Here is a 57671-nt window from a genome sequence, read left to right on the forward strand (position 1 = left end):
CACACTGCCTCCTGTGGGAGCGAGCCGCTCGCGATAGCGGTGGGTCAGCTTGCATCCATGTTGAATGTACCGACGTCATCGCGAGCAAGCTCGCTCCCACAGGGAACTCCATCAATTCCGAGAGCTAGCGAGACTTCGGCTTTTTCGTGTCCAACCGCCGCAGATGGCAGGTCACTTCCTCACGGTCGTGGTACAGCTGCTTGCAACCGATTTCGACCTTGATGCCCCGGGCCTTGAAACCGTCGGCGATGCGTTCGAGCAGGCGCTTGACCTCGGCATAACGCTGTTTCATCGGCAGCTTGAGGTTGACCACGGCCTCGCGGCAATGGCCCTCGCCAATCCACTCTTCCAGCATCGCCGCGTTGCGCGCGGGCTTTTCGACGATGTCGCAGACCATCCAGTCCACCGGCTGCTTGGGCTTGAACGTGAAACCATCTGCCATCAGGTGCTGCACCAGGCCGGTGTCCATCAGGCTTTCGGCCATCGGGCCGTTGTCGATGGCCGTCACCAGCATGCCACGATTGACCAGTTGCCAGGTCCAGCCGCCTGGCGCGGCGCCGAGGTCCACGCCGGTCATGTCACTGTGCAGGCGCTCGTCCCACTGGTCCCGGGGAATGAAATGGTGCCAGGCCTCTTCGAGCTTGAGTGTGGAGCGGCTCGGCGCTTCCCGAGGGAACTTCAGGCGCGGGATGCCCATCGGCCACATCGCCGAATTATCCGCGTCCGCCAGGCCCAGGAACACTTCACGGCCACTCTTGAACGTCAACAGCAGGCGCGGCTTGTGCGGGTCATCCACCAGCTTGCCGGCTCCGCTCAGCGCTTTGCGCAACGGGCCTTCGAATTTTTTGCAGAAGTTCGACAGTTCCTTGCCGTCATTGGTGTCGACCACTTCTAGCCACAGGCTGCCGCAGGTCGGGAGCGCCGACATGTGAGCCAGGATGACGCTGATACGGTCGGTTTCCGGCAATTCAATGAACGTGCCCCGCGCCCACTGCCGCGGAAAAATCAGCTCGGCGAAACGCTGCCCGCGCATCAGCCGCTCGGCGCCGTCCTCTTCAGTACAGACAAACTCGGCGCAGGCACTGGCCGGCTTGGCCTTGGCGTAGCCAGCCACGTTGAGCCGGGCCGCGTGCTCGGCGATCTCGGAGCAGACCTCGCCCTCGAAGCCTGGTCGGCAGTGCATAAAAAGCGTGTTCATTGAAACTCCGTAGCAAAGCCTGTCACGAAAACCGCCGCATGATAGCGGAGTTCGGAACCCCGAACCTGCCTATAGAGTCCAGTGATTAGTCATACGCTCAAAACAGGGCTAGGTTAAAGGCTCTGTCCGTCCCTCAGTCCGTAGCCGTGCGGACTCAAAGGAGTGATTTCAATGCCGTCCCTCGATAGCCTGAAAACCCTTAAGACACTGCAAGTCGACGCCAGGACCTACCATTACTTCAGCCTGCCGGATGCCGCCCGAAGCCTGGGTGACCTGGACAAACTGCCCATGTCCTTGAAGGTACTGCTGGAAAACCTGTTGCGCTGGGAAGATGAAAAGACCGTCACCGGCGCCGACCTCAAGGCCCTGGCCGGGTGGCTCAAGGAGCGCCGCTCCGACCGCGAGATTCAATACCGCCCGGCACGGGTGCTGATGCAGGATTTCACCGGTGTCCCCGCCGTGGTCGACCTGGCCGCCATGCGCGCCGCTGTGGAAAAGGCCGGCGGCGATCCCCAGCGGATCAACCCGTTGTCACCGGTGGACCTGGTGATCGACCACTCGGTGATGGTGGACAAGTTCGCCAGCAGCCAGGCGTTCGAGCAGAACGTCGACATCGAAATGCAGCGCAACGGCGAACGCTACGCCTTCCTGCGCTGGGGCCAGAGCGCCTTCGACAACTTCAGCGTGGTACCGCCAGGCACCGGTATCTGCCACCAGGTCAACCTGGAATACCTGGGCCGCACCGTGTGGACCAAAGAAGAAGACGGTCGCACCTACGCCTTCCCCGATACCCTGGTGGGCACCGACTCCCACACCACCATGATCAACGGCCTCGGCGTATTGGGCTGGGGCGTTGGCGGGATCGAGGCGGAAGCGGCCATGCTCGGCCAGCCAGTGTCGATGCTGATTCCCGAGGTCATCGGTTTCAAACTCATCGGCAAACTGCGCGAAGGCATCACCGCCACCGACCTGGTGCTGACCGTCACGCAGATGCTGCGCAAGAAAGGTGTGGTGGGCAAATTCGTCGAGTTCTATGGCGACGGTCTGGCCGACCTGCCCCTGGCCGACCGCGCCACCATCGCCAACATGGCCCCGGAATACGGCGCCACCTGCGGTTTCTTCCCGGTGGACGAGGTGACCCTGGACTACTTGCGTCTGTCCGGGCGTCCAGCCGAAACCGTGAAGCTGGTGGAAGCCTACTGCAAGGCCCAGGGCCTGTGGCGCCTGCCCGGTCAGGAGCCGGTGTTCACCGACACCCTGGAGTTGGACATGGGCAGCGTCGAGGCCAGTCTCGCCGGGCCCAAACGCCCTCAGGACCGGGTTTCGCTGCCCAATGTCGGCCAGGCTTTCAGCGACTTCCTGGGGTTGCAGGTCAAACCCACCAGTAAAGAAGAAGGCCGTCTGGAAAGTGAAGGCGGCGGTGGCGTCGCGGTGGGCAATGCCGACCAGGTGGGCGAAGCCGAGTACGAATTCGAAGGCCACACCCATCGCCTGAAAAACGGCGCGGTGGTGATTGCCGCCATTACCTCGTGCACCAACACCTCCAACCCCAGCGTGATGATGGCCGCCGGGCTGCTGGCGAAAAAAGCCGTGGAAAAAGGCCTGGTCCGTAAGCCTTGGGTCAAGAGTTCCCTGGCGCCGGGCTCCAAGGTGGTCACCGATTACTACAACGCGGCCGGCCTGACCGAGTATCTGGATAAACTCGGTTTCGACTTGGTGGGCTATGGTTGCACGACTTGTATCGGCAACTCCGGGCCGTTGCCGGACCCCATCGAAAAAGCCATCCAGAAAGCCGACCTGACCGTGGCCTCGGTATTGTCGGGTAACCGCAACTTCGAAGGCCGGGTGCATCCACTGGTGAAAACCAACTGGTTGGCCTCGCCGCCCCTGGTGGTCGCCTACGCCCTGGCCGGCACGGTGCGCATCGACATCAGCAGCGAGCCGCTGGGCAACGACCGGGATGGCAAGGCGGTGTACCTGCGGGACATCTGGCCCAGCAGCCAGGAAGTGGCCGCCGCCGTAGCACAGGTCAATACCAGCATGTTCCACAAGGAATACGCCGCCGTGTTTGCCGGTGACGAGCAATGGCAGGCCATCGAAGTGCCGCAAGCGGCAACTTATGTCTGGCAGGATGACTCGACCTACATCCAGCACCCACCGTTCTTCGACGACATCGGCGGGCCGCCACCGGCCGTCAGGAATGTCGAGGGCGCCCGGGTCCTGGCGCTGCTGGGAGACTCGGTGACCACCGACCACATCTCCCCGGCCGGCAATATCAAGGCCGACAGCCCGGCCGGTCGCTACCTGCGCGAACAGGGCGTGGAGCCACGGGACTTCAACTCCTACGGCTCCAGGCGCGGCAACCATCAAGTCATGATGCGTGGCACCTTCGCCAATATCCGCATCCGCAATGAAATGCTCGACGGCGAAGAAGGCGGCAACACGATCTACATCCCCAGCGGCGAACGAATGCCGATCTACGATGCCGCCATGCTGTACCAGGCCACGGGCACTCCCCTGGTGGTGATCGCCGGCCAGGAGTATGGCACCGGCTCGAGCCGGGACTGGGCGGCCAAGGGCACCAACCTGCTGGGGGTCAAGGCGGTGATCGCCGAAAGCTTCGAGCGTATTCACCGTTCCAACCTGGTGGGCATGGGCGTGCTGCCGCTGCAATTCAAACTCGACCAGAATCGCAAGAGCCTGAACCTCACGGGCAAGGAAACCCTGGACATTCTGGGGCTCAATGACGTCGAACTGACGCCACGCATGAACCTGCCCCTGGTCATCACCCGGGAGGATGGCAGCCAAGAACGAATCGAAGTGTTGTGTCGGATCGATACCTTGAATGAAGTGGAGTATTTCAAGGCCGGCGGGATTCTTCACTACGTCTTGCGACAATTGATTGCAGGCTAAAACAGTCCCTCTGTGGGAGCCGAGTTTGCTTGCGATAGCGGTGGGTCAGCCTGCATCTGTGCTGAATGTTCCGCCGTCATCGCGAGCAAGCTCGCTCCCACAGTAGATTCTGGCTGTTCACAGACGCAACGTTCGGCCCCGCCCCCTATGGAAGCCGAGCTTGCTCGCGATAGCGATGGATCAGCCAGCATCAGTATTGGCTGACCTGCCCCTACCGTAAGCAAGCTCGCTCCCACGGTTATTTAACAGGCGCTGTTTTTGTACGAGCCCGCCTATAATCCCTCCGGCACTCACGCAACCGCGTCAGCCAACTGCCTGCCCCTCCTGCGCATGAATCTGCATGGACACAAATGTGCTCTTTGCGCGACACAGTGGCGTCGAAGACCCGACAGCCGCCCTCGCCCAGAGCTTTCCCGCTAAAAGGATGTTGTATGCCCGCTTTACCCTGGCTTCACCTGGCCCTGCTTTCCACAGGCTATGGTCTGGCGCTGGTCTATGGCCATCTGGCCTGGACCGCGCTCATCTCGATCGGGCTGCTGCTGTTCGCCGGGTATGCGGTTCGCCAGCAACAAACGCCGGTTGGGCGGTTTCTCGGGCATGCCCTGTTCCTGGTCATGGCCGTTGCACTGGCCCTGCACTGGATGCCCGGCTTCTTCAACGGACGGGTGATTCCGGCGCATCGTTTGACCGATGACGCCGTGCCGTTTGCCATGTACCTGAACCAGGACAAGCCGCTGATCGGCTTCTGGCTGTTGCTGGCCTGCCCCTGGATCGTCGGCCGGCGCTCGTTGCGGTTGTCGTCCTGCGCCACGGCCATGGGATTGGCGCTGAGCGCGGTCCTGGCCCTTGGCGGCGCGATGGTGCTGGGGATGATCCACTGGGCGCCGAAATGGCCGGACCATGCCTGGATGTGGGTACTTAATAATCTTTTGTTGGTCACGTTGGTGGAGGAAGCGCTGTTTCGTGGCTACATTCAGGGTGGCTTGAGCCGACGCTTCAAACACCTGCGCCAGGGCGACAACCTGGCGTTGCTCCTGGCTTCGTTGCTGTTCGGCCTTGTACACGCGGGTGCGGGCTGGCAATGGGTGCTGCTGTCCGGCCTGGCGGGGGTTGGCTACGGTCTCGCTTATCGATTTGGCGGCCTGGGCGCGGCGATTGCCACGCACTTTCTACTCAACCTGCTTCATTTCGCCCTCTTTACCTACCCGATGCTGGCGTGATAGCGACAGGCAAAAATAACTTCAACTAAAACCTGACGGCGCCGACAACCTTTCAAAGCCTTGCGGATCTACACCACCATGCGTAACAACCAACCCGTCACACAACGCGAAAGGACCTTTCCGGCCCAGCAACGATTGATTTCCACTACCGACGCCAAGGGCGTCATCACCTACTGCAACGACGCGTTCGTGGAAATCAGTGGGTTTTCTAAGGAAGAGCTGATCCGTTCGCCGCACAATCTCGTGCGCCATCCCGATGTGCCATCCGCCGTGTTCGCGCACATGTGGGGCACGCTGAAACAAGGCTTGCCATGGATGGGCATCGTCAAGAATCGCTGCAAGAGCGGTGACCATTACTGGGTCAACGCCTATGTCACGCCCGTGTTCGAGGGCAATCAGGTGGTCGGCTACGAGTCGGTGCGGGTCAAACCCTCCGCCGAACAGATCGCCCGCGCCGAAGCCCTGTATCAACGCATCAACCAGGGTAAATCCGCGGTTCCGGCCAGCGACAAATGGTTGCCGATGCTGCAGGACTGGCTTCCGTTTATCCTGGTCAGCCAACTCAGTTTCGTCGTCGGCGCGTTCCTGAACTCCCACTGGGGATTTGCCCTGGCCGCCCTGCTGTCGGTGCCCTTGGGGCTGATGGGCCTGCAATGGCAACAACGCGGGATCAAGCGCCTGCTGCGCCTGGCCGAGCAAACCACCTCCGACCCGCTGATCGCCCGGATGTACACGGACAGCCGCGGCGTCCAGGCTCGCCTGGAAATGTCGATCCTCAGCCAGCAAGCGCGCCTGAAAACCTGCCTGACGCGCCTGCAGGACACCGCCGAGCACCTTAACGACCAGGCCCGCCAGTCCAACACGTTGGCCCATGACAGCTCCAGCGGCCTTGAGCGCCAGCGGGTGGAAACCGAACAGGTCGCCACGGCCGTCAACCAGATGGCGGCAACGACCCAGGAAGTCGCCAGTCACGTGCAGCGCACCGCCGATGCCACCCAGGAAGCCAATCGCCTGACCAGCCGCGGCCGCGACATCGCCGGGGAAACCCGCGAAGCCATCGAGCGGCTGTCGGTGGTGGTCGGCGAGACCGGCAACACCGTGACTCAGCTGGCCAAGGACAGCGACGAGATCGGTGGCGTGGTCGACGTGATCAAAGGCATCGCCGACCAGACCAATCTGCTGGCCCTCAACGCCGCCATTGAAGCGGCCCGTGCCGGTGAGATGGGCCGCGGCTTCGCCGTGGTGGCCGACGAAGTCCGGCAACTGGCGCAACGCACCAGCGAATCCACCGGGCAGATCCATGCCCTGATCGCCAAGCTCCAGCAAACCGCCAACAATGCCGTGCAAACCATGGAGGCTGGCCACCGCCAGGCCGAAGAAGGCGTGGCGCGGGTGATGGAAGCGGACCAGGCATTGGTGGGCATCAGCGAAGCGGTGGCCAACATCACCGACATGACCACCCAGATCGCCGCCGCCACCGAGGAACAAAGCTCGGTGGCCGAGGAGATCAGCCGCAACATCAGCAACATCTCGGACCTGGCCGACCAGACCTCCGGCCAGGCCCACAGCTCGGCGTTGCTGAGCGAAGAACTGACTCGTACGGCCAATACGCAGTATTCGTTGGTGGAGCGGTTCAACCGCTGATGTCAGTTGGCTTGCCAAAAACCCGGACAGCGAAAGCTTCCGGGTTTTTTATTGCATGACTGAGGGCTATCGCGAGCCAGTTCGCTCCCCTAAAAGCTCAAAGAGCCCTTCCAACTCGATAAATCGACTGCGAGCCTCTTAAAGTAAAACAACAAAAATCTTGCATAACGGACTATTTTTATTAAACAACAAACTTCAATTAACTTCTCCATACAAAAACCATCCCTACCACCTGTCAACTCTGACAGTAGATATTTCTCACCGAAGGTCCACCATACGACAGCCGTTGAAAATAAACCCTATACACAACATCAAGTGCATAAGGATTGCTACATGGACACTCAAACCGTATTCATCCCAAAAGAAAAGACACCAACACTTAAGGGAAACGTATTTACCTGGAGCCTCGGCGAAAATACCATTGTCGCCGACACGACGCTTTTCTATTTGCATTTTTACCTACCAACCGGAGAGAAAAGTTGGGCCTTTAGCGGAAGCACAGGTCGGTTAGATGAAGAAAATTTATTCCTCTTTGGCTTTTCAGTTCCTTACATTGACGACGAAGTATTCGACAACAGTTACACGATGGAGGGCGGACTTCATTTCTATCACGGCCATTCGATTCCTGCGCCAGAAGGTTTCTATGGTTATCGAACGGTCACCGCGGACTCAGCAGAATTGAGCGTCCGCCTCGATCCTGTTAAAGGAACAGCCCATGGTGATTTCACGGCTGTCTTCGAAACGCTTGGAGATTGGTTATATCCGAGAGGCACGTTCAATTTAAGTAGGACTGATAAAAATTAATGGATACGGCATCTCTTATCATCTGGAACGATTAGGCTCACTCCTACAGAAGTTCTGAACAGCTCATTCAATGCATTCAAATTGAAGGAGCGAGCCTGCTCGCGATGAGGCACTGGCAATCAACAAATGGCTGATTGAAGAAACGCTGCCACCTTGTCCGCCGCAGCCTCCAGATGCTGCCCATGACTGAGCCCCGAAGCCTTCAACGGCTTCAAATCATGATCCCCCGCCGCCAACCACATCACCTCGATGGCGGGTGACAAGACGTACCCCTGCACCGTTTCACGATTGCCCAACGCATCGCGCTCGCCCTGCACGATCAGGGTCGGCGTATTCAACCCAGTCAGATGCTCGACCCGCGGTTTCTCCGGCTTGCCTGCTGCGTAGAACGGATACCCCAGGCACACCAGCGCATCCGCGCCCAGTTCATCAGCCAGCAGACTCGCCATCCGCCCGCCCATGGATTTACCGCCGATAGCCAGCCGCCCAGCGACATAAGGCCGCACCGTGGCGTACACCTCACGCCAGCATTCCAGCAACCTGGGAGCTGGATTGGGTGGGCGTTTTCCACCGTCCAGGCGCCGTTGCGCCATGTAGGGAAACTCGAAGCGCAACACGTTGACGCCCCGTACGGCAAGGTGCGCGGCCATTTCCTCCATGAAGCCGCTGTCCATCGGCGCGCCGGCACCATGGGCCAGGATGAGGGTCGGGGGCTCGGCAACGATACCCGGTTGCGCGGCCGTCCATAGCCAACCGTGTTCGGCCACGCACCGCGGCCATTGATCCCCGTCAATACTGGCCTTGTGCTGTTTGTCCATGCTTGCCTCGCTTTTAGTCTGCCTATAACTCCAGGCGAAGCACGCCGCACTGCCTTGCGCAGGCGCTCACTTCGGCTGAACCGTGGATGGGGAACCATGAACACTTCTATCAGTACCGCCTACAACTACAAGGTGGTCCGCCAATTCGCCATTATGACGGTGGTGTGGGGCATCGTCGGCATGGGGCTCGGGGTTTTTCTCGCCGCCCAATTGGTCTGGCCGCAGCTCAACTTCGATTTGCCCTGGACCAGCTTCGGCCGCCTGCGCCCGTTGCACACCAACGCGGTGATCTTCGCCTTTGGCGGCTGCGCCCTGTTTGCCAGTTCGTTCTATTCGGTGCAGCGCACCTGCCAGACCCAGCTTTTTGCGCCGAAAATCGCCGCATTCTGCTTCTGGGGCTGGCAATTGGTGATCCTGCTGGCGGCCATCAGCCTGCCACTGGGCTACACCAGTTCCAAGGAATACGCCGAGCTGGAATGGCCGATCGACATCCTGATCACCATCGTCTGGGTCGCCTATGCCATCGTGTTCTTCGGCACCGTGGCCAAGCGCAACACCAAGCACATCTACGTCGGCAACTGGTTCTTCGGCGGGTTCATCCTGACCGTGGCGATCCTGCACATCGTCAACAACCTGGAACTGCCCGTGAGCTTCACCAAATCCTACTCGGTGTATGCCGGAGCCACGGATGCGATGGTGCAATGGTGGTACGGCCACAACGCCGTAGGCTTTTTCCTCACCGCGGGCTTCCTGGGGATGATGTACTACTTCGTACCCAAGCAAGCCGAGCGCCCGGTGTACTCCTATCGCCTGTCCATCGTCCACTTCTGGGCGTTGATCACTCTGTACATCTGGGCCGGTCCGCACCACCTGCACTACACCGCGCTGCCGGACTGGGCACAGTCCCTGGGCATGGTGATGTCGCTGATCCTGCTGGCCCCCAGTTGGGGCGGCATGATCAACGGCATGATGACCCTCTCGGGTGCCTGGCATAAGTTGCGCAGCGACCCGATCCTGCGCTTTTTGGTGGTGTCCCTGGCGTTCTACGGCATGTCGACCTTCGAAGGTCCGATGATGGCGATCAAGACCGTCAACGCCCTCTCCCACTACACCGACTGGACCATCGGCCACGTACATGCCGGTGCGCTCGGCTGGGTGGCGATGATTTCCATCGGTGCGCTGTATCACATGATCCCGAAAGTCTTCGGTCGGCAACAGATGCACAGCATCGGCCTGATCAACGCGCACTTCTGGCTCGCGACCATCGGCACGGTGCTGTACATCGCCTCGATGTGGGTCAACGGCATCGCCCAGGGCCTGATGTGGCGCGCGGTGAACGAGGACGGCACCCTCACCTACTCCTTCGTCGAAACCCTGGTGGCCAGCCACCCAGGCTTCGTCGTGCGGCTGGCGGGCGGGTCGATCTTCCTTCTCGGCATGCTGCTGATGGCCTACAACACCTGGCGCACCGTGCGGGCCTACCAGCCTGCCGAAGCCGCCGCTGCCGCGCAGATGGCCTGAGGAGTCCACCATGAAACACGAAACAATCGAAAAAAACGTCGGCCTGTTGATGCTGCTGATGGTCCTGGCCGTGAGCATTGGTGGCCTGACCCAGATCGTGCCGCTGTTCTTCCAGGACGTGACCAACAAGCCGGTGGACGGCATGAAGCCCTACACCGCCCTGCAACTGGAAGGCCGCGACATCTACATCCGTGAAGGCTGCGTCGGCTGCCACTCGCAGATGATCCGTCCGTTCCGCGCCGAGACCGAGCGCTACGGCCACTACTCCGTCGCCGGCGAAAGCGTCTGGGACCACCCATTCCTGTGGGGCTCCAAGCGTACCGGGCCGGACCTGGCACGGGTCGGCGCGCGCTACTCCGATGACTGGCACCGCGCCCACTTGTACAACCCGCGCAACGTCGTGCCTGAGTCGAAAATGCCGGCCTACCCATGGCTGGTAGCCCAGGCGGTGGACAGCAGCCACACCGAAGGCAAGCTGCGCGCCATGCGCACCCTCGGCGTGCCGTACACCGACGACGACATCGCCGGCAGCGTGGCCTCGCTCAAGGGCAAGACCGAAATGGACGCGCTGGTGGCCTACCTGCAAGTGCTCGGCACTGCCATCAAGAGCAAGAGGTGAGCCTGATGTTCTTTGAAATGAGCACTGGAATGATCCGTGGCCTGGGCACCGTCGTGGTGTTCATCGCCTTCATCGGCCTGACCCTGTGGGTATTCAGCAGCAAGCGTGGCCCGGAATTCGCCCAGGCGCGCCTGCTGCCGTTCGCCGACGAACCGCCCGCCGACATCACCCCACAAGACCCTGCGACAAGGAGTACCCGGCCATGACCACCTTCTGGAGTACGTGGATCTGCGTACTGACCATCGGCAGCCTGATCGGCCTGACCTGGCTGCTGATCGGCACCCGCAAGGGCGAAACCAAGGGCAGCGTCGACCAGACCATGGGCCACAGCTTCGACGGCATCGAGGAATACGACAACCCATTGCCGCAGTGGTGGTTCCTGCTGTTTGCCGGCACCCTGGTGTTTTCCGTCGGTTATCTGGTCCTGTATCCAGGCCTGGGCAACTGGAAAGGCATCCTGCCCGGGTACGAGAATGGCTGGACCGGCGCCCATGAATGGGAAAAGGAGATGGCCAAGGCCGACGCCAGGTTCGGGCCGATCTTCGCCAAATTCGCCGCCATGCCCGTGGAAGAAGTGGCAAAGGACCCACAAGCCCTGAAGATGGGTGGGCGCCTGTTCGCCTCCAACTGCTCGGTCTGTCACGGCTCGGACGCCAAGGGTGCCTTCGGCTTCCCGAACCTGACTGACAGCAACTGGCGCTGGGGTGGCGCCGCCGACACCATCAAGGCGACCATCATGGGCGGTCGCATGGCGGCGATGCCGGCCTGGGGCGAGGTGCTGGGGGACGCCGGGGTCAAGAACGTGGCCGCCTATGTACGCCACGACCTGGCCGGCCTGCCTTTGCCGGCAGACAGCGGTGCTGATCTGCAGGCCGGCCAGCAGGCTTTCAACACCACCTGCGTGGCCTGCCACGGCGCCAACGGCCAAGGGACCGAAGCCATGGGCGCGCCAAACCTGACGCAACCGGCCGGTTTCATCTACGGCACCAGCCTGGCCCAGTTGCAGCAGACCATTCGCCATGGTCGCCAGGGCCACATGCCGGCGCAGAATGAACTGCTGGGCAATGACAAGGTGCAACTGCTCGCGGCTTACGTCTACAGCTTGTCCCAGGGCGCCCGCACCGAGCGCCTGCAAGCGGAACACAAAAGCGAATAAATCCTGACCGCACAAACAGCCGCATTCACCTGGATGCGGCTGTTTCGTGCCCCTGCGCGACGCATTGTCGCACCCTCCCATCGTCTTCCTTTCGGTTCCCCGGAATCAGGTCTAAGCTTGCCTCTGCGTGCGCTGGCGACTGCCGGTTTCAGGTCGACCCGACCCGATGCGTTCGACAATCGTTCGACAAAAAGGCCGCAAAGGCAGGTGATTACCGGCTGTTGCGACAGTTGCCTGGCATCACCCGAACGCCGTGTTCGAACACACCCCGTTACAACCGACCTGACCCCCTCGCCTCTTTCCTTCGTTGCGACATTTTGCCGAGGGTCAATTTTGTCCCTACTCGGCACATGGAAAGGCCGCAGAATCAGCTTTGGAAAGCATTGACCCAGGTCATGGCGCGTTGCAATGCCCCCCCGCTTTCTCCATACTTGCGACCGATTTTTATCCTAATAAAACACCCAAACCGTGGAACCTTAGAATGAGCACAGCAATCAGTCCGACTGCTTATAACTATAAGGTAGTCCGCCAGTTCGCCATCATGACGGTGGTCTGGGGGATCCTTGGCATGGGGCTCGGTGTCTTCATCGCCTCGCAACTGGTCTGGCCGGAGTTGAACTTCGATCTGCCATGGACGACATTTGGACGCCTGCGCCCGCTGCACACCAACCTGGTGATCTTCGCCTTCGGTGGTTGTGCGTTGTTTGCCACTTCTTACTACGTCGTGCAGCGAACCTGCCAAACGCGACTGATCTCCGACAGCCTCGCCGCCTTCACCTTCTGGGGCTGGCAAGCGGTCATCGTCGGTGCGATCGTGACCTTGCCAATGGGTTTCACCACCACCAAGGAATACGCGGAGCTGGAATGGCCCCTGGCTATCTTGCTGGCCATCGTCTGGGTGACCTACGGTTTGGTGTTCTTTGGCACCATCGTCAAGCGCAAGACCAAGCACATCTACGTCGGTAACTGGTTCTACGGTGCCTTCATCGTCGTGACCGCCATGCTGCACATCGTCAACCACGCCTCCCTGCCGGTCAGCTTCTTCAAGTCGTACTCGGCCTACTCGGGCGCGACCGACGCGATGATCCAGTGGTGGTACGGCCACAACGCCGTGGGTTTCTTCCTGACCACCGGCTTTTTGGGGATGATGTACTACTTCGTGCCGAAGCAGGCCGAGCGTCCGATCTATTCCTATCGCCTGTCCATCGTCCACTTCTGGGCGTTGATCACCCTGTACATCTGGGCCGGTCCGCACCACCTGCACTACACCGCACTGCCGGATTGGGCGCAGTCCCTGGGCATGGCGATGTCGATCATCCTGCTGGCGCCAAGCTGGGGCGGCATGATCAACGGCATGATGACCCTCTCGGGTGCCTGGCATAAGCTGCGCACCGACCCGATCCTGCGCTTTCTGGTCGTGTCGTTGGCGTTCTACGGCATGTCGACTTTCGAAGGCCCGATGATGGCCATCAAGACCGTCAACTCCCTGAGCCACTACACCGACTGGACCATCGGCCACGTACACGCCGGTGCGCTCGGCTGGGTGGCGATGATTTCCATCGGCGCCATCTATCACATGATCCCAAAACTGTTCGGTCGTGCGCAGATGCACAGCACCGGCCTGATCAACGCGCACTTCTGGCTCGCGACCATCGGCACCGTGCTCTACATCGCCTCGATGTGGGTCAACGGCATCACCCAAGGCCTGATGTGGCGTGCGATCAACGACGACGGCACCCTGACCTACTCGTTCGTCGAAGCGCTGCAAGCCAGCCATCCTGGCTTCATCGTACGTGCCCTGGGCGGCGCGTTCTTCGCCAGCGGCATGCTGTTCATGGCCTACAACGTGTATCGCACCGTTCGTGCCTCTGACCCGGCTGAAGCTGAAGCCGCCGCCAAGATCGCCGTAGTTGGAGCTCACTGATGAAGCACGAAGCAGTAGAGAAGAATATCGGCCTGCTGGCCTTCTTCATGGTCATCGCCGTGAGCATCGGCGGCCTGACCCAGATCGTTCCGCTGTTCTTCCAGGATGTGACCAACAAGCCGGTCGAAGGCATGAAGCCGCGTACCGCCCTTGAACTGGAAGGCCGCGACATCTACATCGCCAACGGCTGTGTCGGCTGCCACTCGCAGATGATCCGTCCGTTCCGTGCCGAGACCGAACGCTACGGCCACTATTCGGTTGCCGGTGAAAGCGTCTGGGACCACCCGTTCCTGTGGGGCTCCAAGCGGACCGGCCCGGACCTGGCCCGCGTTGGCGGCCGTTACTCCGACGACTGGCAGCGTGCGCACTTGTACAACCCGCGCAACGTTGTGCCTGAGTCGAAAATGCCGGCCTACCCGTTCCTCGTAGAAAACAAGCTCGACGGCAAAGACACCGCCAAGAAAATGGAAGTCCTGCGGGCCTTGGGCGTGCCTTACACCGACGAAGACATCGCCGGTGCCAGGGATGCCGTCAAGGGCAAGACTGAAATGGACGCGCTGGTGGCCTATCTGCAAGGCCTGGGCACCATCATCAAAAGCAAACGGTGATCTGAATGGATATCGGGATGATTCGTGGCCTGGGCACCGTCGTCGTGATGGTGGCCTTTATCGGCCTGGCCTTGTGGGTGTTCAGCCCCAAGCGCAAGTCGGAGTTTGACGACGCGACCTTGCTGCCGTTCGCGGATGATCCCGAGGCCATCAAGCACGTCGAGCAAGCTTCTAGGAGTAACAAAGAATGACTACGTTCTGGAGTCTGTACGTCACAGTCCTCAGTCTGGGTACGATCTTCGCCCTGACCTGGCTGCTGCTGTCGACCCGCAAGGGCCAGCGCAGCGAAGCCACTGAAGAGACGGTTGGCCACTCCTTCGACGGGATCGAAGAGTACGACAACCCGCTGCCGAAATGGTGGTTCATGTTGTTCGTGGGCACCATCGTGTTCGCCCTCGGTTACCTGGTGCTCTACCCTGGCCTGGGCAACTGGAAAGGCCTGCTGCCAGGCTATAACTACCTGGACAACGAAAAGCAGACCGCCTTCGCCAACGGCCAGACCGGCTGGACAGGCGTTCACGAGTGGGAAAAGGAAATGGCTCGCTCGGACGCCAAGTTCGGCCCGATCTTCGCCAAGTTCGCCTCCATGCCGATCGAAGAGGTCGCCAAGGACCCGCAAGCCCTGAAGATGGGTGGCCGCCTGTTCGCCTCCAACTGCTCGGTCTGCCACGGTTCCGACGCCAAGGGTGCCTATGGCTTCCCCAACCTGACCGACGCCGACTGGCGCTGGGGTGGTGAGCCGGAAACCATCAAGACCACCATCATGGGCGGCCGTCACGCCGTGATGCCGGGCTGGGCTGCTGTGGTGGGCGAACAAGGCGTGGCCGACGTGGCTTCCTACCTGGTGACCAGCCTGCACGGTCGCAAGCTGCCAGAAGGCGCCAAGGCCGACCCGGCCAACGGCCAGAAACTGTTCGCGGCCAACTGCGTGGCCTGCCACGGTCCTGCCGGCAAGGGCACGCCCGCCATGGGCGCACCTGACCTCACGCATCCGGCCGGTTTCATCTACGGTTCGAGCTTCGCCCAACTGCAGCAGACCATCCGCTACGGTCGCCAGGGCCAGATGCCGGCCCAGGCCGACCTGCAAGGCAACGACAAGGTCCACCTGCTGGCCGCCTATGTCTACAGCCTGTCCCACGGCGAAAAGGCACCTGCGGCTGACGCCCAGTAAAGCCAACGCCTGATGCACCAAAGGCCCCGTCAACCAGCGTTGACGGGGCCTTTTCGTTTGCCGGTACGCCAGGACGAAATTGTTTTATCTTGCCCGCAAACAGCAGTGGTAGTAACGTGCCTACATTCAGTTCTATCGAGAACGCCGCCATGTCCATCACCACTATTTCCAGCCGCGAATTCAACCACGACACAAGTGGTGCCAAAAAAGCCACCCGCCAGGGGCCGGTCATCATTACCGACCGTGGCAAGCCGGCCCATGTACTGCTAAGCATTGAGGAGTACCAGAAACTGACCGGCATCGGCACCAGCATTGTCGAGTTGCTGGTCATGCCCGATGCGCCGGATATCGACTTCAATACCGAGCGCGCCGTCATCAAGCCCCGCTCGGTGGACCTGTCCTGAATGTTTTTACTCGATACCAACGTCATTTCCGAACTGCGCAAATCCCAGGCAGACCCAAACGTCCAGGCCTGGGCGCGCAGCGTTCCCGCTCCCAGCCTGTACGTCTCGGCGATTACCGTACTGGAACTGGAAACCGGCGTGCTGCGCTTCGAACGCAAGGACCCGACGCAAGGCAGCCGCTTGCGAGCCTGGTTGGATAATCACGTGCTGCCTGCCTTTGCCGGCCGGATCCTGGCGGTCGACCGCGCCGTCGCGCTGCGCTGTGCTCGCCTGCACGTTCCGGATCGCAGCAATGAATGCGACGCACTGATTGCTGCCACTGCGTTGGTCCACGGACTGACCGTAGTCACCCGCCACGTGAGCGATTTCCAGAGCAGCGGCGTGGCGGTGCTCAACCCATGGTCATCCCGTCCTCCCGCTTGAGACGGCATGCATTTCTATGGCGAGGGAGCCTGATCCCGCTGGGTTGTGTAGGGGCTGGCGAAGCCTGCGATCTTTGATCTTCGCTTGGGATTCAAGCGTCAGGGGAAAGATCGCAGCCTCGTTTCACTCGAGAGCTCCTACAGCTCCTACAATGTCAATTGATCTGGGTCATGACTTGTTACATCCGCTACACCATTCTGTGCAGACGCCCAACGCGACCAAAGGTCGCACCCTTGAGCCAGAGCTACAGGCGTATCATTGCGCCACTGCAATACCCTTTCTGACCGAGGTCGGCACGCACTGGCCCCGGCACTTTTCCACTGCCGTGGGATGCAATTGATGAGCAACCAGATTCCGGTACATGACGTTACCCCGCCTGCCAAGGGCGCGAACAAGAGCGTCGACCTGTATGCCTCTCGGGAAAAAATCTACACCCGCGCCTTCACCGGCCTGTTCCGTAACCTGCGGATGCTGGGCGGAGCGCTCTTGTTCCTGCTGTATTTCGGTACAGTCTGGTTAAACTGGGGCGGCCACCAGGCTGTCTGGTGGAACCTGCCGGAACGCAAGTTCTTCATTTTCGGTGCGACGTTCTGGCCCCAGGATTTCATCCTGCTGTCGGGGATGCTGATCATTGCGGCATTTGGCCTGTTCTTCATCACGGTCTATGCCGGACGGGTGTGGTGTGGCTACACCTGTCCACAAAGCGTATGGACCTGGATCTTCATGTGGTGCGAAAAAGTCACCGAAGGCGATCGCAACCAGCGCATCAAGCTCGACAAGGCTCCCATGGGCGCCAACAAATTTTTGCGCAAGTTTGCCAAGCACAGCCTGTGGCTGCTGATCGGCTTCGTCACCGGCGTGACCTTTGTCGGTTACTTCACACCGATCCGCGAACTGGTGTTCGAGTTCTTTACCGGTCAGGCCGATGGCTGGTCGTATTTCTGGATCGGCTTCTTCACCCTCGCCACCTATGGCAACGCCGGCTGGCTGCGTGAGCAGGTGTGCATCTACATGTGCCCTTACGCGCGCTTCCAAAGCGTGATGTTCGACAAGGACACCTTGATCGTGTCCTACGACCCGCGTCGTGGCGAAAGCCGTGGCCCGCGCAAGAAAGGTGTGGACTACAAAGCCTTGGGCCTTGGGGACTGCATCGACTGCACCATGTGCGTCCAGGTCTGCCCGACCGGCATCGACATTCGCGACGGCCTGCAGATCGAATGCATCGGCTGCGCAGCCTGCATCGACGCCTGCGACAGCATCATGGACAAGATGGACTACCCGCGCGGCCTGATCAGCTACACCACCGAACACAACCTCTCGGGGCAGAAAACCCATAAACTGCGCCCGCGCCTGATCGGTTACGCCTTGGTGCTGCTGGCCATGATCAGCTTGCTGGCGGCGGCGTTCTTCATGCGCTCGCTGGTGGGTTTCGACGTCAGCAAGGACCGCGTGCTGTACCGTGAAAACGCCGAAGGCCGGATCGAGAACGTCTACAGCCTGAAGATCATGAACAAAGACCAACGCGACCATACGTACGTCCTGGAAGCCTCAGGCCTGCCCGACCTCAAGCTGCAAGGCCGTCGGGAAATCAAGGTCGCGGCCGGCGAGATCTACAGCCAGCCGGTTGAACTGTCCAGCGCACCGGAGCAACTGCCATCGAGCACCAACGAGGTGACCTTCACCCTCAAGGACGCCGATGACGAAAGCGTACATGTCGAAGCCAAGAGCCGGTTCATCGGCCCACAAACTCGTTGAGAGAAATGAACATGCCTGCAGCAACCGCCACCAGCCCTTGGTACAAGCACCTCTGGCCGTGGATCATCATCGCGATCCTGAGCTGTTCGGTGACACTGAGCCTGACGATGGTGACCATTGCGGTGAAGAACCCGGACAACCTGGTCAACGACAACTATTACGAAGCCGGCAAGGGTATCAACCGCTCGCTGGAGCGCGAACTGCTGGCCCAGACCCTGCAACTGCATGCCAACGTGCAACTGGATGACGTGACCGGCGAAGTGAACCTGCGCCTGAACGGCAACAGCCGCCCCCAGACCGTGGAACTGAGCCTGATCTCGCCGACCCAGCCGGAGAAGGACCGCAAGATCGTCCTGACCCGCAACGATAGCGAACCGGGGCGCTATGTCGGCCAGTTGACGGACAAGGTCGAAGGCCGGCGCTTTGTCGAATTGCTGGGGGTGGAGAACGACAAGACCTGGCGCCTGTTCGAAGAAGAACAGATCAACCACGACCAGGCCATCCTGCTCGGTGATGAACCGCTGCAAGGCGCTGAAGACCTGAAAAAATAAGCTGCTCACCGCCCTGTAGGAGCTGCCGAAGGCTGCGATCTTTTGATTTTTGATCTTCCGTTTGAGACTCAAGTGTCACGGGAAAGATCGCAGCCTTCGGCAGTTCCTACAGTTCGTTTACCCCTTGCAAGCCTTCATGCGACAACCATGACCACTCCACAGCCCTGCTACCACTGCGCCCTGCCCGTCCCCCCTGGCAGTCGCTTCACCGCCGTTGTCCTCGGTGAAACCCGCGAGCTGTGCTGCCCGGGCTGCCAGGCGGTGGCCGAGGCCATTGTCGCCGGTGGCCTGGAAAGCTACTACCTGCATCGCAGTGAAGCGTCGGCCAATCCCGAGACCCTGCCCGTCCAGTTGATCGATGAACTGGCGCTGTACGATCGCCCTGACGTGCAGCAGTCGTTCGTGCGTCATGAGGGCGAATTGGCCGAAACCACCCTGTTGATGGAAGGCATCAGTTGCGCCGCCTGCGGCTGGTTGATCGAAAAACAGCTGCGCAGCCTGCCGGCCGTGGCCGAGGCGCGGTTGAACCTGTCCAATCATCGCCTGCACGTACGCTGGGCCGACGCCCAGTTGCCGCTGAGCACGCTGCTCGCCGAGTTGCGCCAGATCGGCTACGTTGCCCACCCGTACCAGGCCGACCAGGCGTGCGAGCAACTCGCCGCACAAAACCGCCTGGCACTGCGCCAGTTGGGCGTGGCCGGTCTGCTGTGGTTCCAGGCGATGATGGCGACAATGGCCACCTGGCCGGAATTCAACATCGACCTGAGCCCGGAGATGCACACCATCCTGCGCTGGGTCGCCTTGTTTCTCACCACGCCCATCGTGTTCTACAGCTGCGCGCCGTTCTTCAAAGGTGCCATGCGCGACCTGCGCACACGCCACCTGACCATGGACGTTTCGGTGTCCCTGGCCATTGGCAGCGCCTACATTGCCGGGATCTGGACGTCGATCACAGGCGTTGGCGAGTTGTACTTCGATGCCGTGGGCATGTTTGCCCTTTTCCTGCTGGCCGGCCGTTACCTGGAGCGCCGGGCCCGGGAGCGCACGGCCGCCGCCACCGCCCAATTGGTCAATCTGTTACCGGCCTCGTGCCTGCGCCTGGCGGATGATGGCCAGAGCGAACGCATCCTGCTCAGCGAATTGCGCACCGGTGACCGGGTGCTGGTGCATCCCGGGGCAGTCCTGCCGGCTGATGGCAAAGTCCTCGAGGGGCAGTCCAGCATCGACGAATCCCTGCTGACCGGTGAGTACCTGCCCCAACCTCGGCAGGTGGGCGACGCGGTCACCGCGGGCACGCTGAACGTCGAAGGCGCCTTGACCGTCGAGGTGCTGGCCCTCGGGCAAGATACCCGCTTGTCGGCCATCGTTCGCCTGCTGGAACGGGCTCAGGCCGAGAAACCGCGATTGGCGGAAATCGCCGATCGCGCCGCCCAATGGTTCCTGCTGTTCTCCCTGGTCGCGGCGGCGGCCATTGGCCTGTTGTGGTGGCAACTGGATGCCTCACGGGCCTTCTGGATCGTCCTGGCGATGCTGGTCGCCACTTGCCCCTGCGCATTGTCCCTCGCCACGCCGACCGCCCTTACCGCAGCCACCGGTACCTTGCACAAACTTGGCCTGCTGCTGACGCGTGGCCATGTACTGGAGGGCCTGAACCAGATCGACACGGTCATTTTCGACAAGACCGGCACCCTCACCGAAGGCCGCCTGGCATTGCGCGCCATTCGGCCATTGGCGACCCTCGACGGCGATCACTGCCTGGGCCTGGCCGCGGCCCTGGAAAACCGTTCGGAACACCCCATCGCCCGTGCTTTTGGCCGCGCCCCATTGGCCGCCGAGCAGGTGCAGAGCACCCCGGGGCTGGGCCTGGAAGGCCTCGTGGCCGAACAACGCCTGCGCATCGGCCAGCCCGGTTTTGTCTGCGAACTGAGTGGCGCCGCCATACCGCAGATGCCGGACGAAGCCGGGCAATGGCTGTTGCTGGGCGATGAGGTCGGGCCGCTGGCCTGGTTCGTCCTCGATGACCGCTTGCGCGCCGACGCCCCGGCCCTGCTGGCGGCCTGCAAGGCGCGGGGCTGGCGAACACTGCTGCTGTCGGGCGACAGTTCGCCGATGGTTGCCAGCGTCGCCGCCGAACTGGGCATCGATGAGGCCCGGGGCGGCCTGCGCCCGGACGACAAACTGGCGGTGTTGCAGCAATTGCACCAACAGGGCCGAAAGGTGCTGATGCTCGGCGATGGCGTGAACGACGTGCCCGTGCTGGCGGCGGCGGACATCAGTGTCGCCATGGGCTCGGCCACCGATCTGGCCAAGACCAGCGCCGACGCCGTGCTACTGTCCAACCGCCTCGACGCCCTGATCCACGCCTTCAATCTGGCCCGGCGCACCCGCCGAGTGATCGTCGAGAACCTGGTGTGGGCAGGGCTGTACAATGGCCTCATGTTGCCGTTCGCCGCCCTTGGCTGGATTACACCGGTGTGGGCCGCGGTCGGCATGTCCATCAGTTCGTTGACCGTGGTGTTGAATGCCCTGAGGCTGACGCGTCAGCCCAAGGCGCAGGTTTTCACCGCCGCGCCCGATACCCGCCCGCTGCCGGCTTGAGCCGCGCGGGCATGGAGTTCCAACATGCCAGCTCTTTACGTGATGATCCCGGCCGCGCTGCTGATCGTGGCCATCGCCGTGTACATTTTCTTCTGGGCCGTGGACAGCGGACAGTACGACGACCTCGACGGTCCGGCCCATAGCATCCTGTTCGACGATCAGGACCCGAACCACAAGGCGGCGGTGGACGAAGCCAGTAGCGAGGTCCGCAAGCCGGACGACAAGGCCCCACCCCATGCTTGACCTGGCGCCACTGCTGGTTTCAGCCGTTATCCTTGGCCTGCTGGGCGGCGGCCATTGCCTGGGCATGTGCGGCGGCCTGATGGGCGCCCTGACCCTGGCGATTCCCAAGGAACAGCGCAGTCGCCGCTTTCGGTTGCTGCTGGCATACAACCTGGGGCGCATCCTGAGCTATGCCACTGCCGGGCTGCTGATCGGCCTGGCCGGTTGGGCCGTGTCCAACAGTCCAGCGGCGATGATCATGCGGGTGCTGGCCGGCCTGCTGTTGATTGCCATGGGCCTGTACCTGGCGGGCTGGTGGAGCGGCCTGACCCGCATCGAAAGTGTGGGGCGTGGCTTGTGGCGGCACATCCAACCCGTCGCCAACCGCTTGCTGCCGGTGTCGAGCCTGCCCCGGGCCTTACTGCTCGGTGCCCTATGGGGCTGGCTGCCTTGCGGATTGGTCTACAGCACCCTGCTATGGTCCGCCAGCCAGGGCAATGCCCTGGACAGCGCCCTGCTGATGCTCGCCTTCGGCCTGGGCACTTGGCCGGTGCTGCTCGCCACTGGCCTGGCCGCCGAGCGTATCACCGCCCTGCTGCGCAAACGCAGCGTGCGCATGGCCGGAGGGCTGTTGGTGATTGTTTTCGGGATCTGGACACTGCCGGGGCCGCATCAGCATTGGCTCATGGGCCATTGACCGAGTCGCCCCCCATCGCGAGCAAGCTCGCTCCCACAGGCGCCGCAGAGCAAATGTGGGAGCGAGCTTGCTCGCGATGAGGCCATCATCGACAACACCCATGCCCTGTTGACACAAATCAAGACCACCCCGCGCCTCCCCCTCTAGACTCGCCCCATGCCAGCCTACCCGGGGAACACCCGCATGCTCGACGCCATCCGTTGGGACTCAGACCTGATCCGCCACTACGACCTGGCGGGACCACGCTACACCTCGTACCCGACTGCGGCGCAGTTCGGCGGCCAGGTGGGCACCTTCGACCTGCTCCATGCCCTGCGTGACAGCCGCAAGGCCCGACGGCCACTGTCGGTGTATGTACACGTGCCGTTCTGCGCGAACATCTGCTACTACTGCGCCTGCAACAAGGTCATCACCAAGGACCGTGGCCGCGCCCACGCCTATCTGCAGCGCCTGGAACAGGAAATCCAGCTGATCGGCTGCCACCTGGACCCGGCCCAGCCCGTGGAACAGTTGCACTTTGGCGGCGGCACCCCGACGTTCCTCAGCCACGACGAGCTGCGCCAACTGATGGCCACGCTGCGCAAGCACCTCAACCTGCTGGACGACGACTCCGGCGACTACGGCATCGAGATCGATCCCCGGGAAGCCGACTGGTCAACCATGGGGCTGTTGCGTGAACTGGGGTTCAATCGGGTCAGCATCGGCCTGCAAGACCTTGACCCGGCGGTGCAGCGTGCCGTCAATCGCCCGCAAAGCCTGGAAGAAACCCGCGCTGTGGTCGAGGCTGCCCGCACCTTGCAGTTCCGTTCGATCAACATTGACCTGATCTACGGCCTGCCCAAGCAGACCCCGGACAACTTCGCCCGCACGGTCGATGAAGTCATCCACCTGCAACCGGACCGGCTCTCGGTGTTCAATTACGCCCACCTGCCGGAACGCTTCATGCCCCAGCGGCGCATCAACAGCCAGGAATTGCCGAACCCGGAGCAGAAACTGGCGATGCTGCAGGGCACCATCGAACAACTGACCGCCGCCGGCTACCGCTACGTCGGCATGGATCACTTCGCCCTGCCCGACGACGATTTAGCCATCGCCCAGGAAGAGGCTACGTTGCAGCGCAACTTCCAGGGCTACACCACCCATGGCCATTGCGACCTGATCGGCCTCGGCGTGTCGGCTATCAGCCAGGTCGGCGACCTGTACTGCCAGAACAGCAGCGACCTGAACCATTACCAGAACACCCTCGCCGACGGGCATCTGGCAACCAGTCGCGGCTGGGTATGCAACGCCGACGACCGACTGCGGCGTGCGGTGATCCAGCAATTGATTTGTCATTTCAACCTGGTCTTCGCCGAGATCGAGCAAACCTTCAATATCGATTTTGGCGGATATTTTGCGCCGTTATGGCCGCAATTGCAGGCCATGGCCAAGGACGGTCTGATCGAGCTCGACAACATGCACATCAAAGTCCTGCCCGCCGGGCGCCTGCTGGTGCGATCCGTGTGCATGGTCTTCGATGCCTATCTGGAGCAACACAACCGGCAGCGCTTCTCCCGAGTTATCTGAGCGCGACAATTTGACGACGAAACCGCACTGGCCGGAGTGCCTACGCTGGGGTACCCTTACGGCTTATGTGTGTTTTCCCACAAGGATTGAAGAAATGTCCGAGCCAGTCAAACTGCGCGCCCACAACCAGGCCCACTGCAAGGATTGCAGCCTGGCTCCCCTGTGCCTGCCACTTTCATTGAATCTGGAGGACATGGAGGCGCTCGACGAAATCGTTAAACGGGGCCGTCCGTTGAAAAAAGGTGAATTCCTGTTTCGCCAGGGCGACACCTTCGATTCCGTCTACGCGGTGCGCTCGGGCGCCTTGAAAACCTTTAACTTGAGCGATGGCGGCGAAGAGCAGCTCACCGGTTTCCACCTGCCCAGCGAACTGGTGGGCCTGTCGGGCATGGACACTGAGAGCCATCCAGTCTCGGCCCAGGCGCTGGAAACCACCTCGGTGTGCGAAATCCCCTTCGACCGCCTGGACGAGTTGGCCATACAATTGCCGCAACTGCGTCGTCAGTTAATGCGGGTCATGAGCCGGGAAATCCGTGACGATCAGCAGATGATGCTGCTGCTTTCAAAAAAAACCGCCGACGAGCGCATCGCCACGTTCCTGGTCAACCTCTCGGCACGCTTCCGCGCCCGCGGGTTCTCGGCCAACCAGTTCCGCCTGAGCATGTCGCGCAACGAAATCGGCAATTACCTGGGCCTGGCGGTGGAAACCGTGTCCCGGGTGTTCACCCGTTTCCAGCAGAACGAATTGATTGCCGCCGAAGGCAAGGAAATTCACATCCTCGACCCGATCCAGCTCTGCGCCCTGGCCGGCGGCTCGATCGACGGCTGATGAACCAGCGCGGCTGAGGGATTTTCCCCGCCGCGCTATACTGCCGCGTTTGCAGCCCTGCCAGGACACCTCCACGATGGTCTTTGACTCCTTCGACATCAAATCCCTGATCCGCCCCGTGATCGATTTCCCCAAGCCCGGCGTGATCTTTCGCGACATTACCCCACTGTTCCAATCCCCGACCGCCCTGCGCCTGGTCATGGACAGTTTCGCCCACCGCTATGTCGAGGCCGAGTTCACTCACATTGGCGCGATGGATGCCCGCGGTTTCCTGATCGGTTCGATCCTGGCCTATCAGTTGAACAAACCGCTGGTCTTGTTCCGCAAGCAAGGCAAGCTGCCGGCCGACGTACTGGCCGAGGGATACCAGACCGAATACGGCGAAGCCTTCCTTGAAGTGCATGCCGACAGCCTGTGCGAGGGAGACTCGGTGGTGATGTTCGATGACCTGATCGCCACCGGTGGCACGCTGATCGCCGCCGCCAACCTGATCCGCCGCATGGGCGCCAAGGTCCACGAGGCCGCAGCGATCATTGACTTGCCGGAACTGCTCGGCTCCCAACGCCTGGAAGACATGGGGATCCCGACGTTCTGCCTGACGCAGTTCTCCCTCAGCGAAAAATAACGCTCACTACGAAACCTAATGTGGGAGCGGGCTTGCTCGCGAAGGCGGAGTATCAGTTAGCCCTTATGTTGGCTGACACCCCGCTTTCGCGAGCAAGCCCGCTCCCACAAGGAATTGGGTAGCTGTTACAACGCGATCGGCTTACGGCCCGCAAACGAATGCGCCAGCGTCCCGCCATCAACCAATTCCAGCTCGCCGCCCAAAGGCACGCCGTGGGCGATGCGGGAGGCGACCAGGCCTTTGTTGTTCAGCAGTTGGGCGATGTAATGGGCGGTGGCTTCGCCTTCGACCGTCGGGTTGGTGGCGAGGATGACTTCCGTGAACGTGCCCGCTTCCTCGATCCGCGCGACCAACTGCGGAATGCCGATGGCTTCCGGCCCCAAGCCGTCGAGCGGGGACAAATGGCCCTTGAGCACGAAATAACGACCACGAAAACCGGTCTGCTCTACCGCATACACATCCATCGGCCCCTCCACTACGCAGAGCAAGGTGTCGTCCCGACGCGGGTCGGCGCATTGCGGGCAGAGGTCATCCTCGGTGAGGGTGCGGCATAAACGGCAATGCCCTACGCCTTCCATGGCCTGGCTCAAGGCCTGGGCCAGGCGCGAACCGCCGCTGCGATCACGCTCGAGCAATTGCAACGCCATGCGCTGGGCAGTTTTCTGACCCACACCCGGCAACGTTCGCAGGGCATCGATCAGTTGGCGAATCAAGGGGCTGAAGCTCATGGAGGAAATGTCCGACATAACAACGAGACGCGGTTTATACCCGCGCCTCCGATTAGCGTCAAATACTCAATCCTGCGCGACCCGCACCACCAACTTGCCGAAGTTGCGCCCTTCAAGCAGGCCGATGAACGCCTGCGGCGCATTTTCCAAACCATCGACCACGTCTTCACGGAACTTGATCTTGCCATCGCGCACCCAAGGGGCCATGGCACTGATGAACTCCGGCTGACGGTCACCGTAGTCGTCGAACACAATAAACCCCTGGATCCGCACGCGCTTGGTCAGCAAAGTACGCTGCAGCTGCGGCAAGCGATCCGGACCGCTCGGTGCTTGATGATCGTTGTAGGAGGCGATCAGGCCACAGAGCGGGATCCTCGCCTTGGCGTTGAGCAACGGCACGACGGCATCGAAGACCTTGCCGCCGACGTTTTCGTAATAGATATCGATGCCCTTGTCACAAGCCTGCGCCAGTTCCTCGGCAAAATTGGCGCTCTTGTGATCGACACAGGCATCAAAGCCCAGCTCATCGACCACGTATTTGCATTTCTCGCTGCCGCCCGCGACCCCGACGACACGCAGGCCCTTGATCTTCGCCACCTGGCCGACCACCGAGCCCACGGCACCCGAGGCGGCCGCGACCACCAGGGTTTCCCCGGTCTTGGGCTGGCCGATGTCCATCAGCCCCATGTAAGCGGTCATGCCCGGCATGCCCAATACACCCAAGGCCATCGACGGGCTGGGCAGCCCGGACGGGATGGGCATCACGTTGCGCCCATCGCTGATGCTGTGGCTCTGCCAACCCGTGGCGCCCACCACCAGATCACCTTCCTGGAATTTCGGGTGCATGGAACGCTCTACACGGCTGACAGCGCCGCCGGTCATCACCTCGTCGATTTCCACCGGCGCGGCGTAGGAAGGTGCGTCGCTCATTCGCCCACGCATGTAGGGGTCCAGGGACAGGAACAATGTCTTGAGCAGGATCTGACCCTCCTGCAAGTCAGGCAGCGTTACCTGTTCAAGGCGGAAATTGTCCGGGGTCGGGGCGCCATGGGGGCGAGAGGCCAGGACGATACGCTGGCTGGTGGTCGATGCTTGTGACATGGAAGCGTCTCCTTGATCGTTGAGTGGCACGTATAGGGAGCAGACCATGGCCGAGGGGGCGGCGTTCGATGTTTGTTCGGTTGGACCGCAATGGTCGCATCGCGAGCAAGCTCGCTCCCACATAGGACCTGCGACGCACCTCACAATTGAGGGAGACTTCAATCCAGTGTGGGAGCGAGCTTGCTCGCGATAGCGGCTGGACATCCAACGCTGTATCTGGGCCAGAAATAAAAATGCCAGGCGCGATGCCTGGCATTGGGTGTAGCCCATCCCGACCGGGATGGCGAATCAGAACGGCAGTTTCATGCCCGGTGGCAGTTGCATGCCAGCGGTCATGCCAGACATCTTGTCCTGGCTGTTGGCTTCGATCTTGCGCACCGCGTCATTGACGGCAGCGGCGAACAGGGCTTCGAGCATTTCCTTGTCGTCTTCGCTCAGGCCTTCGACCACGCTTGGATCGATGCTGACACGCTTGATGTCGTGACGACCGGTCATGACCACGGTCACCATGTCGCCACCGGATTTGCCGGTGACTTCGGCGTTGGCCAGTTCTTCCTGCATCTTGGCCATTTTTTCCTGCATCTGCTGCGCCTGCTTCATCAGGCCGGCCATGCCACCTTTCATCATGGGAATCACCTCGAAAGTACTTGGATAAACAACACGCCCGGCCCGTTCGGCCCGGCGCCTTCAGTTATGAGCCCTGGGTGACCGGGGCCTCGACAGGTTCGATAGTATCGTGACGGACCACGGCGCCGAACTGTTGCATCATCTGCTGGATGAATGGATCACCGTGGATCGACTCCTCGGCTTCGCGCTGACGGTCGGCACGGCGGCGGGATGCGGCCTGGGCCGGAGTCTCCTGCTCGGGCTTGATCAGCTCGATGGTCAGCGTCAGGGTGCGCTGATGGTACTGGTTCAGCGCATCGTTGAGGCGACGTTGCTGGGTCGCGTTGAACAGTGCGCTGTGGGCCGGGTCCAGGTGCAGCAGCCAGTGGTCGCCTTCCACGGCCATCAGCGTGCAGTTGGCGGCGATGCTGCCGGTCATGCCGCTGATCGGCAGTTTAGGGAACAGTTCCAGCCATTGCAGGGCCAGCCCGGTGGCCGGCATCGCCGCCGGTTCCGGCTCGGGCTCCGGGGCCGGCTCAGCGGCGTGCTCGCTGGCCAGGTCGTCCAGGTAGCTGTACGCCGAATCCATGTCCGGCTCGATGTAATCCTCATCCAGCGGCGGCTCGTCGTCCAGGTCGATGCCCGGCGTAGCGAGATCGACGTCGGCCACCGTCGGCTCGGGCACGGGCGCTGCGACCCATTCCGGCGCATCGGGCACCACGCTGTCGGGCGTCGGCAGGGGCATCGGCGGCAACTCGGGCTGCTCGGCGACGGTTTCCAATACAGGCTCGACGACCGGCTGCTGGACCACTTGCGGCTCGACCGGGTCGTTCCAAGGCAGGTCGACGACTTCTTCGGCAACGGGCTCGGGCAGCGCCTCGACGACCGGCTCGGGTTCCGGCTCGGGCGTCACGACGACAGGCGCCGGCACCGGCTGGGCTACAGGTGCCACCGCTGCCGGAGCCGAGGCCACTGCCGGCGCAACGACGGGCGCGGCAGCCACTGGCTTGGCGGAATCAGCTGTGGCCTGGCTGATCCCCACTGGCTTTAGCGTTTGCCTCGGGGCGTCCGCCGTGTCGGCTGGCCGGAACGCCAGCATTCGCAACAGGACCATTTCGAAGCCGCCTCGCGGATCCGGTGCCAAGGGCAGGTCACGACGGCCGATCAGGCCCATCTGGTAATAGAACTGCACGTCTTCGGCCGGCAGCGCCTGGGCCAGGGCCAGTACGCGATCACGGTCGCCATGGCCGTTGTCGACGCCTTCAGGCAGAGCCTGGGCAATGGCGACACGGTGCAGCACGTTGAGGATTTCCGAAAGTACGCCATTCCAGTCCGGCCCCTGCTCGGCCAGGTGACGCACCGCCTCGAGCAGCGCCTTGGCATCGCCTTCGATCAGTGCATGCAAGACGTCATAGACCTGGCCGTGGTCAAGGGTGCCGAGCATGGCTCGGACATCGGCGGCCATGACCTTGCCTTCACCGAAAGCGATAGCCTGGTCGGTCAGGCTCATGGCGTCGCGCATCGAACCATCGGCGGCGCGGCCCAGCAGCCACAACGCATCGTCTTCGAATGGCACGTTCTCGACGCCCAATACGTGGGTCAGGTGCTCGACCACCCGTTCCGGCGTCATGTTTTTCAGGGAGAACTGCAGGCACCGCGACAGAATCGTTGCAGGAAGTTTCTGTGGGTCGGTGGTCGCCAGGATGAACTTGACGTAGGGCGGCGGTTCTTCGAGGGTCTTGAGCAGCGCATTGAAGGAATGGCTGGAGAGCATGTGCACTTCGTCGATCAGGTAGACCTTGAAGCGCCCACGGCTCGGGGCGTACTGCACGTTGTCGAGCAGTTCGCGGGTGTCTTCGACCTTGGTGCGGCTGGCGGCGTCGATCTCGATCAGGTCGACGAAGCGGCCCTCGTCGATTTCCCGACAGACCGAACACTCGCCACAAGGTGTCGAAGTAATACCGGTTTCACAGTTCAGGCATTTGGCAATGATCCGCGCGATGGTGGTCTTGCCCACGCCCCGGGTACCGGTGAACAGGTAGGCGTGATGCAGCCGCTGGCTGTCCAAGGCATTGATCAGAGCCTTGAGCACATGGGTCTGGCCGACCATTTCGCGGAACGAGCGCGGACGCCATTTACGTGCAAGAACCTGATAACTCATCGAAAACCGTCGCAACGAAGGAACATAAGCGGCTAATGCTAGCGGAGCAGGGGCGAAATTGCATCCGGTGTGCTCGTCTAATGTGACTAAGCTAGGCCAAGGGCCTCGTTGTCTACACGGTTTTAAACAGTCAGGAGAGTTTATGCGCTTAGCCATGGGGGCTTTGCTGTTGTTGAGTACCAGTTGTCTTGCCGAGGAAGGCCCCTTGCGTTTCGCCATTACCGATGGCTGGGCGATGCCCCTGGTGCAGATCGAACGAGGCCGCCCGATCCAGGGCATCATTCCCGACATCATGACCAGCCTGGCCACCCAGATAGGAAAGCCGGCGCAATTTCACGTTCTCTCCCGCGCCCGGCTCGACGGCGCCATGAAACACGGCGAGATCGACTTGCGTTGCTATGTCAGCCCTGACTGGGTGAAGGACAATAGTGATTATCTGTGGAGCATCCCGTTGTTCTTCCAACGTGACCTGCTCGTCGCCACGACCAGCACACCCGCGACGGTAACGCCAACAACGCTATCGCCCCAACCCATCGGCACAGTGCTCGGCTATAGCTACCCGACCTTGCAACCCTTGTTCGACGCCGGTCAACTGCACCGCGACGATGCCCGCAGCCAGGAACAAGTGCTGGCGAAACTGCTGGCCGGGCGTTATCGCTATGGGATCAGTAGCCAATGGGCGCTGGACTGGTTCAATCAACGCCATACCGTTGATCGCCAACTCCATGAGGTGGCTGTCCTGCAGGAACAGCTGTTGAGCTGTTATGTACGCAACGATCCGAACATTCCCGCACAGCGCATTCTGAGGACATTGCTGAACATGAAGACGTCCGGGGAAATCGACGCGATCATCCAGCTCTACACCGGCCGCAGTGAAGCATCGCGCGCCGAGAGCGAGGCATCCTCGCCCTGATCGCCTGGCCGCTGCTGCCATTGCGAAGGCGGGACGAACCCCTGTACCCAACCGGGCACCTGTTCGGGTGGCATGGGCCGGGCGATGAAATAACCTTGTGCCACCTCGCAGCCCAGGTTCAGCAGCAACTGACCATGCTCCAGGCTGTCCAGCCCTTCGGCGACCACCTCGCGGCCAAATGCCCGAGCCAGGCCGATCACCGCCTCGGTCAGCGCCAGGTCGTCGCGGTCATCGAGAATGTCGCGCACGAAGGTCTTGTCGATCTTGATGGTTTGCGTGCGCAGGTGCTTGAGGTCGTTGAGCGAGCAGTGGCCGGTGCCGAAACCGCCCAGGGAAAACCCCACGCCCAGCGCCTGGCATGCCTGGAGGCAGGCGCTGACATGGGCCAGGTTCTCCACGGCGACGGACTCGACAATCTGCAGATCCAACAGCCGTGGCGGCACCGCCGAATGCCGCTCCAACACCTGTCGCAGCCGCTCGACAAAATCCGCCCGCTGGAAATGCCGCGCCGAGATATTGATGCTCACCGGCCAGCCCTGCCCCGCTTGCTGCCACTGTTGCAACTGGGTCAAGACCTGTTCCATGACCCACTCGCCGATCTCGACGATCAGGTCAGTCTCCTCCACCAGGGGCAAGAACTCCCGAGGCGGCACCAGGCCACGTTGCGGATGCTTCCAGCGCAGCAGCGCCTCCAGGCCAACCACGGTGCCATGACGCATATTGACCTTGGGCTGGAAATGCAGCCGCAGTTCGTTATCGGCCAGTGCCTGGCGGACTCGCTCGACCGTCTGGTAAGTGGCCCGTACCTCCTTGTCCCGGGACACATCGAACAAGTGGAAACGATTGCGACCGCTTTGCTTGACCACGTACATCGCCTGGTCGGCGTGACGCAACAAGGTCTCGGCGTCTTCGTTGTCCCACGGGAACAACGTGACGCCAATACTGGCGAAGACCTTGATGTCCTTGCCGTCAATGGCATACGGCATCGAGACGGCGATCAACACCCGGTTCAAAGCGGCATGCAGCTCTTCCATCCCACGCACATGGCGCAGCACCAGCACGAACTCGTCCCCGCCCAGCCGCGCCACCACGTCCTCGCCACGCACAATGCTGCGCAGGCGCCTGGCGACCTCCACCAACAGTCGATCACCGCTGGCGTGACCATAGCCGTCATTGACCGCCTTGAAGCCATCAAGATCGAGCATGCACACCGCCAGGGGCAGGTTTTCCGCTCGGGAAAACTCCAGGGCCTGGTCCAGCAGATCCGATAGGTAAGTACGATTGGGCAGACCGGTCAGCACATCGTGGCCGACCCGCCATTGCAACGAATGCAGCAGGCGACGCTTTTCGCTGACGTCGAAGCGAATCGCCAGATAACGCTCGATTTGGCCTGTCTGGTCGTCGACCACCGGCACCAGGGTGGTGTCGACCCAGTGCAGCGTACCGTCCTTGGCCCGGTTGCAGATTTCCCCTTTCCAGACCTGGCCCAGGGCAATGGTGCGCCACATGGCGCTGAAGAACTCGCCAGGGTGCTGGCCGGAATTGAGCAGGCGATGGTTCGCGCCCAGCAGCTCATCGCGCCGGTAACCGAAAAGACTGCAAAATTGATCGTTGACGTAGGTGATGCGCCCGCTCAGATCGGTCTCGGAAAAAATCGCGGCGGCGTCAACAGCCCTGCGGTACTTCTTATCCATCGAAGCAGTCATCCATGAGTCAGGCTCATTTGTCGCGCGCGGTTGCACCGCCTTCAGGACAGGCGAAAATCAACTAGGCTCAAACACTCTGAGAGAAGCTGGAGCGCGGGCCCTGGCGATGCCAAAGGAGAGCTTCAGCCCTTGCCTTGTATCGTGGCAAGAACACAAGGCCCGGCCCCTGCACACACCTCGGCTTCGAAAAGCAGGTCACCAAATACCCGTGCCAAAGGCCGATTCTACGAAACACATCACATTTTGCAAAGCAAGGTGATGGATCACGCGGTTGCCTAATGCGAAAATCTATCGTTAAGTTCTTGATTCTAAATGGGAATTAAGCGATGCAAATTTCAAGTTTGGGTCCGGCCATCAGACGCTACCGCAAAGTAGCGGGGCTTACTCAGGCTGAACTTGGCGAAAAAACCGGTTTTGATCCTAAAACCATCAGCCGCTTCGAAACCGGCACCTACACCCCCAGCGTCGAAGCCTTGTTCCTGCTTGCCAACGTGCTGGATGTGCAGCTGAAGGCCTTTTTTGCCGACATGGCCGATGAGGACGAACAGCGGGCGTACCTGTTCGGTGTCATACACAAAGCCACCCCGAAGGACCTGGGAAAGCTGATCGCAGCGGTCGACCAGGCCTTGTCCAAGCCTTGACGCAGTGAAAGAGAAGCCTGGCCTGTCGATGCGAGACCGGCTGGGCTTCTCTTTGCCCGCTTGCCCAATTTCGAGGGTGATGCAAGACATAATGCCACGTTGACATCGCTTGCCGCGAACCCGGACTATCAACGCGCTGATTCCTGCGTCCCTATGACGCCCACCGACTCGTCGACACAACAAAATCCCAGGGGACTCCGTGCATAAACTTTCGATCATTCTTGTCTCGATACTCGCCACAGGCTGCACCGCCAAATACGCGCAACAAGACGTGTTCCCCAACCCAGGGAAACTTGATCGGCAGTTGCCCGTCACCATCGCCATACCGGTCGACGGCCGCTACGAAACGACGCCCTACCCTGCCTCCGGTGATATGACAGCTGCCGCGGTCAAGACGGCCTTCTCTTATTACACCAACCGAGTGACGGTAGTGGGCGCGTGCCGTGAATTGAGCTGCCTGAGACAGAACAGCCCTTCGGGCTACTACGTCATCCCGGAAATCCTGCATTGGGAAGAACGCGCCACGGAATGGTCGGGCCTCCCCGACAAGATTGAAGTGAAGCTCGCTATTTATGGCCCGACTGGCGTGCAGCCGCTGGGGTCTGCGATCTTGTCCGGTAAAAGCAAATGGGCGACTTTCGGCGGGGATCATCCACAGGATCTTTTGCAAGAGCCGATAGCCGAGTATGTGAAGGCTCAGTACTGACCGCAGGGTCCGGTCCTGTCGATGCACAGGACCGGCCTGCTTGTGGACGTTGACGCTCGGTTGCCCTGTCCGGCCAAAGTCTGGGCAGCAGAAAGCACCGATCGGTATCGATCGGCAAAACAACAAGAAATTTGGAATTTGGCAAACCTTGCGAATGAAGGCTTGGGCGTTATGGAGGCAACCCCACCAGCCACACCCCGGCACACAATGTTCCCGCTGTGGCTGCTTCCTTCCGGATCTGACCAGGTTCACGGGTAATCGTTGCGGGGGGACCGATGGGGTCACCATAACGACGCCCGCCTGACGGCGAGCCGCGCCATTGTACCTATCTGGCAAGAAGTTACAACCGTTCGCGGCGGATTAAAAAACTGAAGATGTTCAAGTACTTGCTATGGGAACAAAGCGTGACCGCGATGAGGTCGGCACATCCGGCATGATCGCAAGCTGACCTGTCGCTATCGCGAGCAAGCTCGCTCCCACAAGGGGATCTGCGCTTCGTGTGGGGGCGAGCTTGCTCGCGAAGGCGTCGGTACATTCAACAGGGTTGCAAGCTGCCTCCACAGAAAACTACAACAACACCTCATCCGCCCGCCCCCCCTCTTCCTGGATCACCAGATGGATGAAGTGCAGTTTGGTGATCACCGCCGCTGGTACGACGAATGGGTAGAAATCCGGCTGGCCCATGCTGCGAGACAGTTCGTTGAGCATGCCGGCCAGTTCGATCCAGGCGTTGACGAACGAGAGGAAAGCCGCGCCGCCAGCATGTTCGGCATCGTACAAGGTCTCGGGCGGGAACGGCTGGTAGTCGAAATCCATCTCCCGGGCACTCATGCCGAAGCCCAGGGCCGTGTCCACCGCATCCATCATGTGCAGGTAATGGGCCCAGGTTTCCGCCCAGTCCTCCCAAGGGTGCATGGTGGCGTAGGCGCTGACGTAACGGCTTTGCCAATCCAGCGGCGCGCCTTGCTGGTAGTGGCGTTCCAGGGCTTCGGCGTAGCTGGCGCGCTCATCGCCGAACAACTCGCGAAACGCCTCGAGCCAGTGGCTGTTGGCAATCAGCCGATCCCAGTAGTAATGCCCCACCTCATGGCGAAAATGCCCGAGCAAGGTGCGATACGGCTCACGCATCTGCTGACGCACGTACTCACGGTGGGCATCGTCCGCCTCTTTGATGTCGAGGGTGATCAACCCGCTGGCATGGCCGGTCATCGGCGATTTGCCGTCGGGGTCGACGCCGATGAAGTCGAAGGCCAGGCCGATGTTTTCGTCGACGGTTTTCGGGATGACCGGCAAGCCAAAGGTAATCAGTTGCGCGACCAGCCGACGCTTGGCGGTCTCGACCTTGCGCCAGCGCTCAGGGTTTTCCGGAATCGACAGGTCGGGAATGGTGCGGTTCAAGCTGCAGGCGATGCACAGGGTATCGCGCCCATTGTCCGGCAGCAGCCAATTACAGGCGGCCGGGGTGTCGAGGTTGGCGCAACGGCGGAACAGCCCGGCTTGCGGGTCGGCATCCAGTGTCCAGGTGCCGGGTTGCTCACCGGGCTGCAAGGACGACAGGCGACTCTGCTCGGGTTGATACCCCAGGGCCGCCAGGCAGGCCAGGCATTGGCTGTTGCGAAAAAACAGGGACTGGCCGCAACGACACGACCACACCTTGCTGTTGCGCGACCGGTCGCCCATGAACGGTGCGGCGATGCGTGAACTCAATTGTTCGAAGAAGCGGTACATGGCGATCTCTCCCTGGAGCCTGCAAGACTAGATCATGCTCCGTGTCGGATCGTTCCCCCGCACTGCGTCACAACACCTGGTAAATCGTGGCGAGGGAGCTTGCTCCTCGCCACAGAGGGAGGCCTCACGATTGAACCGTGATGCCATGCTGACTCAAAAAAGCCACGAACGCCGCTTCGTCGAGCACCTTGAGTCCCAGCTCATTGGCCTTGGTCAGCTTCGAACCCGCCCCCGGCCCGGCCACCACGCAATGGGTTTTCGCCGACACGGAACCGGCGACCTTGGCTCCCAGGCTCTCCAGCTTGTCCTTGGCGACGTCACGACTCAACAGCTCCAGTGAACCGGTCAGCACCCAGGTGTGCCCGGCCTCGGGCAAGCCTTCGACGACTTTCTTCTCGCTTTGCCAGTGCATGCCGAAGTCGCGCAACTGCTGTTCCGCCGCTTCGGCCTGCTGACGGTTGGCGGCGATGGCGAAAAACTCGCGTACAGAGTTGGCCTGCTTTTCCGGCAGCGCCTGGCGCATGTCCAGCCAATCGGCGTTCATCACCCCTTCGAGCGAACCGAACTTGTCCGCCAGTTTCTGCGCCCCGCCCGGTCCCACCGAAGGAATGTGCAACTTGTCGAGAAAGCCACCCAGGGTGGTGCTGGCGGAGAACTCGGCGCCCAGCTCGCCTTGGTCCTGGATCTCGAGGCCATGACGCAGCAGGTCCTTGATCACCTGGCGGTTGTGCGGGTCTTCAAAGAAGCTGTGGATCTCGTGGGCGACTTCCAGACCGACGTCCGGCAAGTACGTGAGCACTTGAGGCAAGGCCGCCTGCACGCGCTCCAGCGAACCGAGGGAGCGGGCCAGGACCTTGGCCGTCTCCTCACCCACGTCCGGAATACCGAGGGCGTAGATAAACCGCGCCAGGCTTGGTTTTTTGCTGTCGACGATGGCGGCCAGCAGGTTCTTGCTCGACAGTTCGGCAAAGCCCTCCAGATCGACCACCTGTTCGAAGGTCAAGGCATACAGATCGGCAGGCGAACCCACCAGCCCCTCATCCACCAGTTGCTCGACGCTCTTCTCGCCCAGGCCCTCGATGTCCATGGCCCGACGCGAAACGAAGTGAATGATCGCCTGCTTGAGTTGGGCGCCACAGGCCAGGCGACCGACGCAGCGGTACACCGCGCCTTCGCTGACGGTTTCACGGCCCTTGCTGCGCTTGATCAATTGCGTGCGCTCGACGTGGGAGCCGCAGACGGGACATTGCTGGGGCACCTCCACCGGGCGGGCGTTTTCCGGACGGCGCTCGGTGACGACCTGCACCACCTGCGGGATCACATCCCCGGCACGGCGGATGATCACGGTGTCGCCGATCATCACGCCCAGGCGCGCCACTTCGTCCATGTTGTGCAGGGTGGCGTTGGCCACGGTCACGCCGGCGACTTTCACCGGTTTGAGGCGGGCCACCGGAGTCACCGCCCCCGTGCGGCCGACCTGGAACTCGACGTCCAGCAACTCGGTGAGCTCTTCAGTGGCGGGAAACTTGTGGGCGATGGCCCAACGTGGTTCCCGGGCGCGGAAACCGAGCTCGCGCTGGGAAGCGATGCTGTTGACCTTGAACACCACACCGTCGATCTCGTAGGGCAACGCGTTGCGCCGCTCACCGATGTCACGGTAGTAATCCAGGCATTCATCGATACCGTGGGCCAGCTTCAATTCACGGCTGATGGGCATGCCCCAGGCCTTGAGTTGCTTGAGGTTGCCGATGTGGGTGTCGGCGATGTCCGACGTCACCTGGCCGATGCCGTAGCAACAGAACTCCAGGGGACGGTTGGCTGTGATCCTGGAGTCGAGCTGACGCAGGCTTCCGGCCGCCGCGTTGCGCGGGTTGGCAAACGTCTTGCCGCCCGCCTCCAACTGCGTGGCGTTGAGACGCTCGAAGCCGGCCTTGGACATGTACACCTCGCCGCGCACTTCCAGCAGCGGTGGCCAGCCAGTGCCCTGCAACTTGAGGGGAATGTTGCGCACGGTGCGCACATTGACGCTGATGTCCTCGCCCGTGGTGCCGTCACCGCGCGTGGCGCCGCGCACCAGCATGCCGTCCTGATACAACAGGCTGACCGCCAGGCCATCGAGCTTCGGCTCGCAGCTGTACTCCACCGCCGCGCCACCGCCTAGCAAGTCGCCCATGGGCAGGTCGAGACCTTCCGTCACCCGCCGGTCGAATTCACGCATTGTGGTTTCGTCGAAGGCGTTGCCCAGGCTGAGCATCGGGATCTCGTGGCGCACCTGGCTGAACGCCGACAGCGCCACGCTGCCGACCCGTTGGGTCGGGGAGTCGCTGGTGACCAGTTCCGGATGCTGCTCTTCCAGGGCCTTGAGCTCGTGAAACAGACGGTCGTACTCGGCATCGGGGATGCTTGGCTCATCGAGGACGTGGTAGCGGTAGTTGTGCTGATCCAGCTCGGTACGCAGCTGTTGGATGCGGGTTTCAACGGCGTTCATGGGTGTTCTCTCATAAAGCAAAAGAGCAGCCTAGGCTGCTCGATTTTCTTGATACATGGGGGTGCTTCGCACCCCAGCGGGAGCAAGCTCCCTCGCCACATAAAGCTCTCTGGGCAGGAGAGCCATCATCGCTCAGCGCTTCTGGGTCAGCGCCCGGCGCTCGAATTCGACGATGCGCTGGCGGTAGTGCTCGATGGTCTGGGCGGTCAGCACACTGCGCTGGTCATCCTTCAGTTCACCATTGAGTTCCTGGGACAGCTTGCGCGCCGCGGCCACCATCACGTCGAAGGCCTGCTTGGGATGACGCGGGCCCGGCAGGCCGAGGAAGAAGCTCACCGCCGGCGTACTGAAATGATCAATGTCGTCGAGGTCGAACACACCGGGCTTGACCGCATTGGCCATGGAGAACAGCACCTCGCCGTTACCGGCCATGCTTTCGTGGCGGTGGAAAATGTCCATCTCGCCGAAACGCAGGCCGCTTTCGAGGATGTTCTGCAGCAACGCCGGGCCCTTGAAGCCGGCCGGGTCGCGGCAGATCACGCTGATCACCAGCACTTCTTCAGCCTGGGCCTGGTCCTTGTCGGTGCTCGGGGTCTTGGTCTCGTCCGGGAAGTCGCCGTCGCGACTACTGAAGCTCGGCCCACCATCCAGGTCGAGGTTCAGGTTCAAATCCCCCTGGGACGGCTCGCTGTTGCGCTTGCCGCGCTTGGAACCCGACTCCCGTGGCTCGCGGACAAGCGCGCTCATCGACGGCAAGTCGTGTTCGTCCAGTTGCGGTTCCTTGTGGGTGTCCAGCACCCGCGGCGGGCCCAGCAGTTCGGCGCTGTCATCCTCATCGGGCAGGTTCGACAGGCTGCGATCCAGGCGAAACTTCAGTTTCCCCTTGCCGCCGCGCATGCGACGCCAGCCGTCGAAAAGAATACCGGCAATGACAATGATGCCGATGACGATCAGCCACTCGCGCAGACCGATTTCCATGTAATCCCGTGCCTCTATAAAAATGCTGAAAAATAAGGGGCTTAGCTATTTGCAAACCGCTTTAAAACGTGGCGCCAACTCTATGTTCTGAATGGCGTTTTGCCCACGCATACGAAAAATTGACATTAAACTAGCACGACCAAAGATAACTTTACACCGTCTGTCGCATAGGCTTGTGCCCAATCTGTGAATTGAACATCAGCCCCCAGGGTAAAAAATACCTATAGCGCTCGAAGAAGAAGCCCTACAACCGGTTGTTCAGGCATCCACCATGGCCATGGCCTCCTCCACATCCACCGCCACCAGTCGCGAACAGCCCGGTTCATGCATGGTCACCCCCATCAACTGATCGGCCATTTCCATGGCGATCTTGTTGTGGGTGATGTAGATGAACTGCACCGTTTCAGACATCTCCTTCACCAGCCGTGCGTAACGGCCTACGTTGGCGTCGTCCAGCGGCGCGTCGACCTCGTCGAGCATGCAGAACGGCGCCGGGTTCAATTTGAAGATGGCAAAGACCAGGGCCAGCGCGGTCAGCGCCTTTTCGCCACCGGAGAGCAAATGGATGGTGCTGTTCTTCTTGCCAGGAGGACGCGCCATGATTGTCACCCCTGTATCGAGTAAATCTTCGCCCGTCAGTTCCAAGTAGGCACTGCCACCACCGAAAACTTTTGGAAAAAGGGCCTGCAAACCGCCGTTGATCTGATCAAAGGTATCCTTGAAGCGGTTGCGGGTTTCCTTGTCGATCTTGCGAATGACGTTTTCCAGGGTCTCCAACGCTTCCACCAGATCATCGTTCTGGGCGTCCAGGTAGCGCTTGCGCTCGGACTGCTGCTGGTACTCGTCGATGGCCGCCAGGTTGATTGCCCCCAGGCGCTGGATACGCTGGGCAATGCGCTCCAGCTCTTCCTCGGCCTCTTTCTCGTTCGCCCCGGCCACCAGGGTGGCGAGCACACCGTCGAGGTCGTAGCCATCTTCCAGCAATTGGTCCTGCAAGGCTTTGCGCCGCACCGTCAGGGCTTGCCACTCCATGCGCTGCTGTTCCATCTGGCCGCGAATCAGTTGCGATTGCTGTTCGGCCTGGCTGCGGCGCTTCTCGGCGTCGCGCAGTTCGCGGTCGGCGTCCTCCAAGGCGATTTGCGCCGTCTTGAGCTCTTCGTCGACGCTCATGCGCTTGTCGAGCAACTCTTCGAGCTTGAGGCGCAGCTCTTCCAAAGGTGCCTCGCCCTCCTCCAGATTGAGGCTCAACTGCTCGCGCTTCTCGGTCAGGCGTTCGGACTGCATTTCCAGACGTTCCAAGGCCTGGCGCGTGGAATCGTATTGAGCCTTGAGCGAGCCCAGGCGCACCGCCAACTGATGGGCGTGGTCCTTGTGCTGGCGTGCTTCCTGGCGCACCCGATCCAGGCGCTCACGCAAGCTGTCACGCTGGGCCAGCAGCAGCTCACGTTGCTCGGTGTCCAGTGCCATGGCATCGAGGGCCTCTTGCAGTTGCAAGCGCGCCTCGCCGATCTGTTCGTGCTCCAGCGCCCGCTGCTCGCCCAGTTCGGCGATTTCTTCTTCCAGGCGGGTGCGACGCAGCGCAAGTTGCTCGACCTTGGCCTTGCCGGCCGACAACTGCGCCTTGAGCTCGCCTTGCTGGCGCGCCTCATCCTGCAGCAGTCGCCGTAGGTGTTCGCGGCCGTTTTCCTGTTGACGCTGTTGCGCCCGCAGGTTTTGCAATTCGCTTTCCAGGGCTTCGACGCTGGCTTCGCGCTCTTCCCGTTCGGCGCCCAGGCGCTGGATTTCCTGGCCACGGGCGAGCATGCCGCTCTCGGCTTCGCTGGCCCGGCGCACCCGCAGGAAATGCCGGCCGACCCAATACCCGTCACGACTGATCAGGCTTTCGCCGGCCGCCAATTGCCCGCGCAGGGCCAAGGCCTGTTCAAGGCTGTCCACCGGCTTGACCTGCCCCAGCCAGGGCGACAGGTCAACCTGGGCCTCGACTTTATCCAGCAAGCTGCCGGGCACGCGTACACCGTCGCCGGCCGGACTGAGCAGGCGCAGATCGCCCTGGGTGAAGCCCGACAGGTCGAAGCCGCCGAAGTCATCCACCAGCACCGCTTGCAGGTCGGCACCCAGCACGGTTTCCACCGCCAGTTCCCAACCGGCATCGACCTTCAGACCCTCGGCCAGCCGCGGACGCTCGGCCAGATGCTGGTCGCGCAGCCATTCGGCGGTGCCGGTGCCCGGGTCCAGCGCCGCTTGCTGCAAGGCCTCCAGCGAAGCCAGGCGCCCATTGAGTCGCTGCAACTCACCCTGGCCCTGCTGCTGGTTCTGCAAGGCCAATTGCAAGGCCTGGCGCAGTTGCTCAAGGCGTTCGACCTGGGCATCTTCGCTGGCCTGCAAGTCTTCGAGGGTGGCTTCGCTGGTCGCCAGTTGTTCGCTCAGTTCCAGGATCGCTGCGTCTTCCGGGTCCGCCGCGAGCAAGGCGCGCTCTTCGGACAGCCGACGCTGACGTTCGGCCAGGCGCTCCATACTGGTTTCCAACTGCTGGATGCGCGACTGCTGGACTTCAGCCTGACGCCGCGGCTCGGCCGAGGCCAGGTTGAAACTGTCCCACTGCTCTTGCCAGCCATGCATGGTCAGTTCGGCTTCTTCCAGGGCCGCGGCGGCCTCTTCGGCGGCGGCACTGGTGATTTCCTGCTCCGGCGTGAGCCTGTCCAGCTCTTCGCCGAGGGTCAGCAGCAGTGTGCGGTCGTGGCCCAGGTGGGATTCGGTTTCCAGGCGCGCACGCTCGGCCTCCTTCAAATCATCCTGCAACTGCCGAAGCCGTTGCTGCCCATGCTGGATGCTCTGCTCGACCCGGGCGATGTCGCCCCCCACGGAATAGAAGCGCCCTTGCACCAGGTTGAAGCGCTCGGACAGGTCATGATGGCCGTCGCGCAGGCGCTCGATGGCGGCGTCCGCATTACGCTGCTCGGCTACCAGGGCTTCGAAGCTGACTTCCTGGTTACCGATGATCGCTTCACGCTGGCCGACCTGCTCGTTCAACGCCTGCCAGCGCAGGGCCGAAAGCTGGGCCTTGAGCTGGCGCTCCTCGCCCTTGTATTCCTGGTACTTCTTCGCGGCCTCGGCCTGGCGGTGCAGACGTTCGAGCTGACGTTCGAGCTCTTCGCGCAGGTCGGTCAGGCGCGCCAGGTTTTCGTGGGTGCGACGAATGCGGTTTTCGGTCTCGCGCCGTCGCTCCTTGTATTTGGAAATCCCCGCAGCCTCTTCGATGAAGTTGCGCAGGTCCTCGGGCTTGGCTTCGATCAGCTTGGAGATCATGCCCTGTTCGATGATCGAGTAGCTGCGCGGGCCCAGGCCAGTGCCGAGGAAAATATCGGTGATGTCGCGACGCCGGCACTTGGCGCCGTTGAGGAAATAACTGTTCTGGCTGTCGCGGGTCACTTTGCGACGAATGGAAATTTCCGCATAAGCCGCATATTCGCCAACAAGGGTGCCGTCAGAGTTGTCGAACACCAGCTCGATGCTCGCCTGGCTAACCGGTTTGCGACTGGTGGAACCGTTGAAGATGACGTCGGTCATCGACTCGCCGCGCAGGTTCTTGGCCGAGCTCTCGCCCATCACCCAGCGCACGGCGTCGATGATGTTCGACTTGCCGCAACCGTTGGGTCCGACCACCGCCGCCATGTTACTGGGGAAGTTCACCGTGGTCGGGTCGACGAAGGACTTGAACCCCGCCAACTTGATGCACTTGAGCCGCACGTCAGGCCGCCGTCAGGGCAGAAACCACCAGATCGCAACTGCGCTGGGCGTAGGCCGTGAGCACGATGCGGATCTGCGGCAGATCACGGGCCAGCACGGCGGCGAGGAGGCGCTGGAACAGGTCGAGGAATTCGCTCATTTCCGCCTTGCGCTGTTCCAGGGCCAGGAAATAGGCACGACTCATGGCCGGTTGCAGGTTCTCGACGGTTTCCTGCAGGTACGGGTTGTTGGCGAAAGGATAGGCCGCGCGCATCACACTAAAGCTTTCATCGACGAAAGTGCGGATATCCTGGCGCGCGTAAGCATCCTTGAGACGCTGCTGGATCGCCACGAACGGCGCCATGTCGGCCTGTTCTTTCCAGCCATGGGCCACGGCGTTGCCCAACAGGATGTACAGCTCGCTCATCAGCGCGCAGAGGCTGCGCACCTTGTGCTCGGTGAGTTCGGTGACGTGGGCGCCACGGCGCGGCAGGATCGCGATCAAATGGCGTCGTTCCAGGATCAGCAAGGCCTCGCGGACCGAGCCGCGGCTGACATTGAGCGCCAGCGTGACCTTCTGTTCCTGGATGCGCTCTCCCGGCTTCATTTCGCCGCGAATGATGCGTTCGGCGAGATGGTGGGCGATTTGCTCGGCGAGGCTGTCCGGGGCCTTGAACGTCATGGTTGTCCTTCAAACTCTTCGATTTGCACAAGCGGCGCAGTGTAGCGCACTCGATACGTCATGGCGCAGGGCCTGCAGCGGGTTTTTGGCACGATATAAGCAAAAAAGTTTGAGCTTTTCATCCTGAACCAAACCTGTGGGAGCGAGCTTGCTCGCGATGGCGGTGCACCAGCCGATGAACGCATCGACAGACCCGGCACTATCGCGAGCAAGCTCGCTCCCACAATAGGTCCATACTGACCAAACACGGCAGTTGATCGACTAGACGAATTTTCCTGACCTTTAAGTCAGAAAATCATTGACCGAAAAGTCAGACCTGATAAATTCAGGCCCATGTCGATACAACAATAATGAGTCTGCGAGGCCTTCCGTGATCCAGTTTTTACTCAACCAGGAACTCCGTAGCGAGCACGCCCTGGACCCGAACCTGACCGTGCTCAACTATTTACGCGAACACGTTGGCAAACCAGGCACCAAAGAAGGCTGCGCCAGCGGCGACTGTGGTGCGTGCACTGTGGTGGTGGGCGAATTGGAAACGGACGCGAATGGCCGCGAACGCATTCGCTACCGCAGCCTCAATTCGTGCCTGACCTTCGTCTCGTCCCTGCACGGCAAACAACTGATCAGCGTCGAAGACCTCAAGCACCAGGGCCAACTGCACAGCGTCCAGCAGGCGATGGTCGATTGCCACGGTTCGCAGTGCGGCTTCTGCACACCGGGCTTCGTCATGTCGCTGTTCGCCCTGCAAAAAAACAGCGAGCAGCCCGACGCCCACAAAGCCCACGAAGCCCTGGCCGGCAACCTGTGCCGTTGCACCGGCTATCGGCCGATCCTGGCAGCCGCCGAGCAGGCCTGTTGCGGCAAGCAACCGGACCATTTCGACGCCCGCGAGGCCGAGACCATCGCTCGCCTTAAAGCCATCGCACCGACCGAGACCGGCGAGCTCAACAGCGGCAACAAACGCTGCCTGGTGCCGCTGACCGTGGCCGACCTGGCTGATCTCTACGACGCCTATCCCCAGGCGCGCCTGCTGGCCGGCGGCACGGACCTGGCCCTGGAAGTCACGCAATTTCACCGCACCCTGCCGGTGATGATCTACGTGGGCAACGTCGCCGAACTCAAGCGCATCGAGCGTTTCGACGATCGCCTGGAGATCGGCGCCGCCACCGCCCTCTCCGATTGCTACGAAGCCCTGAAAGCCGAATACCCGGACTTTGGCGAACTGCTGCAACGCTTCGCCTCGCTGCAGATCCGCAACCAGGGCACCCTCGGCGGCAACATCGGCAACGCCTCGCCGATTGGCGACTCGCCGCCCTTGCTGATCGCCCTCGGTGCGCAAATCGTGCTGTGCAAGGGCCAGACCCGGCGCACCCTGGCCCTGGAAGACTATTTCATCGACTACCGGGTCACCGCGCGCCAGGAAAGCGAATTCATCGAGAAGATCATCGTGCCCCGGGCCAGTGCCGAACAGGCGTTCCGCGCCTACAAGGTGTCCAAACGCCTGGACGATGATATTTCCGCGGTGTGCGCAGCGTTCAACCTGCGCATCGACAACGGCGTGGTCAGCGACGCCCGCGTCGCCTTCGGCGGCATGGCCGCCACACCCAAGCGCGCCAAGCATTGTGAAGCGGCATTGATCGGTGCGCCGTGGACCGACAGCACCGTCGAGCGTGCCTGCGCCGCCCTGGCCGAGGACTTCACGCCACTGTCGGACTTCCGCGCCAGCAAGGAATACCGCCTGCTCAGCGCCCGCAACCTGTTGCGCAAATACTTCATCGAACTGCAAACGCCGCACATCGAGACTCGGGTGACCGCTTATGTCTAACCATCACGCCGTAGAAAAGACCCAGGCCGAATTGGCCGAGCTGTTCGCCCGTGACCTGACCTCTGGCGTGGGCCGTAGCGTCAAGCATGACAGCGCCGCCAAGCATGTGTCCGGCGAAGCGCAGTACATCGATGACCGCCTGGAATTCCCGAACCAGTTGCACGTCTATGCCCGGCTATCGGACCGCGCCCACGCCCGGATCATCCGCATCGATACCACGCCCTGCTACGCCTTCGAAGGCGTACGCATCGCCATTACCCATGCCGACATTCCAGGGCTGAAGGACATCGGCCCGCTGCTGCCCGGCGACCCGCTGCTGGCCATCGACGACGTGCAGTTCGTCGGCCAACCGGTGCTGGCCGTCGCCGCCAGAGACCTGGAAACCGCCCGCAAGGCGGCGATGGCGGCCATCGTCGAATACGAAGACCTGGAACCGGTACTGGATGTGGTCGAAGCCCTGCGCAAGCGGCATTTCGTGCTCGACAGCCACACCCACCAACGTGGCGATTCGGCCACGGCGCTGGCGAGCGCCGAACATCGCATCCAGGGCTCGCTGCACATCGGCGGCCAGGAGCATTTTTACCTGGAAACCCAGATTTCCTCGGTGATGCCCACCGAGGACGGCGGCATGATCGTCTACTGTTCGACCCAGAACCCCACCGAAGTGCAGAAGCTGGTGGCCGAAGTGCTGGGCGTGTCGATGAATAAAGTCGTGGTGGACATGCGCCGCATGGGCGGTGGCTTTGGCGGCAAGGAAACCCAGGCCGCCAGCCCCGCTTGCCTGTGCGCGGTCATCGCCCACCTCACCGGGCAACCGACCAAGATGCGCCTGCCCCGGGTCGAAGACATGCTGATGACCGGCAAGCGCCATCCTTTCTACATCGAATACGACGTAGGCTTCGACAGCCGCGGACGCTTGCACGGCATCGCCCTGGAACTGGCCGGCAACTGCGGTTGCTCGCCGGACCTGTCGGCCTCCATCGTCGACCGGGCGATGTTCCATGCCGATAACGCCTACTACCTGGGCGATGCCACCATCAACGGCCACCGCTGCAAGACCAACACCGCGTCGAACACCGCCTATCGTGGTTTCGGCGGGCCCCAAGGCATGGTCGCCATCGAAGAGGTGATGGATGCCATCGCCCGGCACCTGGGTCTGGATCCGCTGGCGGTGCGCAAGGCCAACTATTACGGCAAGACCGAACGCAACGTCACCCACTACTACCAGACTGTCGAGCACAACATGCTCGAGGAAATGACCGCAGAGCTTGAAGAAAGCAGCCAATACGCCGAGCGCCGTGAAGCGATCCGCCGCTACAACGCCAACAGCCCGATCCTGAAAAAAGGCCTGGCGCTGACCCCGGTGAAATTCGGCATTTCGTTCACCGCCAGCTTCCTCAACCAGGCCGGCGCGCTGATCCACGTCTATACCGACGGCAGCATCCACCTCAACCATGGCGGCACCGAAATGGGCCAAGGCCTGAACACCAAGGTCGCCCAAGTGGTGGCCGAGGTGTTCCAGGTGGAAATGGACCGCGTGCAGATCACCGCGACCAACACCGACAAAGTGCCGAACACCTCGCCTACCGCCGCCTCCAGCGGCGCTGACCTGAACGGCAAGGCCGCGCAGAACGCCGCCGAAACCATCAAGCGACGCCTGGTGGAATTCGCGGCGCGGCAATACAAGGTCAGCGAAGAAGACGTGGCATTCCACAACGGCCATGTGCGCGTACGTGATCACATCCTCAGCTTCGAGGCGCTGGTGCAGCAGGCGTATTTCGCCCAGGTCTCGCTTTCGAGCACCGGTTTCTACAAGACCCCGAAAATCTACTACGACCGCAGCCAGGCCCGTGGCCGCCCCTTCTACTACTACGCCTTTGGCGCGGCCTGTGCCGAGGTGATCGTCGACACCCTCACCGGCGAGTACAAGATGCTGCGCACCGACATCCTCCACGACGTCGGCGCCTCGCTGAACCCGGCCATCGACATCGGCCAGGTCGAGGGTGGTTTCATCCAGGGCATGGGCTGGCTCACCATGGAAGAGCTGGTGTGGAACGACAAGGGCAAGCTGATGACCAACGGCCCGGCCAGCTACAAGATCCCCGCCGTAGCCGACATGCCCCTGGACCTGCGGGTCAAGCTGGTGGAAAACCGCAAGAACCCTGAAGACACGGTGTTTCACTCCAAGGCCGTGGGCGAACCGCCGTTCATGCTCGGCATCGCCGCGTGGTGCGCCATCAAGGACGCCGTGGCGAGCCTGGGGGATTACCGGCATCAGCCGAACATCGACGCCCCGGCCACGCCGGAGCGGGTGTTGTGGGGGTGTGAGCAGATGCGGCAGTTGAAGGCCGTGAAGGTTGGAAAAGCTGAAATCGAGTTGGCTTCGCTCTGAGACCGAGGCACGGCCTTCGCGAGCAAGCCCGCTCCCACAGGGGACCGCGATCCAAATGTGGGAGCGGGCTTGCTCGCGAAGGCGGCCGAACAGACAAAAGAGATGTCGAGGTGAATATGTACAACTGGATCAGCGCCCTCGCCGACCTGCAAACCCGCGGCGAACCCTGTGTGCTGGTGACGATCATCGAAGAACTCGGCTCCACCCCGCGCAACGCCGGTTCGAAGATGGTCATCAGCGCCAGCCAGACGTTCGACACCATCGGTGGCGGGCACCTGGAATACAAGGCCATGGAAATCGCCCGGAACATGCTCGCCAGTGGCCAGCAGAATACCCATCTGGAGCGCTTCAGCCTCGGTGCGAGCCTGGGCCAGTGCTGCGGCGGCGTCACCGTGTTGCTGTTCGAACCCATGGGCCAGGTCCAGGCGCAGATCGCCGTATTCGGCGCCGGCCATGTCGGCCGCGCCCTGGTGCCACTGCTGGCGAGCCTGCCCTGCAAGGTGCGCTGGATCGATTCGCGGGAAGCGGAATTCCCCGAACACTTGCCCCACGGCGTGCACAAGATCGTCACCGAAGAGCCACTGGATGAAGTCGACGCATTGCCCCCCGGCAGCTACTGCATCGTCATGACCCACAACCATCAGCTCGACCTGGAACTGAGCGCCGCGATCCTCAAGCGCAACGACTTTGCCTACTTCGGCCTGATCGGCTCGAAGACCAAACGGGTCAAGTTCGAACATCGCCTGCGCGATCGTGGTTTCGACAGCACCACCTTGCAACGCATGCGTTGCCCGATGGGCATCGGCGAAGTCAAAGGCAAGTTGCCTGTGGAAATCGCCATCTCCATCGCCGGCGAAATCATCGCCACCTATAACGCCGATTTCGGCCAGCACACCGTGCGCGCCGAACCGATTGCCAAGCTGCTGCCGGCCTCGCGCCGCAGCCAGGCGAACCGTTGAACATTCGTTGAGAATTCCCATGCCCCTGACACGCAAAGCCTACCGCGCCGCCCTGCTCCACAGCCTCGCCGACCCGGCCGAAGTGGGTATCGAAGCGTCCTATGAATATTTCGAAGACGGTTTGCTGGTGGTGGAGAACGGCCAGATCAGCGCCATCGGCCACGCCCATGACCTGCTGCCGACCCTGGCGGCGGATATCGAAATCGCCCATTACCCGGACGCGCTGATTACGCCAGGTTTGATCGACACCCACATCCACCTGCCGCAAACCGGCATGGTCGGCGCCTATGGCGAGCAACTGTTGGACTGGCTCAACACCTACACCTTCCCCTGCGAAAGCCAGTTCGCCGACAAGGCCCACGCCGACGCGGTGGCGGATATTTTCGTCAAGGAATTGCTGCGCAACGGCACTACCACCGCCCTGGTGTTCGGCAGCGTGCATCCGCAGTCGGTGAATGCGTTTTTCGAAGTGGCCCAGAAGCTCGACCTGCGGATGATCGCCGGCAAGGTGATGATGGACCGCAACGCCCCGGACTACCTGACCGACACCGCCGAATCCAGCTATACCGAGAGCAAGGCGCTGATCGAGCGCTGGCACGGCAAGGGCCGGCTGCACTACGCCGTGACCCCACGCTTCGCGCCCACCAGCACCCCGGAACAACTGGCCCTGGCCGGTCAGTTGCTGGGGGAATACCCCGACTTGTACTTGCAAACCCACATCAGTGAGAACCTGCAGGAGGTGCAGTGGGTCAAGGAACTGTTCCCGGAGCGCAAGGGTTACCTGGACGTCTACGATCACTACCAGTTGCTCGGCGAGCGCTCGGTGTTCGCCCACGGCGTGCACCTGTGCGACGACGAATGCGCGCGCCTGGCCGAGACCGGTTCGGCCATCGCCTTCTGCCCGACCTCGAACTTTTTCCTGGGCAGCGGCCTGTTCAACCTGCCGATGGCCGAGAAGCATAAGGTGAACGTAGGGTTGGGCACGGACGTCGGTGGCGGCACCAGTTTTTCTCTGCTGCACACCCTGAACGAGGCCTACAAGGTGATGCAACTGCAGGGCGCGCGGCTGAGCCCGTTCAAGTCGCTGTACCTGGCCACCCTCGGCGGCGCCCGGGCCCTGCGCCTGGAAGACAGGATCGGCACGTTGCAGCCGGGGACGGACGCGGACTTCCTGGTTTTGGACTACAACGCCACACCGCTGCTGAGCTATCGCCTCAAGCAGGCCAAGGACATTGCCGAGCGGTTGTTCGTGTTGATGACGCTGGGGGATGACCGGACGGTGGCGCAGACTTATGCGGCCGGTAAATTGGTGCATCAGCGCTAGATTTTTTTCGTCTGTCATACCGCTTTCGCGAGCAAGCCCGCTCCCACATTTGTTCGGCGTATAACTTAATAACGCGGTCGAATGTGGGAGCGGGCTTGCTCGCGAAGGGCGCGACTCAGTGTCACTGATTCAATCAGAGCTTGGCGGTCGAGCGCCCCGGTTTCTTGCTCTGCAACAAATGCGAGAACACCGCGTGCAAATCATCCGACGCGCTTTCTTCGTCAAGGTTGAGTTTGCTGTCGATGTGGTCCATGTGATGCATCATCAGGTCCACCGCCAACGTCGCATCGCGCGCCTCGATGGCGTCGATCAACTGGGTGTGTTCGTCGTAGGAACAGTGGGAGCGGTTGCCGCTTTCGTACTGGGCGATGATCAGCGACGTCTGGGACACGAGGCTGCGCTGGAAACTGATCAGCGGGGCGTTCTTCGCCGCTTCGGCCAGCTTGAGGTGGAACTCGCCCGACAAACGGATGCCGGCGCCGCGGTCGCCACGGGAAAAACTGTCGCGCTCATCGCTGACCATCTGCCGCAGCTCAGCCAGTTGTTCGGACGTGGCATGCTGCACCGCCAGCTCGGTGATCGCCCGCTCCACCAGGCGCCGAGCCATGAACACCTGGCGGGCCTCTTCGACACTGGGGCTCGCCACCACGGCACCGCGATTGGGCCGCAGCAACACCACGCCTTCGTGGGCCAGGCGTGACAACGCCCGGCGGATGATCGTGCGGCTGACCCCGAAAATTTCCCCCAGCGCCTCTTCGCTCAACTTGGTACCGGGTGCCAGGCGTTGTTCGAGGATCGCCTCGAAGATATGCGCATAGACAATATCGTCCTGGGTTCCGCTGCGGCCGGCTTTACCAGCTCGCGGTTGTTTCTTGAGGGGCTGCAACTGTTCGTTCATGGGCACTCGAGTCGGGAGAACTGCGGCGAATTGACCGTGACTGTAATACGGCACAGCGGGTCGCTGGCAAGTATCGCGTAAAAAACAGCTCGATTGTACACAACCTCTGATGGCAACACGACTGTACGGCTGTTTGCGGGCATGGCTGTATTGCAATCGCTCACAGGGTTGAGTTTAGGCTTAAACCCACCATTCTGTGACATCTGTGGGAGCAAGGCTTGCCCGCGATAGAGCTGACGCGTTATGCCTTGGAACCGAGGCGTTCTCATCGCGGGCGAGCCTCGCTCCCACAGACGCATAACCTATAACAAGGAACATCGCCCACCATGACCGAAGTCACGACCACGCCACTTCGTCCATTAGCCGATACCACGCCCTCGGCCATCGTCGCCGGGTTCATCGCCATGATGACCGGCTACACCAGCTCCCTGGTGCTGATGTTCCAAGCCGGGCAAGCGGCCGGGTTGACCAGCGGGCAGATTTCCTCGTGGATCTGGGCGATTTCCATTGGCATGGCCGTGTGCTCCATTGGGCTGTCGCTGCGCTATCGCACGCCGATCACCATCGCCTGGTCAACACCCGGCGCGGCGCTGCTGATCACCAGCCTGGGCGGTGTGAGTTACGGCGAGGCCATAGGTGCCTACATAACCTGCGCAGTCCTGGTGACGATCTGCGGCCTGACCGGCAGTTTCGAGCGCCTGGTCAAGCGCATCCCGGCCTCCCTGGCGGCGGCGTTGCTGGCGGGCATCCTGTTCAAGATCGGCAGTGAGATCTTCGTCGCCACCCAGCATCGCACCGGCCTGGTGCTGGGGATGTTTTTCACCTACCTGATCGTCAAGCGCCTGTCCCCTCGCTATGCAGTATTGGCAGCGCTGCTGATCGGCACGGCGCTGTCCGGGCTGCTGGGGCTGCTGGACTTCAGCGGCTTCACCCTGGAAGTCGCGACACCGGTGTGGACCACACCGCACTTTTCCCTGGCGGCCACCATCAGCATCGGCATTCCTTTGTTCGTGGTGGCGATGACCTCGCAGAACATGCCCGGCATCGCCGTGCTACGGGCCGACGGCTACAACGTGCCGGCCTCGCCACTGATCACCAGCACCGGCATTGCCTCGCTGCTGCTGGCGCCGTTCGGCTCCCATGGCATCAACCTGGCAGCCATCAGCGCGGCCATCTGCACCGGCCCCCACGCTCACGAAGATCGCAACAAGCGCTACACGGCGGCGCTCTGGTGCGGGACTTTCTACGGGATTGCCGGGGTGTTCGGCGCGACGCTGGCCGCGTTGTTCGCGGCACTGCCCAAGGAACTGGTGCTGTCCATCGCGGCCTTGGCACTGTTCGGCTCGATCATCAATGGCTTGAGCATCGCCATGAGCGAAGTGAAGGAACGAGAAGCGGCGCTGATCACCTTCATGGTCACGGCGTCGGGGATGACGCTGTTCTCCATCGGTTCGGCGTTCTGGGGGATTGTGGCGGGGGTGTTGACCCTGGTGATTCTGAATTGGCGTAGCGCTTGAAAGCATCGCGAGCAAGCTCGCTCCCACAAAGGGAGCATGAACGCCAGGCCTCCTGTGGGAGCGAGCTTGCTCGCGAAGGCGTCCTGAAGGTCTCTCAATACCCAACAGGCAGGCACAAAAAAACCGGCACCCATAAGGGCTGCCGGTTTCGGAACATCAAGCGACCGGATTGATCGGCTTTTCCGGGTACCAGACGTCCATCAGCGGGCTGACTTCCACGCTGGTCAGCTCAGGACGGGCCTTGAGCCAGGCTTCAACGGCAGCGCGCTGCTCTTCGGTGACCGAGCCACGCTTCTGCAGGCAAACCAGACCGTAGTCGTCGCCGCCGACGTAGCCCAGGCCGTTGGCTTCCATGGCTTCTTTCAGGAAAGCGTCGAGGAAAGCGTCAATAGCCTCATCGGCCAGATCTTCTTTGAAATCCAGGTTCAGTTCGAAACCCAGCTCTTGAAATTCATCCACGCACAGTTTTTTGCGCAGACGCTGGGAACGGTTAGTCGCCATTGGAACAATCCTCATAAGTAATAACGGCCGGCACTTTACCAGTTTGATGCGTCGATTGCCCGACTGATCGGGCGTATCGGCCTACCGTCGGTAAAAAATAGCAGCCGAAGGGCTCAGGCACGGCCCAAGCCGTTGCGGCTTGGGGCATAATGCCGACACTTTCATGACCGTTGAGGACGTTCATTTTCATGTCCTCGTTTTTTCCCCCTCGCCCGTAGGGTTCTATTTCAAATGATCAAATCTTTGCGCCCACTGCTTCTGGCCAGCCTTCTTCTTCCCCTGGCCCTCCCTGTCACCGCCCACGCCGCCACGATCAACACTGCCCTGTCGCCGAACGTGCAAAAGGCCCTCAAGGCCAGCAAACTGCAGAACGACGCCCTGTCCCTGGTAATGGTGCCGCTCAACGGCCCCGGCACCCCGACGCTGTACAACGCCGACGTTTCGGTCAACCCCGCTTCCACCATGAAACTGGTGACCACCTACGCGGCCCTGGAAATGCTCGGCCCCAATCATCAGTGGAAAACCGAGTTCTACACCGACGGCACCCTCAGCGGCGGGATTCTCAACGGCAACCTGTACCTCAAGGGCGGCGGCGATCCCAAGCTGAACATGGAAAAACTCTGGCTGCTGATGCGCGACCTGCGGGCCAACGGCGTGCAGCAGATCACCGGCGACCTGGTACTGGACCGCAGTTTCTTCATCCAGCCGCAACTGCCCGAGTTCAACGACGACGGCAACGACGAAAACAAGCCGTTCCTGGTCAAGCCCGACTCGCTGCTGGTCAACCTCAAGGCCCTGCGCTTTGTCGCCCGCAATGACGGCGGCCGGGTGCTGGTGTCGGTGGAACCGCCGATTGCCAGCATTCGCATCGAAAACCAGGTCAAGGCGGTCAATTCCAAGCAATGCGCCGGCGGCGTGCGCTACAACCCGGTACCACAGGCAGACGGCAGCGTGACGGTGACCGTCGGCGGCCAGCTCGGTGACGGTTGCAGCTCCCAGACCTACCTGTCGCTGCTGGACCATGCCACCTACACCGCTGGCGCGGTACGGGCGATCTGGAAGGAGCTGGGCGGCAGCATCCAGGGCAAGGACCGCCTGGCCGCGACCCCGAGCAACGCCAAGGTGCTGGCCCGGGCGTTCTCCCCGGACCTGGCGGAGATCATCCGCGACATCAACAAATACAGTAACAACACCATGGCCCAGCAACTGTTCCTGAGCCTTGGCGCGCAGTTCCGTAACGAAGCCGATGGTGATGATGCCAAGGCGGCGCAACGGGTGGTACGCCAGTGGCTGGCCAAGAAAGGCATCACCGCGCCGCACCTGGTGATGGAGAACGGCTCCGGCCTGTCCCGCGCCGAACGGGTCAGCGCCCGGGAAATGGCGGCGATGCTGCAAGCTGCCTGGCGCAGCCCGTATTCGGCGGAGTTCATCAGTTCGATGCCGATTGCCGGCACCGACGGCACCATGCGCAAACGTCTGAAAACCACCGCCATGGCCGGCGAGGCCCACGTCAAGACCGGAACCCTGAACACCGTCCGCGCCATCGCCGGCTACAGCCGCGACATCAATGGCAACACCTGGGCGGTGGTAGCGATCCTCAACGATCCGAAGCCATGGGGCGCTTCGTCCGTGCTGGACCAAGTGCTGCTGGACCTGTACCGCCAGCCGAAACTGCCGCAGACGGCCTCGGTGCTCTGACCCAGCGCAAAACCCAATGTGGGAACGAGCTTGCTCGCGATTCGGTCGGCCAGTCGATAGGGATGTGACTGACCTAGCGCTATCGCGAGCAAGCTCGCTCCCACAGGGGATTTGTGTCCACTGAAGGTCAAGTGTGAGAGCAAGCCAGCTCCCACATTTTGTCCCATACACCCCGCCAAAACGGCTAACCCAGCTGCGTCTCGACCCGATCCCGCCCGGCCTGCTTGGCCGCGTACACACCCGAGTCGGCCCTGAGCAGCAACGCATCGGCGCCCTCCCCGGCGCGCCAGGTGGCGATGCCGAAACTGGCGGTGACCACTCCCACATCCTCGATGGGCGCAGCTCGCAAGCCTCCCCACAGTTCCAGGGCCAGGGAATAGGCGCTGTCGCTGTCAGTGTCCGGGCACAGCACCACGAACTCTTCCCCGCCCAACCGGCAGAACACATCGGTGCGGCGCAACCGTTGGGCGATGCGCTGGCAGACCGCCTGCAACACCCGGTCGCCCATCGCATGGCCATGTTGGTCATTGATGCGCTTGAAGTGGTCGATGTCGAGCATGATGACCGCCAGCCCACCGGAACCGCGCTCGACCCGGGCCATCTCCGAGGTCAGGCGCTCCTGGAAATAGCGGCGATTGCGAATGCCTGTCAGGGCGTCGGTCACGGACAAGGCCCGCAGCTCTTCTTCCACGCGCTTGAGGTCGGAAATATCCGAGATATAGCCGTGCCACAACACCCCGCCGCCAGGCAACTCCTCGGGCGTGGCCTCGCCGCGCACCCAACGCAGGCCGCGCAAAGGCAGTTGCACCCGGTACTCTTCACGCCATGGGCTCAAGGTGTGGGCCGAAGCACGGATCGAAGCGCGGACGCGCGTACTGTCCAAGGGGTGAATACGTGAGAAAATCGCCTCGGCGTTCTGCACCAGTACATCGGGTTCCAACTCATAGATGTCGCGGATGCCGTCGCTGGCATAGATCACGCTGAAGCGACCATTGAAGTCCATCTTGAACTGGTAGATCCCCCCGGGCACATGAGCGCTGAGCTTTTTCAACAATAGGTCACGGGCCGCCAGCGCCTCGTGGACGCGTTTGCGTTCGGTGACGTCGATGCAGATTGCCAGGTGCCCGACCCACAGCCCCTGCTCATCGAGCATGGGTGTGGCGAGCATGTTCACGGTCAGGTGGCTGCCATCGCGGCGTACCAGGGTCCATTCCCGCGCCTGTTGCCCACCCTGTTCACCGCCATCGAGCAGCATCGCATGGCAGGTGGGAATCGGTTTGCCAAAACGCGCGCCGAGCTGGGCGGCCCGGGCCTGGAGCTCCCGCGGCACATGCAAGCTTTCCAGGGTCATGCTTTGCAGCACCTCGCAACTCGGATAGCCGAGCATCTGTTCGGCGCCGACGTTGAAGGTGGTAATAACCCCGCGCAGGTCAGTGGCGATGATCGCCACCTGGGTCGCGGCGTCCAGCACGCCGCGCAATTGGCCATGAGTACCGCGCAACTCCTGCTCCCGGGCGCGCAGTTCACGGGTACGTTGCTCGACCAGTTTCAAGGCCCGCTGCCGTTGGCTGACCAGCACATAGAGCAAGGCGCTGAGCAGCAGGCTGAGCAACCCGCCGAGTACCACCGTACCCATGACCGAAGAGCGATTGGTCGACAGGAACATCCGGCTGGGCCGCAACTCCACCCGGTAGTCGCGATCGGCCAGGCGTAACAGGCGGGTCGCCGACAAATCACTGTCACCCGGCGCGTCGAGGGAATCGAACAGCACTTCCCCCCGGTCGTCCGTGGACTGGTCAAGAACACGCATCGATAGATTGTCATGACCTGCGGCCGGCAAGCCATCGCCCACCAGCTGACGCATATTGATACCCGCCACCACGTACCCGAACGGTTCCTTGGCCGACGCTCGGGTGACCGGTGCCACCAGCAACACGCCACGGGCGAAGTCCGGTCCGACACCCATCAGGTCCAACGGCTGCGAGACCACCACCGTGCCAAGCAAACGCGCGCGCTCAAGCGCGGCCCGACGTAATGGATGGGAAAGCAGATCGAACCCCAGGGGGGACATTGAGAGCGGCTGGCTCTGGAGGTACAACACCGGCACATACTCGTCCCGCTCGGCGGCACGCCGCAGGCCGCCGCTATCGTCGACCTCGCGGATGGCAAAGGCGTCGTCCCCCCGGCCTCGCGTCTCTTGTTCGAAGGATTGTCGCAGGTGCCCAGCTATCCGTGGCGCCCAGGCGAAGGCCAGGGTGCGCCGCAACAGCGGTTCGACGTAGCCGTGAAATTCTGCGTTGGATACCCCTGCCGAATTGACAAAGAACCGCCGCAAGCCATCGAGACGTTCTTCCTCGTCCTGGAATCGCTCTTCGATGCGGCTGAAGCGCTCCTCGGCTTGCAACTCGAAGCGCTGGCGCAATTGCTGATTGAACAGGTTCGTCATCGCCCAGCTCAGCAAGCCGGTCAGGAAGGCGCCGGCCAGCAGCACCAGCAAAGCCACCAGCCAGGCCGACACATCTTCGCTGATAAAGCCCAGGATCCTGGGGCGCACCTGATGCAAAGCCATAAACGCAACTCAGAATGGAGCCAGGCATAGGCACAGCCCTGGACACAGCCTAAGTTATAGCTATTAGCCATCATTTTAGCCAGTCCCAAATGCGGCTGGAAGCCTTGAAGTACAAGGCTTCATGGATCCAATCAGAATTCGATCAACGTGCCATGATCTTCCAGGCGCGGTGGATCTTGCCGTTGCGGGCAAAATCCGGATCAATGGTCTTGGCGGTGATCTCTTCCACCGCGTAGCGCTCGCCGAGATTGTCCTCGAGCTGGAACTTGCGGAAGTTGTTGGAGAAATACAGCACACCGCCCGGGGCCAAGCGTGCCATGGCCAGGTCCAGCAACTGGACGTGGTCGCGCTGCACATCGAACACGCCTTCCATGCGCTTGGAGTTGGAGAAGGTCGGCGGGTCGATGAAGATCATGTCGTACTCGTCACGACTGGCTTCCAGCCAGGCCATCACGTCGCCCTGCTCCAGGCGGTTCTTGTCGGAAAAACCATTGAGCGAGAGGTTGCGCCGCGCCCAGTCCAGATAGGTTTTCGACAGGTCGACACTGGTGGTGCTCC

At 61.7% G+C, this 57671-nt stretch carries 47 protein-coding genes and 1 other RNA gene (1 of these 48 running past the window's edge); 31 read left to right on the forward strand and 17 right to left on the reverse strand.

Annotated features, from left to right (window positions below; genetic code table 11):
* Positions 1-124 precede the first annotated feature (124 nt).
* Positions 125-1198, reverse strand: a complete 1074-nt coding sequence (gene rlmM, locus BT125_RS14170) for a 23S rRNA (cytidine(2498)-2'-O)-methyltransferase RlmM (protein WP_072407838.1) — start codon at positions 1196-1198, stop codon at positions 125-127.
* Between the two features lie 171 nt (positions 1199-1369).
* On the opposite strand from rlmM, the gene acnA reads away from it, so the two are divergent.
* The 4 genes from acnA to BT125_RS14190 all read left to right on the forward strand — a co-directional run bounded on the left by acnA (position 1370) and on the right by BT125_RS14190 (position 7779).
* Positions 1370-4111, forward strand: a complete 2742-nt coding sequence (gene acnA / locus BT125_RS14175) for an aconitate hydratase AcnA (protein ID WP_072407841.1) — start codon at positions 1370-1372, stop codon at positions 4109-4111.
* A gap of 431 nt (positions 4112-4542) precedes the next feature.
* Positions 4543-5331, forward strand: a complete 789-nt coding sequence (locus tag BT125_RS14180) for a CPBP family intramembrane glutamic endopeptidase (RefSeq protein WP_072407843.1) — start codon at positions 4543-4545, stop codon at positions 5329-5331.
* A 78-nt stretch (positions 5332-5409) separates the two neighbouring features.
* Complete coding sequence (locus tag BT125_RS14185; protein WP_072407845.1) at positions 5410-6975, forward strand: methyl-accepting chemotaxis protein; 1566 nt, start codon at positions 5410-5412, stop codon at positions 6973-6975.
* 333 nt (positions 6976-7308) lie between these two features.
* Entirely contained in the window at positions 7309-7779 is a 471-nt protein-coding gene (locus BT125_RS14190) for a hypothetical protein (RefSeq protein WP_072407847.1), read from the forward strand.
* A 119-nt stretch (positions 7780-7898) separates the two neighbouring features.
* On the opposite strand, the gene BT125_RS14195 is transcribed toward BT125_RS14190, so the two are convergent.
* Positions 7899-8597: an alpha/beta family hydrolase gene (locus BT125_RS14195; RefSeq protein ID WP_072407849.1), complete on the reverse strand. Its 699-nt coding sequence runs from the start codon at positions 8595-8597 to the stop codon at positions 7899-7901.
* A 96-nt stretch (positions 8598-8693) separates the two neighbouring features.
* Between BT125_RS14195 and ccoN (BT125_RS14200) the strand changes: the two genes are divergently transcribed.
* The 18 genes from ccoN (BT125_RS14200) to BT125_RS14285 all read left to right on the forward strand — a co-directional run bounded on the left by ccoN (BT125_RS14200) (position 8694) and on the right by BT125_RS14285 (position 25266).
* Entirely contained in the window at positions 8694-10118 is a 1425-nt protein-coding gene (ccoN, locus tag BT125_RS14200) for a cytochrome-c oxidase, cbb3-type subunit I (RefSeq protein WP_072407851.1), read from the forward strand.
* 10 nt (positions 10119-10128) lie between these two features.
* On the forward strand, positions 10129-10737 hold the full coding sequence (gene ccoO / locus BT125_RS14205; RefSeq protein WP_053120686.1) for a cytochrome-c oxidase, cbb3-type subunit II: 609 nt from the start codon (positions 10129-10131) through the stop codon (positions 10735-10737).
* Positions 10738-10742: 5 nt separating this feature from the next.
* Positions 10743-10943 (forward strand): cbb3-type cytochrome oxidase subunit 3, encoded by a 201-nt coding sequence (locus tag BT125_RS14210; RefSeq protein WP_060743060.1) that lies wholly within the window; start codon positions 10743-10745, stop codon positions 10941-10943.
* Complete coding sequence (gene ccoP / locus BT125_RS14215; protein WP_072407853.1) at positions 10940-11893, forward strand: cytochrome-c oxidase, cbb3-type subunit III; 954 nt, start codon at positions 10940-10942, stop codon at positions 11891-11893. The genes BT125_RS14210 and ccoP (BT125_RS14215) overlap by 4 nt, the downstream gene beginning before the upstream one ends.
* A 481-nt stretch (positions 11894-12374) precedes the next feature.
* Positions 12375-13817: a cytochrome-c oxidase, cbb3-type subunit I gene (gene ccoN / locus BT125_RS14220; protein WP_053120682.1), complete on the forward strand. Its 1443-nt coding sequence runs from the start codon at positions 12375-12377 to the stop codon at positions 13815-13817.
* Complete coding sequence (ccoO, locus tag BT125_RS14225; protein WP_072407855.1) at positions 13817-14425, forward strand: cytochrome-c oxidase, cbb3-type subunit II; 609 nt, start codon at positions 13817-13819, stop codon at positions 14423-14425. The genes ccoN (BT125_RS14220) and ccoO (BT125_RS14225) overlap by 1 nt, the downstream gene beginning before the upstream one ends.
* A 5-nt stretch (positions 14426-14430) precedes the next feature.
* A complete protein-coding gene (locus BT125_RS14230; protein WP_003183474.1) occupies positions 14431-14616 on the forward strand; it encodes a CcoQ/FixQ family Cbb3-type cytochrome c oxidase assembly chaperone in 186 nt (61 codons plus the stop codon).
* Entirely contained in the window at positions 14613-15596 is a 984-nt protein-coding gene (gene ccoP, locus BT125_RS14235) for a cytochrome-c oxidase, cbb3-type subunit III (RefSeq protein ID WP_060738428.1), read from the forward strand. The genes BT125_RS14230 and ccoP (BT125_RS14235) overlap by 4 nt, the downstream gene beginning before the upstream one ends.
* Positions 15597-15745: 149 nt before the next feature.
* On the forward strand, positions 15746-16000 hold the full coding sequence (locus BT125_RS14240; protein ID WP_072407857.1) for a type II toxin-antitoxin system Phd/YefM family antitoxin: 255 nt from the start codon (positions 15746-15748) through the stop codon (positions 15998-16000).
* On the forward strand, positions 16001-16423 hold the full coding sequence (locus BT125_RS14245) for a type II toxin-antitoxin system VapC family toxin (RefSeq protein ID WP_072407859.1): 423 nt from the start codon (positions 16001-16003) through the stop codon (positions 16421-16423).
* 339 nt (positions 16424-16762) lie between these two features.
* Complete coding sequence (ccoG, locus tag BT125_RS14250) at positions 16763-18178, forward strand: cytochrome c oxidase accessory protein CcoG (RefSeq protein ID WP_072407861.1); 1416 nt, start codon at positions 16763-16765, stop codon at positions 18176-18178.
* Between the two features lie 11 nt (positions 18179-18189).
* On the forward strand, positions 18190-18729 hold the full coding sequence (locus BT125_RS14255; RefSeq protein WP_072408031.1) for a FixH family protein: 540 nt from the start codon (positions 18190-18192) through the stop codon (positions 18727-18729).
* A gap of 147 nt (positions 18730-18876) precedes the next feature.
* Complete coding sequence (locus BT125_RS14260; protein WP_072407863.1) at positions 18877-21327, forward strand: heavy metal translocating P-type ATPase; 2451 nt, start codon at positions 18877-18879, stop codon at positions 21325-21327.
* A 24-nt stretch (positions 21328-21351) separates the two neighbouring features.
* Positions 21352-21570, forward strand: a complete 219-nt coding sequence (gene ccoS / locus BT125_RS14265) for a cbb3-type cytochrome oxidase assembly protein CcoS (RefSeq protein ID WP_072407866.1) — start codon at positions 21352-21354, stop codon at positions 21568-21570.
* Entirely contained in the window at positions 21563-22246 is a 684-nt protein-coding gene (locus tag BT125_RS14270; RefSeq protein WP_072407868.1) for a sulfite exporter TauE/SafE family protein, read from the forward strand. The genes ccoS and BT125_RS14270 overlap by 8 nt, the downstream gene beginning before the upstream one ends.
* A gap of 183 nt (positions 22247-22429) precedes the next feature.
* A complete protein-coding gene (gene hemN / locus BT125_RS14275; protein ID WP_072407870.1) occupies positions 22430-23812 on the forward strand; it encodes an oxygen-independent coproporphyrinogen III oxidase in 1383 nt (460 codons plus the stop codon).
* A 94-nt stretch (positions 23813-23906) separates the two neighbouring features.
* On the forward strand, positions 23907-24641 hold the full coding sequence (gene fnr / locus BT125_RS14280; RefSeq protein WP_072407872.1) for a fumarate/nitrate reduction transcriptional regulator Fnr: 735 nt from the start codon (positions 23907-23909) through the stop codon (positions 24639-24641).
* Between the two features lie 76 nt (positions 24642-24717).
* Positions 24718-25266, forward strand: coding sequence for an adenine phosphoribosyltransferase (locus BT125_RS14285; protein ID WP_003183509.1), 549 nt, complete (start codon positions 24718-24720; stop codon positions 25264-25266).
* A gap of 125 nt (positions 25267-25391) precedes the next feature.
* Here BT125_RS14285 and recR read toward each other — a convergent pair whose 3' ends face one another.
* The 4 genes from recR to dnaX form a co-directional block, all read right to left on the reverse strand.
* On the reverse strand, positions 25392-25994 hold the full coding sequence (gene recR / locus BT125_RS14290) for a recombination mediator RecR (RefSeq protein WP_072408033.1): 603 nt from the start codon (positions 25992-25994) through the stop codon (positions 25392-25394).
* Positions 25995-26060: 66 nt separating this feature from the next.
* Positions 26061-27095, reverse strand: a complete 1035-nt coding sequence (locus BT125_RS14295) for an NADP-dependent oxidoreductase (protein WP_072407874.1) — start codon at positions 27093-27095, stop codon at positions 26061-26063.
* Positions 27096-27383: 288 nt separating this feature from the next.
* Positions 27384-27722 (reverse strand): YbaB/EbfC family nucleoid-associated protein, encoded by a 339-nt coding sequence (locus BT125_RS14300; protein ID WP_003183512.1) that lies wholly within the window; start codon positions 27720-27722, stop codon positions 27384-27386.
* A 64-nt stretch (positions 27723-27786) separates the two neighbouring features.
* Positions 27787-29862 (reverse strand): DNA polymerase III subunit gamma/tau, encoded by a 2076-nt coding sequence (gene dnaX / locus BT125_RS14305; protein WP_072407876.1) that lies wholly within the window; start codon positions 29860-29862, stop codon positions 27787-27789.
* 142 nt (positions 29863-30004) lie between these two features.
* Here dnaX and BT125_RS14310 point away from each other — a divergent pair, with 142 nt between their 5' ends.
* On the forward strand, positions 30005-30775 hold the full coding sequence (locus BT125_RS14310) for a substrate-binding periplasmic protein (protein WP_072407877.1): 771 nt from the start codon (positions 30005-30007) through the stop codon (positions 30773-30775).
* Here BT125_RS14310 and BT125_RS14315 read toward each other — a convergent pair.
* Positions 30721-32469 carry a putative bifunctional diguanylate cyclase/phosphodiesterase gene (locus BT125_RS14315; protein ID WP_072407879.1) on the reverse strand — a complete coding sequence of 583 codons (1749 nt, stop codon included), beginning with the start codon at positions 32467-32469 and terminating at the stop codon, positions 30721-30723. The two genes, BT125_RS14310 and BT125_RS14315, sit on opposite strands and share 55 nt — an antisense overlap.
* A 338-nt stretch (positions 32470-32807) precedes the next feature.
* On the opposite strand from BT125_RS14315, the gene BT125_RS14320 reads away from it, so the two are divergent.
* A complete protein-coding gene (locus tag BT125_RS14320; protein ID WP_053120652.1) occupies positions 32808-33122 on the forward strand; it encodes a helix-turn-helix domain-containing protein in 315 nt (104 codons plus the stop codon).
* Positions 33123-33321: 199 nt separating this feature from the next.
* Positions 33322-33828 (forward strand): DUF4823 domain-containing protein, encoded by a 507-nt coding sequence (locus BT125_RS14325; protein WP_072407881.1) that lies wholly within the window; start codon positions 33322-33324, stop codon positions 33826-33828.
* A gap of 181 nt (positions 33829-34009) precedes the next feature.
* Here the strand turns inward: BT125_RS14325 and ffs are convergent.
* The 6 genes from ffs to BT125_RS14355 all read right to left on the reverse strand — a co-directional run bounded on the left by ffs (position 34010) and on the right by BT125_RS14355 (position 43430).
* Positions 34010-34106, reverse strand: an RNA gene (gene ffs / locus BT125_RS14330) — signal recognition particle sRNA small type.
* Between the two features lie 289 nt (positions 34107-34395).
* On the reverse strand, positions 34396-35556 hold the full coding sequence (locus BT125_RS14335) for a zinc-binding metallopeptidase family protein (protein ID WP_072407883.1): 1161 nt from the start codon (positions 35554-35556) through the stop codon (positions 34396-34398).
* Positions 35557-35680: 124 nt separating this feature from the next.
* Positions 35681-38044 (reverse strand): NAD-dependent DNA ligase LigA, encoded by a 2364-nt coding sequence (ligA, locus tag BT125_RS14340; protein WP_072407885.1) that lies wholly within the window; start codon positions 38042-38044, stop codon positions 35681-35683.
* Positions 38045-38176: 132 nt separating this feature from the next.
* Positions 38177-39022: a cell division protein ZipA gene (gene zipA / locus BT125_RS14345; RefSeq protein WP_072407888.1), complete on the reverse strand. Its 846-nt coding sequence runs from the start codon at positions 39020-39022 to the stop codon at positions 38177-38179.
* Between the two features lie 258 nt (positions 39023-39280).
* Positions 39281-42769, reverse strand: a complete 3489-nt coding sequence (gene smc, locus BT125_RS14350) for a chromosome segregation protein SMC (RefSeq protein WP_072407890.1) — start codon at positions 42767-42769, stop codon at positions 39281-39283.
* Position 42770: 1 nt separating this feature from the next.
* A complete protein-coding gene (locus BT125_RS14355) occupies positions 42771-43430 on the reverse strand; it encodes a GntR family transcriptional regulator (protein WP_072407892.1) in 660 nt (219 codons plus the stop codon).
* Between the two features lie 370 nt (positions 43431-43800).
* Between BT125_RS14355 and xdhA the strand changes: the two genes are divergently transcribed.
* The 4 genes from xdhA to guaD all read left to right on the forward strand — a co-directional run bounded on the left by xdhA (position 43801) and on the right by guaD (position 49930).
* Positions 43801-45255: a xanthine dehydrogenase small subunit gene (xdhA, locus tag BT125_RS14360; protein WP_072407894.1), complete on the forward strand. Its 1455-nt coding sequence runs from the start codon at positions 43801-43803 to the stop codon at positions 45253-45255.
* Entirely contained in the window at positions 45248-47647 is a 2400-nt protein-coding gene (gene xdhB / locus BT125_RS14365; RefSeq protein WP_072407896.1) for a xanthine dehydrogenase molybdopterin binding subunit, read from the forward strand. The genes xdhA and xdhB overlap by 8 nt, the downstream gene beginning before the upstream one ends.
* Before the next feature lie 116 nt (positions 47648-47763).
* Positions 47764-48606, forward strand: a complete 843-nt coding sequence (xdhC, locus tag BT125_RS14370; protein WP_072407898.1) for a xanthine dehydrogenase accessory protein XdhC — start codon at positions 47764-47766, stop codon at positions 48604-48606.
* Between the two features lie 19 nt (positions 48607-48625).
* A complete protein-coding gene (gene guaD, locus BT125_RS14375) occupies positions 48626-49930 on the forward strand; it encodes a guanine deaminase (protein WP_072407900.1) in 1305 nt (434 codons plus the stop codon).
* Positions 49931-50063: 133 nt separating this feature from the next.
* Here the strand turns inward: guaD and BT125_RS14380 are convergent, their stop codons facing one another.
* On the reverse strand, positions 50064-50828 hold the full coding sequence (locus tag BT125_RS14380) for a GntR family transcriptional regulator (RefSeq protein ID WP_072407902.1): 765 nt from the start codon (positions 50826-50828) through the stop codon (positions 50064-50066).
* A gap of 326 nt (positions 50829-51154) precedes the next feature.
* Between BT125_RS14380 and BT125_RS14385 the strand changes: the two genes are divergently transcribed.
* On the forward strand, positions 51155-52345 hold the full coding sequence (locus BT125_RS14385; protein WP_072407904.1) for a benzoate/H(+) symporter BenE family transporter: 1191 nt from the start codon (positions 51155-51157) through the stop codon (positions 52343-52345).
* Positions 52346-52501: 156 nt separating this feature from the next.
* Here BT125_RS14385 and BT125_RS14390 read toward each other — a convergent pair whose 3' ends face one another.
* Entirely contained in the window at positions 52502-52846 is a 345-nt protein-coding gene (locus BT125_RS14390) for a YggL family protein (RefSeq protein ID WP_072407906.1), read from the reverse strand.
* A 231-nt stretch (positions 52847-53077) separates the two neighbouring features.
* On the opposite strand from BT125_RS14390, the gene dacB reads away from it, so the two are divergent.
* Positions 53078-54544, forward strand: a complete 1467-nt coding sequence (gene dacB / locus BT125_RS14395) for a D-alanyl-D-alanine carboxypeptidase/D-alanyl-D-alanine endopeptidase (protein WP_072407908.1) — start codon at positions 53078-53080, stop codon at positions 54542-54544.
* A 184-nt stretch (positions 54545-54728) separates the two neighbouring features.
* Here the strand turns inward: dacB and BT125_RS14400 are convergent, their stop codons facing one another.
* Both BT125_RS14400 and rlmKL read right to left on the reverse strand, forming a co-directional pair.
* Entirely contained in the window at positions 54729-57113 is a 2385-nt protein-coding gene (locus BT125_RS14400) for a sensor domain-containing diguanylate cyclase (protein WP_072407910.1), read from the reverse strand.
* A gap of 142 nt (positions 57114-57255) precedes the next feature.
* On the reverse strand, positions 57256-57671 hold the 3' end of the coding sequence (gene rlmKL / locus BT125_RS14405; RefSeq protein ID WP_072407912.1) for a bifunctional 23S rRNA (guanine(2069)-N(7))-methyltransferase RlmK/23S rRNA (guanine(2445)-N(2))-methyltransferase RlmL. Its footprint extends 1855 nt past the window's final position; 416 of the gene's 2271 nt are visible here — the last part of the coding sequence; its start codon lies off the right edge, out of view; the stop codon is at positions 57256-57258.

The organism is Pseudomonas sp. NFACC04-2 (assembly GCF_900119265.1).
Taxonomy (GTDB): domain Bacteria; phylum Pseudomonadota; class Gammaproteobacteria; order Pseudomonadales; family Pseudomonadaceae; genus Aquipseudomonas; species Aquipseudomonas fluorescens_AA.

Bases quoted from the DNA above. Each gene is read 5' to 3' on its own strand.
- ccoN (WP_072407851.1), top strand. From the start codon at position 8,694: ATGAACACTTCTATCAGTACCGCCTACAACTACAAGGTGGTCCGCCAA.
- ccoO (WP_053120686.1), top strand. From the start codon at position 10,129: ATGAAACACGAAACAATCGAAAAAAACGTCGGCCTGTTGATGCTGCTG.
- BT125_RS14355 (WP_072407892.1), bottom strand. From the start codon at position 43,430: ATGACGTTCAAGGCCCCGGACAGCCTCGCCGAGCAAATCGCCCACCAT.
- ccoG (WP_072407861.1), top strand. From the start codon at position 16,763: ATGAGCAACCAGATTCCGGTACATGACGTTACCCCGCCTGCCAAGGGC.
- BT125_RS14320 (WP_053120652.1), top strand. From the start codon at position 32,808: ATGCAAATTTCAAGTTTGGGTCCGGCCATCAGACGCTACCGCAAAGTA.
- BT125_RS14195 (WP_072407849.1), bottom strand. From the start codon at position 8,597: ATGGACAAACAGCACAAGGCCAGTATTGACGGGGATCAATGGCCGCGG.
- ccoP (WP_060738428.1), top strand. From the start codon at position 14,613: ATGACTACGTTCTGGAGTCTGTACGTCACAGTCCTCAGTCTGGGTACG.
- xdhC (WP_072407898.1), top strand. From the start codon at position 47,764: ATGTACAACTGGATCAGCGCCCTCGCCGACCTGCAAACCCGCGGCGAA.
- zipA (WP_072407888.1), bottom strand. From the start codon at position 39,022: ATGGAAATCGGTCTGCGCGAGTGGCTGATCGTCATCGGCATCATTGTC.
- ligA (WP_072407885.1), bottom strand. From the start codon at position 38,044: ATGAACGCCGTTGAAACCCGCATCCAACAGCTGCGTACCGAGCTGGAT.
- hemN (WP_072407870.1), top strand. From the start codon at position 22,430: ATGCTCGACGCCATCCGTTGGGACTCAGACCTGATCCGCCACTACGAC.
- BT125_RS14260 (WP_072407863.1), top strand. From the start codon at position 18,877: ATGACCACTCCACAGCCCTGCTACCACTGCGCCCTGCCCGTCCCCCCT.
- BT125_RS14310 (WP_072407877.1), top strand. From the start codon at position 30,005: ATGCGCTTAGCCATGGGGGCTTTGCTGTTGTTGAGTACCAGTTGTCTT.
- BT125_RS14285 (WP_003183509.1), top strand. From the start codon at position 24,718: ATGGTCTTTGACTCCTTCGACATCAAATCCCTGATCCGCCCCGTGATC.
- BT125_RS14255 (WP_072408031.1), top strand. From the start codon at position 18,190: ATGCCTGCAGCAACCGCCACCAGCCCTTGGTACAAGCACCTCTGGCCG.
- dnaX (WP_072407876.1), bottom strand. From the start codon at position 29,862: ATGAGTTATCAGGTTCTTGCACGTAAATGGCGTCCGCGCTCGTTCCGC.
- ccoO (WP_072407855.1), top strand. From the start codon at position 13,817: ATGAAGCACGAAGCAGTAGAGAAGAATATCGGCCTGCTGGCCTTCTTC.
- ccoS (WP_072407866.1), top strand. From the start codon at position 21,352: ATGCCAGCTCTTTACGTGATGATCCCGGCCGCGCTGCTGATCGTGGCC.
- BT125_RS14270 (WP_072407868.1), top strand. From the start codon at position 21,563: ATGCTTGACCTGGCGCCACTGCTGGTTTCAGCCGTTATCCTTGGCCTG.
- rlmM (WP_072407838.1), bottom strand. From the start codon at position 1,198: ATGAACACGCTTTTTATGCACTGCCGACCAGGCTTCGAGGGCGAGGTC.
- BT125_RS14245 (WP_072407859.1), top strand. From the start codon at position 16,001: ATGTTTTTACTCGATACCAACGTCATTTCCGAACTGCGCAAATCCCAG.
- ccoP (WP_072407853.1), top strand. From the start codon at position 10,940: ATGACCACCTTCTGGAGTACGTGGATCTGCGTACTGACCATCGGCAGC.
- BT125_RS14295 (WP_072407874.1), bottom strand. From the start codon at position 27,095: ATGTCACAAGCATCGACCACCAGCCAGCGTATCGTCCTGGCCTCTCGC.
- ccoN (WP_053120682.1), top strand. From the start codon at position 12,375: ATGAGCACAGCAATCAGTCCGACTGCTTATAACTATAAGGTAGTCCGC.
- BT125_RS14400 (WP_072407910.1), bottom strand. From the start codon at position 57,113: ATGGCTTTGCATCAGGTGCGCCCCAGGATCCTGGGCTTTATCAGCGAA.
- BT125_RS14210 (WP_060743060.1), top strand. From the start codon at position 10,743: ATGTTCTTTGAAATGAGCACTGGAATGATCCGTGGCCTGGGCACCGTC.
- BT125_RS14380 (WP_072407902.1), bottom strand. From the start codon at position 50,828: ATGAACGAACAGTTGCAGCCCCTCAAGAAACAACCGCGAGCTGGTAAA.
- fnr (WP_072407872.1), top strand. From the start codon at position 23,907: ATGTCCGAGCCAGTCAAACTGCGCGCCCACAACCAGGCCCACTGCAAG.
- BT125_RS14385 (WP_072407904.1), top strand. From the start codon at position 51,155: ATGACCGAAGTCACGACCACGCCACTTCGTCCATTAGCCGATACCACG.
- BT125_RS14390 (WP_072407906.1), bottom strand. From the start codon at position 52,846: ATGGCGACTAACCGTTCCCAGCGTCTGCGCAAAAAACTGTGCGTGGAT.
- guaD (WP_072407900.1), top strand. From the start codon at position 48,626: ATGCCCCTGACACGCAAAGCCTACCGCGCCGCCCTGCTCCACAGCCTC.
- BT125_RS14190 (WP_072407847.1), top strand. From the start codon at position 7,309: ATGGACACTCAAACCGTATTCATCCCAAAAGAAAAGACACCAACACTT.
- BT125_RS14300 (WP_003183512.1), bottom strand. From the start codon at position 27,722: ATGATGAAAGGTGGCATGGCCGGCCTGATGAAGCAGGCGCAGCAGATG.
- BT125_RS14315 (WP_072407879.1), bottom strand. From the start codon at position 32,469: ATGGATAAGAAGTACCGCAGGGCTGTTGACGCCGCCGCGATTTTTTCC.
- xdhB (WP_072407896.1), top strand. From the start codon at position 45,248: ATGTCTAACCATCACGCCGTAGAAAAGACCCAGGCCGAATTGGCCGAG.
- BT125_RS14185 (WP_072407845.1), top strand. From the start codon at position 5,410: ATGCGTAACAACCAACCCGTCACACAACGCGAAAGGACCTTTCCGGCC.
- BT125_RS14180 (WP_072407843.1), top strand. From the start codon at position 4,543: ATGCCCGCTTTACCCTGGCTTCACCTGGCCCTGCTTTCCACAGGCTAT.
- acnA (WP_072407841.1), top strand. From the start codon at position 1,370: ATGCCGTCCCTCGATAGCCTGAAAACCCTTAAGACACTGCAAGTCGAC.
- recR (WP_072408033.1), bottom strand. From the start codon at position 25,994: ATGAGCTTCAGCCCCTTGATTCGCCAACTGATCGATGCCCTGCGAACG.
- dacB (WP_072407908.1), top strand. From the start codon at position 53,078: ATGATCAAATCTTTGCGCCCACTGCTTCTGGCCAGCCTTCTTCTTCCC.
- BT125_RS14240 (WP_072407857.1), top strand. From the start codon at position 15,746: ATGTCCATCACCACTATTTCCAGCCGCGAATTCAACCACGACACAAGT.
- BT125_RS14230 (WP_003183474.1), top strand. From the start codon at position 14,431: ATGGATATCGGGATGATTCGTGGCCTGGGCACCGTCGTCGTGATGGTG.
- BT125_RS14335 (WP_072407883.1), bottom strand. From the start codon at position 35,556: ATGTACCGCTTCTTCGAACAATTGAGTTCACGCATCGCCGCACCGTTC.